This is a genomic window from Mycobacterium sp. IDUB_1, assembly GCF_055419625.1.
The window spans coordinates 113,328-169,929 of sequence record NZ_JBVAYA010000001.1; the positions used below are offsets into that span (position 1 = coordinate 113,328).

Annotated in this window: 52 protein-coding genes and 1 tRNA gene (2 of these 53 only partly in view); 27 read left to right on the forward strand and 26 right to left on the reverse strand. The window is 68.8% G+C overall.

Annotated elements, in window-relative coordinates; genetic code table 11:
- The 3 genes in view from ACZYYX_RS00565 to ACZYYX_RS00575 are tightly spaced (at most 15 nt apart) and all read right to left on the reverse strand, a layout consistent with a single transcriptional unit that may run on beyond the window.
- On the reverse strand, positions 1-687 hold the 5' portion of the coding sequence (locus ACZYYX_RS00565) for an MBL fold metallo-hydrolase (protein ID WP_463812464.1). Its footprint begins 87 nt before the window's first position; the window shows 687 of its 774 coding nt (coding positions 1-687); it begins with the start codon at positions 685-687; its stop codon lies off the left edge, out of view.
- 15 nt (positions 688-702) lie between these two features.
- The gene (locus tag ACZYYX_RS00570) at positions 703-1,158 is read right to left on the reverse strand and encodes a RidA family protein (RefSeq protein WP_463814744.1); all 456 of its coding nucleotides are present in this window, start codon (positions 1,156-1,158) and stop codon (positions 703-705) included.
- Positions 1,159-1,166: 8 nt separating this feature from the next.
- Entirely contained in the window at positions 1,167-1,328 is a 162-nt protein-coding gene (locus ACZYYX_RS00575) for a DUF4177 domain-containing protein (protein ID WP_463812465.1), read from the reverse strand.
- Between the two features lie 71 nt (positions 1,329-1,399).
- On the opposite strand from ACZYYX_RS00575, the gene bagA reads away from it, so the two are divergent.
- A complete protein-coding gene (gene bagA, locus ACZYYX_RS00580; protein WP_463812466.1) occupies positions 1,400-2,431 on the forward strand; it encodes an ATPase BagA in 1,032 nt (343 codons plus the stop codon).
- A 13-nt stretch (positions 2,432-2,444) separates the two neighbouring features.
- The gene (gene bagB / locus ACZYYX_RS00585) at positions 2,445-3,575 is read left to right on the forward strand and encodes an ATPase BagB (RefSeq protein ID WP_463814745.1); all 1,131 of its coding nucleotides are present in this window, start codon (positions 2,445-2,447) and stop codon (positions 3,573-3,575) included.
- A gap of 58 nt (positions 3,576-3,633) precedes the next feature.
- Here the strand turns inward: bagB and ACZYYX_RS00590 are convergent, their stop codons facing one another.
- Complete coding sequence (locus tag ACZYYX_RS00590) at positions 3,634-3,990, reverse strand: WhiB family transcriptional regulator (RefSeq protein WP_463812467.1); 357 nt, start codon at positions 3,988-3,990, stop codon at positions 3,634-3,636.
- 298 nt (positions 3,991-4,288) lie between these two features.
- On the opposite strand from ACZYYX_RS00590, the gene ponA2 reads away from it, so the two are divergent.
- From ponA2 to ACZYYX_RS00615, 5 genes are all read left to right on the forward strand, one after another.
- On the forward strand, positions 4,289-6,745 hold the full coding sequence (ponA2, locus tag ACZYYX_RS00595) for a transglycosylase/D,D-transpeptidase PonA2 (protein ID WP_463812468.1): 2,457 nt from the start codon (positions 4,289-4,291) through the stop codon (positions 6,743-6,745).
- A gap of 47 nt (positions 6,746-6,792) precedes the next feature.
- Positions 6,793-7,767 (forward strand): metallophosphoesterase, encoded by a 975-nt coding sequence (locus ACZYYX_RS00600; protein ID WP_463812469.1) that lies wholly within the window; start codon positions 6,793-6,795, stop codon positions 7,765-7,767.
- The gene (cds1, locus tag ACZYYX_RS00605) at positions 7,764-8,870 is read left to right on the forward strand and encodes an L-cysteine desulfhydrase Cds1 (protein ID WP_463812470.1); all 1,107 of its coding nucleotides are present in this window, start codon (positions 7,764-7,766) and stop codon (positions 8,868-8,870) included. The genes ACZYYX_RS00600 and cds1 overlap by 4 nt, the downstream gene beginning before the upstream one ends.
- 240 nt (positions 8,871-9,110) lie before the next feature.
- Positions 9,111-9,184: transfer RNA gene (locus tag ACZYYX_RS00610), tRNA-Pro, on the forward strand.
- A 73-nt stretch (positions 9,185-9,257) separates the two neighbouring features.
- Positions 9,258-10,184, forward strand: a complete 927-nt coding sequence (locus ACZYYX_RS00615; protein WP_463812471.1) for a phosphatase PAP2 family protein — start codon at positions 9,258-9,260, stop codon at positions 10,182-10,184.
- Here the strand turns inward: ACZYYX_RS00615 and ACZYYX_RS00620 are convergent.
- Together ACZYYX_RS00620 and ACZYYX_RS00625 are read right to left on the reverse strand one after the other, a co-directional pair.
- Entirely contained in the window at positions 10,181-10,321 is a 141-nt protein-coding gene (locus ACZYYX_RS00620) for a hypothetical protein (protein WP_463812472.1), read from the reverse strand. The genes ACZYYX_RS00615 and ACZYYX_RS00620 overlap by 4 nt on opposite strands.
- A 10-nt stretch (positions 10,322-10,331) precedes the next feature.
- Positions 10,332-11,318 carry an LLM class F420-dependent oxidoreductase gene (locus ACZYYX_RS00625; protein WP_463812473.1) on the reverse strand — a complete coding sequence of 329 codons (987 nt, stop codon included), beginning with the start codon at positions 11,316-11,318 and terminating at the stop codon, positions 10,332-10,334.
- A gap of 92 nt (positions 11,319-11,410) precedes the next feature.
- On the opposite strand from ACZYYX_RS00625, the gene ACZYYX_RS00630 reads away from it, so the two are divergent.
- From ACZYYX_RS00630 to ACZYYX_RS00655, 6 genes are all read left to right on the forward strand, one after another.
- Positions 11,411-12,619, forward strand: a complete 1,209-nt coding sequence (locus tag ACZYYX_RS00630) for a DUF7847 domain-containing protein (protein WP_463814746.1) — start codon at positions 11,411-11,413, stop codon at positions 12,617-12,619.
- A 1-nt stretch (position 12,620) separates the two neighbouring features.
- Positions 12,621-13,274 (forward strand): DUF4129 domain-containing protein, encoded by a 654-nt coding sequence (locus ACZYYX_RS00635; protein WP_463812474.1) that lies wholly within the window; start codon positions 12,621-12,623, stop codon positions 13,272-13,274.
- Entirely contained in the window at positions 13,271-14,410 is a 1,140-nt protein-coding gene (locus ACZYYX_RS00640) for a DUF4350 domain-containing protein (protein WP_463812475.1), read from the forward strand. The genes ACZYYX_RS00635 and ACZYYX_RS00640 overlap by 4 nt, the downstream gene beginning before the upstream one ends.
- A 50-nt stretch (positions 14,411-14,460) precedes the next feature.
- Positions 14,461-15,384, forward strand: coding sequence for an AAA family ATPase (locus ACZYYX_RS00645; protein WP_463814747.1), 924 nt, complete (start codon positions 14,461-14,463; stop codon positions 15,382-15,384).
- Complete coding sequence (locus ACZYYX_RS00650; protein ID WP_463812476.1) at positions 15,381-16,703, forward strand: DUF58 domain-containing protein; 1,323 nt, start codon at positions 15,381-15,383, stop codon at positions 16,701-16,703. The genes ACZYYX_RS00645 and ACZYYX_RS00650 overlap by 4 nt, the downstream gene beginning before the upstream one ends.
- A gap of 168 nt (positions 16,704-16,871) precedes the next feature.
- Complete coding sequence (locus ACZYYX_RS00655) at positions 16,872-17,759, forward strand: hypothetical protein (RefSeq protein WP_463812477.1); 888 nt, start codon at positions 16,872-16,874, stop codon at positions 17,757-17,759.
- Positions 17,760-17,804: 45 nt separating this feature from the next.
- Here ACZYYX_RS00655 and ACZYYX_RS00660 read toward each other — a convergent pair whose 3' ends face one another.
- Positions 17,805-18,797 (reverse strand): stage II sporulation protein M, encoded by a 993-nt coding sequence (locus tag ACZYYX_RS00660; RefSeq protein WP_463812478.1) that lies wholly within the window; start codon positions 18,795-18,797, stop codon positions 17,805-17,807.
- A gap of 26 nt (positions 18,798-18,823) precedes the next feature.
- Here ACZYYX_RS00660 and ACZYYX_RS00665 point away from each other — a divergent pair, with 26 nt between their 5' ends.
- Positions 18,824-19,585 carry an RDD family protein gene (locus ACZYYX_RS00665; RefSeq protein WP_463812480.1) on the forward strand — a complete coding sequence of 254 codons (762 nt, stop codon included), beginning with the start codon at positions 18,824-18,826 and terminating at the stop codon, positions 19,583-19,585.
- Here ACZYYX_RS00665 and ACZYYX_RS00670 read toward each other — a convergent pair.
- Positions 19,579-20,049: an anthrone oxygenase family protein gene (locus ACZYYX_RS00670; protein ID WP_463812481.1), complete on the reverse strand. Its 471-nt coding sequence runs from the start codon at positions 20,047-20,049 to the stop codon at positions 19,579-19,581. The genes ACZYYX_RS00665 and ACZYYX_RS00670 overlap by 7 nt on opposite strands.
- Positions 20,050-20,131: 82 nt before the next feature.
- Here ACZYYX_RS00670 and ACZYYX_RS00675 point away from each other — a divergent pair, with 82 nt between their 5' ends.
- Positions 20,132-21,052 carry an AraC family transcriptional regulator gene (locus tag ACZYYX_RS00675; protein WP_463812482.1) on the forward strand — a complete coding sequence of 307 codons (921 nt, stop codon included), beginning with the start codon at positions 20,132-20,134 and terminating at the stop codon, positions 21,050-21,052.
- Here the strand turns inward: ACZYYX_RS00675 and ACZYYX_RS00680 are convergent, their stop codons facing one another.
- Positions 21,053-22,378 (reverse strand): carotenoid oxygenase family protein, encoded by a 1,326-nt coding sequence (locus tag ACZYYX_RS00680; protein WP_463812483.1) that lies wholly within the window; start codon positions 22,376-22,378, stop codon positions 21,053-21,055.
- Between the two features lie 120 nt (positions 22,379-22,498).
- On the opposite strand from ACZYYX_RS00680, the gene ACZYYX_RS00685 reads away from it, so the two are divergent.
- From ACZYYX_RS00685 to ACZYYX_RS00705, 5 genes are all read left to right on the forward strand, one after another.
- The gene (locus ACZYYX_RS00685; protein ID WP_463812484.1) at positions 22,499-23,245 is read left to right on the forward strand and encodes a PadR family transcriptional regulator; all 747 of its coding nucleotides are present in this window, start codon (positions 22,499-22,501) and stop codon (positions 23,243-23,245) included.
- 70 nt (positions 23,246-23,315) lie between these two features.
- Entirely contained in the window at positions 23,316-24,188 is an 873-nt protein-coding gene (locus ACZYYX_RS00690) for an oxidoreductase (protein WP_463812485.1), read from the forward strand.
- A 59-nt stretch (positions 24,189-24,247) separates the two neighbouring features.
- A complete protein-coding gene (locus ACZYYX_RS00695) occupies positions 24,248-25,870 on the forward strand; it encodes a peptide chain release factor 3 (protein WP_463812486.1) in 1,623 nt (540 codons plus the stop codon).
- A 102-nt stretch (positions 25,871-25,972) separates the two neighbouring features.
- The gene (locus ACZYYX_RS00700; protein ID WP_463812487.1) at positions 25,973-26,542 is read left to right on the forward strand and encodes a hypothetical protein; all 570 of its coding nucleotides are present in this window, start codon (positions 25,973-25,975) and stop codon (positions 26,540-26,542) included.
- Positions 26,539-27,525: an NAD(P)H-quinone oxidoreductase gene (locus ACZYYX_RS00705; protein ID WP_463812488.1), complete on the forward strand. Its 987-nt coding sequence runs from the start codon at positions 26,539-26,541 to the stop codon at positions 27,523-27,525. Before ACZYYX_RS00700 ends, ACZYYX_RS00705 begins: the two co-directional genes overlap by 4 nt.
- 11 nt (positions 27,526-27,536) lie before the next feature.
- Here ACZYYX_RS00705 and glpK read toward each other — a convergent pair whose 3' ends face one another.
- Complete coding sequence (glpK, locus tag ACZYYX_RS00710) at positions 27,537-29,054, reverse strand: glycerol kinase GlpK (protein WP_463812489.1); 1,518 nt, start codon at positions 29,052-29,054, stop codon at positions 27,537-27,539.
- 97 nt (positions 29,055-29,151) lie between these two features.
- Between glpK and ACZYYX_RS00715 the strand changes: the two genes are divergently transcribed.
- Both ACZYYX_RS00715 and ACZYYX_RS00720 read left to right on the forward strand, forming a co-directional pair.
- On the forward strand, positions 29,152-29,514 hold the full coding sequence (locus tag ACZYYX_RS00715; protein WP_463812490.1) for a hypothetical protein: 363 nt from the start codon (positions 29,152-29,154) through the stop codon (positions 29,512-29,514).
- A gap of 32 nt (positions 29,515-29,546) precedes the next feature.
- Complete coding sequence (locus ACZYYX_RS00720) at positions 29,547-30,281, forward strand: class I SAM-dependent methyltransferase (RefSeq protein ID WP_463812491.1); 735 nt, start codon at positions 29,547-29,549, stop codon at positions 30,279-30,281.
- Here ACZYYX_RS00720 and ACZYYX_RS00725 read toward each other — a convergent pair.
- Positions 30,232-31,212, reverse strand: coding sequence for an FHA domain-containing protein (locus ACZYYX_RS00725; protein ID WP_463812492.1), 981 nt, complete (start codon positions 31,210-31,212; stop codon positions 30,232-30,234). The two genes, ACZYYX_RS00720 and ACZYYX_RS00725, sit on opposite strands and share 50 nt — an antisense overlap.
- 134 nt (positions 31,213-31,346) lie before the next feature.
- Here ACZYYX_RS00725 and ACZYYX_RS00730 point away from each other — a divergent pair, with 134 nt between their 5' ends.
- Positions 31,347-35,465, forward strand: a complete 4,119-nt coding sequence (locus ACZYYX_RS00730) for a serine/threonine-protein kinase (protein WP_463812493.1) — start codon at positions 31,347-31,349, stop codon at positions 35,463-35,465.
- Between the two features lie 247 nt (positions 35,466-35,712).
- Here ACZYYX_RS00730 and ACZYYX_RS00735 read toward each other — a convergent pair whose 3' ends face one another.
- Positions 35,713-36,843: a BTAD domain-containing putative transcriptional regulator gene (locus ACZYYX_RS00735; RefSeq protein ID WP_463812494.1), complete on the reverse strand. Its 1,131-nt coding sequence runs from the start codon at positions 36,841-36,843 to the stop codon at positions 35,713-35,715.
- A gap of 78 nt (positions 36,844-36,921) precedes the next feature.
- On the opposite strand from ACZYYX_RS00735, the gene ACZYYX_RS00740 reads away from it, so the two are divergent.
- Positions 36,922-38,409: a glutamate-cysteine ligase family protein gene (locus tag ACZYYX_RS00740; protein WP_463812495.1), complete on the forward strand. Its 1,488-nt coding sequence runs from the start codon at positions 36,922-36,924 to the stop codon at positions 38,407-38,409.
- On the forward strand, positions 38,406-38,810 hold the full coding sequence (locus ACZYYX_RS00745) for a hypothetical protein (RefSeq protein ID WP_463812496.1): 405 nt from the start codon (positions 38,406-38,408) through the stop codon (positions 38,808-38,810). Before ACZYYX_RS00740 ends, ACZYYX_RS00745 begins: the two co-directional genes overlap by 4 nt.
- Position 38,811: 1 nt before the next feature.
- Here the strand turns inward: ACZYYX_RS00745 and ACZYYX_RS00750 are convergent, their stop codons facing one another.
- Positions 38,812-39,744, reverse strand: coding sequence for an alpha/beta hydrolase (locus ACZYYX_RS00750; protein WP_463812497.1), 933 nt, complete (start codon positions 39,742-39,744; stop codon positions 38,812-38,814).
- Between the two features lie 86 nt (positions 39,745-39,830).
- Here ACZYYX_RS00750 and ACZYYX_RS00755 point away from each other — a divergent pair, with 86 nt between their 5' ends.
- On the forward strand, positions 39,831-40,502 hold the full coding sequence (locus ACZYYX_RS00755) for a class I SAM-dependent methyltransferase (RefSeq protein ID WP_463812498.1): 672 nt from the start codon (positions 39,831-39,833) through the stop codon (positions 40,500-40,502).
- Here ACZYYX_RS00755 and mftD read toward each other — a convergent pair.
- A complete protein-coding gene (gene mftD / locus ACZYYX_RS00760; RefSeq protein ID WP_463812499.1) occupies positions 40,499-41,677 on the reverse strand; it encodes a pre-mycofactocin synthase MftD in 1,179 nt (392 codons plus the stop codon). The genes ACZYYX_RS00755 and mftD overlap by 4 nt on opposite strands.
- Positions 41,678-41,833: 156 nt before the next feature.
- On the opposite strand from mftD, the gene mftM reads away from it, so the two are divergent.
- Positions 41,834-42,706 (forward strand): mycofactocin oligosaccharide methyltransferase MftM, encoded by an 873-nt coding sequence (gene mftM / locus ACZYYX_RS00765; RefSeq protein WP_463812500.1) that lies wholly within the window; start codon positions 41,834-41,836, stop codon positions 42,704-42,706.
- Here mftM and ACZYYX_RS00770 read toward each other — a convergent pair.
- The 12 genes from ACZYYX_RS00770 to egtA all read right to left on the reverse strand — a co-directional run.
- Entirely contained in the window at positions 42,703-43,341 is a 639-nt protein-coding gene (locus tag ACZYYX_RS00770; protein ID WP_335333660.1) for a MadR family response regulator transcription factor, read from the reverse strand. The genes mftM and ACZYYX_RS00770 overlap by 4 nt on opposite strands.
- Positions 43,338-44,687, reverse strand: a complete 1,350-nt coding sequence (locus ACZYYX_RS00775) for a MadS family sensor histidine kinase (protein ID WP_463812501.1) — start codon at positions 44,685-44,687, stop codon at positions 43,338-43,340. The genes ACZYYX_RS00770 and ACZYYX_RS00775 overlap by 4 nt, the downstream gene beginning before the upstream one ends.
- A gap of 1 nt (position 44,688) precedes the next feature.
- Positions 44,689-45,870, reverse strand: coding sequence for an iron-containing alcohol dehydrogenase (locus tag ACZYYX_RS00780; RefSeq protein WP_463814748.1), 1,182 nt, complete (start codon positions 45,868-45,870; stop codon positions 44,689-44,691).
- Positions 45,871-45,996: 126 nt separating this feature from the next.
- Entirely contained in the window at positions 45,997-47,520 is a 1,524-nt protein-coding gene (locus ACZYYX_RS00785; RefSeq protein ID WP_463812502.1) for a VWA domain-containing protein, read from the reverse strand.
- A gap of 3 nt (positions 47,521-47,523) precedes the next feature.
- Positions 47,524-48,645 carry an AAA family ATPase gene (locus ACZYYX_RS00790; protein WP_463812503.1) on the reverse strand — a complete coding sequence of 374 codons (1,122 nt, stop codon included), beginning with the start codon at positions 48,643-48,645 and terminating at the stop codon, positions 47,524-47,526.
- Between the two features lies 1 nt (position 48,646).
- Positions 48,647-49,939 (reverse strand): NDMA-dependent methanol dehydrogenase, encoded by a 1,293-nt coding sequence (gene mdo, locus ACZYYX_RS00795; RefSeq protein WP_463812504.1) that lies wholly within the window; start codon positions 49,937-49,939, stop codon positions 48,647-48,649.
- A 147-nt stretch (positions 49,940-50,086) separates the two neighbouring features.
- Positions 50,087-51,466: a cation:dicarboxylate symporter family transporter gene (locus ACZYYX_RS00800; RefSeq protein ID WP_463812505.1), complete on the reverse strand. Its 1,380-nt coding sequence runs from the start codon at positions 51,464-51,466 to the stop codon at positions 50,087-50,089.
- Between the two features lie 64 nt (positions 51,467-51,530).
- A complete protein-coding gene (gene egtE / locus ACZYYX_RS00805) occupies positions 51,531-52,613 on the reverse strand; it encodes an ergothioneine biosynthesis PLP-dependent enzyme EgtE (RefSeq protein WP_463812506.1) in 1,083 nt (360 codons plus the stop codon).
- Positions 52,610-53,575, reverse strand: a complete 966-nt coding sequence (egtD, locus tag ACZYYX_RS00810; RefSeq protein ID WP_463812507.1) for an L-histidine N(alpha)-methyltransferase — start codon at positions 53,573-53,575, stop codon at positions 52,610-52,612. Before egtD ends, egtE begins: the two co-directional genes overlap by 4 nt.
- Entirely contained in the window at positions 53,575-54,288 is a 714-nt protein-coding gene (egtC, locus tag ACZYYX_RS00815; protein WP_463812508.1) for an ergothioneine biosynthesis protein EgtC, read from the reverse strand. Before egtC ends, egtD begins: the two co-directional genes overlap by 1 nt.
- A gap of 2 nt (positions 54,289-54,290) precedes the next feature.
- Positions 54,291-55,589: an ergothioneine biosynthesis protein EgtB gene (gene egtB / locus ACZYYX_RS00820; protein ID WP_463812509.1), complete on the reverse strand. Its 1,299-nt coding sequence runs from the start codon at positions 55,587-55,589 to the stop codon at positions 54,291-54,293.
- On the reverse strand, positions 55,586-56,602 hold the 3' portion of the coding sequence (gene egtA / locus ACZYYX_RS00825; RefSeq protein ID WP_463812510.1) for an ergothioneine biosynthesis glutamate--cysteine ligase EgtA. Its footprint extends 249 nt past the window's final position; only the last 1,017 of its 1,266 coding nucleotides appear in the window; its start codon lies off the right edge, out of view — the gene reads right to left on this strand; the stop codon is at positions 55,586-55,588. Before egtA ends, egtB begins: the two co-directional genes overlap by 4 nt.

Consider the following 56,602-nt stretch of genomic DNA (forward strand, 5'->3'; position numbering starts at 1 on the left):
GACCACGGCGCGGGCGGTGGCGTCGTCACCGAGCTCACGCAGCGCCCCGCGGATCTGGTCCAGCCGTTCCTGCCGGTGCGCCAGATACGTGTCGGCGACCGCGGCCAGGTCCTCGAGATCGGGCCCGTGTCCGGGCAACACCGTGCGATGGCCGAGACCACGCAGCCGGTGCAGCGACTCCAGATAGTCGCCGAGGTCGCCGTCTTCCTTGTCGATCACCGTCGTGCCCCGGCCGAGCACGGTGTCAGCGGTCAGCACGGCATCGTCGAGCAGGAACGACAGCGAATCGGCGGTGTGGCCCGGCGTGGCCAGCACCGTGATCCGCAGGCCCGCTGCGTCGATGACCTCACCGTCGGTCAGCGGACCGCCGAGGCCCCGCTGGAATCCGCTGCCCACCGAGCGCACGACCGCGCCGGTCAGGTCGACGAGCCGGTCGATCCCCCCGGTGTGGTCCTCGTGCCGATGGCTGATCAGCACAAGAGGGATCGGGCCCAGCGCCGCGAGCCGTTCGATGTGCTCGTCGCGGTCGTCCGGCCCGGGGTCGACGACCACCATCTCGTCACTGCCGCGCCCGCGCAGCACCCATGTGTTGGTGCCGTCCAGTGTCATACGCCCAGGGTTGTCGCACAGCAGCACCGACGCGGTCTCGGTGACCGGCCTCAGCAATCCGTACGCGGGGTGCTCCACTCAGTCGACCTCTGCCTAACCGGCGACCTCGACGATGATTTCGACTTCCACCGGCGAATTGCGCGGAAGCTCGGATACCCCGACGGCGGATCGGGCGTGTGCACCCGCGTCGCCGAAGATCGCCCCGAACAGCTCCGACGCACCGTTGATGACGACGGGCTGGCCGCCGAACCCCGGTGCGGACGCGACGAAGCCGACGACCTTCACCACCCGCACCACCGCGTCGATACCCACGAGGGCGTCGACGGCTGCGAGCGCGTTCAGCGCGCACCGGCGGGCCAGGTGCTTGGCGTCCTCGACGGACACCTCGGCGCCCACCTTGCCCGTCTCGACGAGCTCACCTCCAGAAATGGGCAGCTGCCCGGCGGTGTAGACGAGATTGCCCGTACGGACCGCGGGCACGTACGCCGCGAGTGGGGCCACGACCTCGGGCAGGGCGATGCCCAGCTCGTTCAGCCGTTCCGACCAGATTTGTCGGGTCACTTGGGCCGCTTCAGGTACGCGACGTGCTGCTCGCCCGTCGGACCCGGCAGCACCGAGACAAGCTCCCAGCCGTCCTCTCCCCACTGGTCGAGGATCTGTTTGGTCGCGTGCGTCAGCAACGGAACAGTCGCGTATTCCCATTTGTTCGCTGCGCTCACGCCGCCCACCTCGTTTGTTCGCTCATACGGCTGAGCTTATCCGGCGCGCAGATCGCTATGGCTAGCATGCAGTGGTGGCAACCACACCAGAGGGCTCACCGCACGGTTCGTGGCCGGCACGGCTGGCCGAGGCGCGCCTGCATTTCGTCAGCGGCAAAGGCGGCACCGGCAAGTCGACGATCGCCGCAGCGCTGGCCCTGGCCCTGGCCGCCGGCGGACGCAAGGTGCTACTCGTGGAAGTGGAAGGGCGGCAAGGTATTGCGCAGCTCTTCGATGTGCCCCCGTTGCCCTACGAAGAGGTCAAGATCGCGACCGCCGAGGGTGGCGGTCAGGTCAACGCCCTGGCCGTCGACACCGAGGCCGCATTCCTGGAATACCTGGACATGTTCTACAACCTGGGGCTGGCGGGGCGCGCCATGCGCCGCATCGGAGCCGTCGAGTTCGCGACGACGATCGCCCCTGGCCTGCGTGACGTCCTGCTGACCGGGAAGATCAAAGAGGTCGTCACACGCACCAGGAAGGAAGCCAAGGGCAAGTACGGCTACTACGACGCGGTGGTCGTCGACTCGCCGCCGACCGGCCGGATCGCCCGCTTCCTCGACGTCACCAAGGCCGTGTCCGACCTGGCCAAGGGCGGCCCGGTGCATTCGCAGGCCGACGGTGTGGTGCGGCTGTTGCACTCCGACCTCACTGTGATCCACCTCGTGACGCTGCTGGAAGCGCTGCCGGTGCAGGAGACCCTGGAGGCCATCGCCGAACTCCGCGAGATGGAGCTGCCGATCGGCTCGGTGATCATCAACCGCAACATCCCGGCCTATCTCCCGCCTGATGATCTGGCGAAGGCCGCCGAGGGTGATGTCGACGCCGACGCGATCCGCGCGGGCCTGTCCAGCGCAGGAATCACGTTGTCCGACAACGACTTCGCGGGACTTCTCACTGAAACGATCGAACACGCGACGCGTATCGCGGCGCGCGCCGAAAGCGCCGAGCAGTTGACCGAACTCGAGGTCCCACGCCTGGATCTACCGGCGCTGGCAGACGGCGTCGATCTGGGAAGTCTGTACGAATTGGCCGAAGCGCTCGCCCAGCAGGGCGTGCGGTGACGAGAGGCAGATGATGAGCACCGCTCCGGTGACCCTGGACATGGGATCGATCCTGCGCGACAAGGCCAATCGCGTGGTCGTGTGCTGCGGCGCAGGCGGTGTCGGCAAGACCACCACCGCCGCGGCGATGGCGCTGCGCGCCGCCGAATACGGCCGCACCGTCGTCGTCCTGACCATCGACCCGGCGAAGCGGCTGGCCCAGGCGCTCGGCATCGAGGATCTGGGCAATGTCCCTCAGCGCGTTCCGCTGGCGCCCGAGGTGTCCGGTGAGCTCTACGCGATGATGCTGGACATGCGTCGCACGTTCGACGAGATGGTCGTCCAGTACTCGGGACCCGATCGCGCCGACGCCATCCTGGACAACCAGTTCTACCAAACCGTGGCCACCTCGCTGGCGGGCACGCAGGAGTACATGGCCATGGAGAAGCTGGGTCAGCTTCTGGCAGAAGACAAGTGGGATCTGATCGTGGTGGACACGCCACCGTCGCGCAATGCGTTGGACTTCCTCGACGCGCCGAAGCGGTTGGGCAGCTTCATGGACAGCCGGCTCTGGCGCCTGTTGCTAGCGCCTGGACGGGGCATCGGCCGGCTGGTCACCGGCGCGGTCGGACTGGCCATGAAGGGGATGTCGACCATCCTGGGGTCTCAGATGCTTTCCGACGCAGCGGGTTTCGTCCAGTCACTGGACGCCACGTTCGGTGGGTTCCGCGAGAAGGCCGACCGCACCTACGAACTCCTCAAGCGCCGCGGCACCCAGTTCGTCGTCGTCTCGGCCGCCGAGCCGGATGCGCTGCGGGAGGCGTCGTTCTTCGTCGATCGGTTGTCCTCGGAGCGCATGCCGTTGGCGGGCCTGATCCTCAACCGCACCCACCCGACGCTGTGCGATCTGACCAGCGACGCGGCGAGCAAGGCGGCCGATGCGCTGGATGGCACCGATCCGGGATCGCTGACGGCCGCGGCGCTGCGAGTGCACGCTGACCGGGCGTCGACGGCCAAGCGCGAAGTGCGGTTGCTGTCGCGGTTCACCGGCGCCAACCCCCATGTGGCGATCGTCGGCGTGCCGTCCCTGCCGTTCGACGTGTCGGATCTCGAGGCGCTGCGAGCGATCGCCGATCAGATCACCGGGCAGACGACCGCGGCCTGATCCACAGGCCACATTCGTCCGACAAGCAAATTCTGACGCCTCTGTCGGGGCGGGGCGTTTAGCCCGCGCTGCGGTGTTTGCGCTGGGCGGCGAAGAAGTCCGACCAGGACACCACGTCAGGGTGCTGCTTGAGCAGGGCGCGACGCTGACGCTCGGTCATACCGCCCCACACACCGAACTCCACCCGGTTGTCGAGGGCATCGGCGCCGCACTCGGCAATCACGGGGCAGTGCCGGCAGATGACTGCGGCCTTGCGCTGGGCTGCGCCGCGGACGAACAGCTCGTCGGGATCAGTCTGGCGACACCGGGCCTGCGAAACCCACGCAATACGGGCTTCTGCCTCTGCGCCGTGCAGAATGGACTCGGTAGCTGGATTCACCGTGGTCTTGCGTGCGGCGGGCTTGGTAACTGACACCAGCGATCCCCTTAGTTCTGGCCGCGCCCCGACAACGCAGACGGCTGATTCCCCGACGTCGATCACCTGAGTGCGATCTACGCCACACTGCGAGGGTCTTGTGTGACCTGTATCGCACTGCTCGCTCAATTTAGGTGGTCACCGGCGTTTTGCGCAATACGTTCGTGACCACTTTTTTGGGACAACCGTGCCGTCACGGCGGTACAGTGCGCGACCTCGGCGTTTGTCAGGTGCTGCCAGGAGTCAGGAGCGGGCGCTCGGCGGCTGAGCGCTGAGCGGGCGTCGCTAGTCTGTACCCATGCCGCAGGACGAGAGGGCCCGGCCGCCGCGGGCGGTCACGGTCATCAAGCTCGCCTGGTGCGTCCTTCTCGCCAGCGTCGTCGCCGCCGGATTGATGTTCCCCGTGGTCGGCGGGGTGGGTCTGATGTCCAACCGCGCCTCCGATGTGGTGGCCAACGGCTCGGCCCAGCTCGTCGAGGGTGAGGTGCCCCAGGTGTCGACGATGGTCGATGCCAAGGGCAACGTCATCGCCTGGCTCTACAGTCAGCGGCGCTTCGAGGTCCCGAGCGATCAGATCGCCAACACGATGAAGCTGGCGATCGTCTCGATCGAGGACAAGAGGTTTGCCGAGCACAACGGCGTGGACTGGCAGGGCACCCTGACGGGTCTCTCGGGTTACCTGTCGGGCAACCTCGACACCCGCGGCGGCTCGACGCTCGAGCAGCAGTACGTGAAGAACTACCAGCTGCTGGTGATCGCCCAGACCGACGCCGAGAAGCGCGCCGCCATCGAGACCACCCCGGCGCGAAAGCTGCGCGAGATCCGGATGGCGCTGACGCTGGACAAGACGTTCACCAAACCGGAGATCCTGACCCGCTACCTCAATCTGGTGTCCTTCGGCAACGGAGCCTTCGGTATCCAGGACGCGGCGCAGACCTACTTCGGCATCAACGCCTCGGAGCTGAACTGGCAGCAGGCCGCGCTACTGGCCGGCATGGTGCAGTCGACGAGCACGCTGAACCCGTACACCAACCCCGACGGGGCGTTGGCGCGGCGCAATCTGGTGCTCGACACGATGATCGCGAACATCCCCGACCAGGCCGACGCGTTGCGCGCCGCCAAGCAGGAGCCGCTCGGCATCCTGCCCACGCCGAAGGAATTGCCGCGCGGCTGTATCGCCGCCGGTGACCGGGCGTTCTTCTGTGACTACGCGCTTGACTACCTGGCTCGGGCCGGGATCAGCAAGGACCAGGTGGCCAAGGGCGGCTACCTGATCAAGACGACGCTGGACCCGGACGTGCAGAACACCGTGAAGTCGTCGATCACCAGCATCGCAGCGCCCGACCTGGACGGGGTCGCGAGCGTGATGAGCGTGATCCAGCCGGGTAAGGAGTCCCACCCCGTGCTGGCGATGGCCAGCAACAGGACCTACGGGCTGAACCTCGACGCCGGCGAGACGATGCAGCCGCAGCCCTTCTCCCTGGTGGGTGACGGCGCGGGATCGATCTTCAAGATCTTCACCACCGCCGCGGCCCTGGACATGGGGATGGGCATCAACGCCACGCTCGATGCGCCGTCGCGGTTCGAGGCCAAGGGGCTGGGCTCCGGCGGCGCCAAGGGCTGCCCCCCGGCGACGTGGTGTGTGCAGAACGCCGGCAACTACCGCGGCCAGATGAGCGTCACCGATGCGCTGGCGACGTCGCCGAACACGGCGTTCGCCAAGCTCATCGCGCAGGTCGGCGTGCAGCGCACGGTCGACATGGCGGTACGGCTGGGGCTGCGCTCCTACGCACTGCCCGGGACAGCACGCGACTACGATCCCGAGAGCAACGAAAGCCTCGCCGACTTCATCAAACGGCAGAACATCGGATCGTTCACGCTGGGCCCGGTCGAGGTGAACGCGCTGGAACTGTCCAACGTCGCCGCCACGCTCGCCTCCGGCGGCACGTGGTGCCCACCCAACCCGATCGCGCAGGTCCTGGATCGCCGCGGCGAAGAGGTCTCGGTGACGACGGAGACATGCGAGCAGGCGGTGCCCGAGGGCCTGGCCAACACGTTGGCCAATGCGATGAGCAAGGACGACCAGGGTGGGGGTACCGCAGCCGGCGCGGCGGGCTCGGTCGGCTGGAACCTGCCGATGTCCGGCAAGACCGGCACCACCGAGGCGCACCGCTCGTCGGGATTCCTCGGCTTCACCAACCATTTCGCGGCCGCGAACTACATCTACGACGATTCCAACTCCCCCGGCGAACTGTGCTCGTTCCCGCTCCGTCAGTGCGGTGACGGAAACCTGTTCGGCGGCAACGAGCCGGCCCGCACCTGGTTCACCGCGATGGAGCCCCTGACCACGCCGTTCACCGACGTCACGCTGCCGCCGACCGATCCCCGATACGTCGACGGGGCGCCCGGATCGCGAGTGCCAAGCGTGGCGGGGATGAGCCAGGACACCGCGCGGGCACGGCTGCGTGAGGCCGGTTTCCAGGTCGCCGATCAGGCCACCCCGGTGAACAGCGCGTCGTCTTACGGCACCGTCGTCGGGACGTCGCCGAGTGGGCAGACGGTGCCCGGGTCGATCATCACGATCCAGATCTCCAACGGCATCGCGCCGGCCCCGCCGCCGCCTCCGCCGGGTGCGCTACCTCCGGGCGCTCCGCCGCCTCCGGTCGGCGAGACCGTGATCAACATCCCGGGTCTGCCACCGATCACGGTGCCGGTGCTCGGCCCGCCGCCGCCCGCGCCGCCACCACCGCCCTGATCGGTGCGCGCCGCTCGCGGCACAGCCGGTGGCAGTACGCTTGAACGATGCCTGGTTCTCCTGGTTCGAAGGTGAAGACCGTCGCGAAGAACACCACCCTCGTGTCAGCCGGCACGCTCGTGGCCGGCATCGCCTACGCCTCGGTGATCGAACGCAACGCGTTCGTGGTGCGGGAGGCGACGATGCCGGTCCTGTCGCCGGGTTCGTCACCGCTGAAGGTGTTGCACATCAGCGACATTCACATGCGCCCCGGACAGCGCCGCAAGCAGGCCTGGCTGCGTGACCTGGCGAGCCTTCAGCCGGATCTGGTGGTCAACACCGGAGACAACCTGGCCCACCCGAAGGCCGTACCAGCGGTGGTGCAGGCCCTCGGCGACCTGTTGTCGGTGCCCGGGGTGTTCGTGTTCGGCAGCAACGACTATTTCGCGCCGCGGCTGAAGAACCCCGCCAACTATCTGACCAAGCCGACGCACCGCATCCACGGCGAACCGCTGCCCTGGCAGGACCTGCGCGCAGCGTTCACCGAGCGGGGCTGGCTGGACCTGACCCACACCCGGCGCGACCTCGACGTCGCGGGGTTGCGGATCGCCGCGGCCGGCGTGGACGACCCGCACCTGTCGCGGGACCGCTACGCCACCATCGAAGGAGCAGCCGATCCGACGGCGAACCTCACGCTGGGGTTGACGCACTCCCCCGAGCCGCGGGTGCTGGACCGTTTCGCTGCCGACGGTTATCAGCTGGTGATGGCCGGGCACACCCACGGCGGGCAGCTGTGCCTGCCGTTCTACGGCGCGATCGTCACGAACTGCGAACTGGATCGCTCACGGGTCAAAGGCCCGTCGCGGTGGGGCGCGCGGACCCAGCTGCACGTGTCGGCGGGTATCGGCACGTCGCCATTCGCCCCGCTGCGGTTCTGCTGCCGCCCGGAGGCGACGCTGCTGACGCTGGTGGCCGCACCGACGGGCGGCTCTGATGCGGGAAGTGTTGCCGGGCAATCGCATCCGACCGTATCGGCACGGTGAGCCACTCGGCCTCGTCCGCCGTGCAGGACCGGTCCCGTTCGTGGGTCGACAATGCTGTCCGGCTCATCGAGGCGGACGCACGCCGCAGCGCTGACACGCATCTGCTGCGCTATCCGCTGCCGTCACGGTGGGGGCACGATTGCGATCTCGCCCTGTACCTCAAGGACGAGAGCACCCACATCACCGGCAGCCTGAAGCATCGCTTGGCGCGCTCGCTGTTCCTCTATGCGCTGTGCAACGGGTGGATCTGCGAGAGCACGACGGTGATCGAGGCCTCGTCGGGCTCGACGGCGGTGTCGGAGGCATATTTCGCGTCGATGATCGGGCTGCCGTTCATCGCCGTGATGCCGGCATCGACGAGTGCTACCAAGGTCGCGTTGATCGAATCCCAGGGTGGCCGTTGCCATTTCGTCACCGAGTCAGCACAGGTGTATGCGGAGGCGCAGCGGCTGGCCGAGGAGACGGGCGGGCATTACCTCGACCAGTTCACCAACGCCGAGCGGGCCACCGACTGGCGCGGCAACAACAACATCGCCGAGTCGATCTTCGACCAGATGGTGCGCGAGACCCATCCGATCCCGGAATGGATCGTGGTGGGCGCAGGCACGGGCGGCACGAGCGCGACGATCGGCCGCTACCTGCGCTATCGCCGGCATCCGACACGGTTGTGCGTGGTCGACCCGGAGAACTCGGCGTTCTACCCGTCGTATGTGCGCGACGACCCGCACGTGGTCACCGGAAAGTCCTCACGCATCGAGGGCATCGGCCGGCCGCGGGTGGAGCCGTCGTTCCTGCCGGGGGTGGTCGACCGCATGGTGGTGGTGCCCGACGCGGCGTCGGTCGCGGCTGCGCACCACGTGAGCCGGGTGTTGGGCCGACGGGTGGGTCCGTCGACCGGGACGAATGTCTGGGGCGCTTTCAAGCTGCTGTGTGAGATGGCAGAGGCCGGCCGGTCCGGTTCGATCGTGACGCTCCTGTGCGACGGCGGCGAACGCTACGCCGACACCTACTTTCGCGAGGAGTGGCTGACCAGCCACGGGCTCGATCCGTCAGAACCGGCCGAGGTGCTCGCCGAGTTCGAACGGTCGGGCTGCTGGCCGTGATCCTGTGATCGCCGTGACAGCGGCGACAGGGGCCCGTCGGAGGTCAGAAACAGCCAGAGCGCTGCCAGCGCGAAGAAGCCCAGGTAGAGCGATGCACCCAGTCCGGTCATGACCTGCCTCGTTTCGGTCGTTGCTGTTCGTCAGTGTGCACAACGCCACTGACATACCCATTCCATCCCGCGGCGTGTCATGCGTTTGGCTTCACACCGGGGCCGTGCGATACGCTGTCGTGGCTTCACACGGGGTGTGGCGCAGCTTGGTAGCGTGCTTCGTTCGGGACGAAGAGGTCGTGGGTTCGAATCCCGCCACCCCGACAGCGACGACGCCCAAACCGATTGCCGGTTTGGGCGTTTCCTGTTTTCTCGAGCGCCGACGGGGGGATGGCCGGTGACCAGGGCGCGACGGCGCATCGCCGACGTCGGGGATGACCGCCTACGGCGCACGCGCCGACAGTGGGCGGCCGTGCTGATCGTGGCCCTGCTGTTCTTCGTCGCGGTCTATCTCCTGGCCGTCCAGACCACGCTGGGTCAGCGCGTCGAGGACGCCGCGCTGCGCGGCGCCGATCAGGTCGATCCCGAGCTGCACCGGGTCGCGTTGCGGGCGTTCCACACGATCACGGTCAGCTCTCAGATCGCCGCCACGGTGCTCGTCGCGGCGATCGGCCTGCTGCGGCGCCAGGTGTGGTTGGCGGTCGCGGGGGTGGGCGTGATCCTCGGCGGCCAGGCCGTCACGCAGATCCTGAAGTACCACGTGCTGTCCCGGCCGGACCTGATCGCGGCTGACGAGTCGTTCCTGGAGAACACGCTGCCCAGCGGACACACCACCGCGGCCATGTGCCTGTTGTTCGCGACGATGATCGTCATGCCCTACCGCTTCCGCGGTGTCGCCATGTTCTTGACGTTGACGTGGGCGGTGGGCATCGGTGCGTACACGGTCATCATCAAGGCACACCGGCTGTCGGACACGTTGGCCGCCGATGCGGTGGCGCTGATCGTGGCGTGCCTGGCCGCGCTGCTGCTGTCACGCACCGGTCGGATTCGCGCCGTGGTGTCCCCCAGTCCGCAGCGCTACGTCCTGCGCACGGTGTTCGTCGTCGCCGTCGGCGTCGTCGGCGCGGCATGCCTGGGCCTCGGCGGGGTCCAGATGCTGCACGCGGTGGCGGCCCACGTCGAGGACGAACCGACGTCGTGGCGGCTGTTCCTCAGCTCGCAGTGGTTGGCCGCCGCGGGGTCGATCGCGTCGGCGTTGCTGTTCTGGTGGACGTGGTACCGGCTGGAGACCAAGCGCCGCGGTGATCCGGTCGCGACGCGCTAGGCGGTCGGCTCGCCGCTGTCCTTGTCCACGTCCGGGGTGTCGCGGTCCGGGTCCTTCTCGGTGCCTTTCTCAGTGCCGGCGGCCTTGTCGGCGCTCGACCCGTCCTCGTCGTCGTAGATTCCGCTGCCTCGTGTCATCGAACCCTCCTCACGCCGCCGCGTTGCGCAGTTTTTCGAGCAGCGGGCCCGCCGCCTCGCTCAGGAACGCGTCCTGGGTGTCACCGCCGACCTGGACCAGCGCGATGTCGGTGAACCCTGCCTTCCAGTACTCCGAGACCGCGTCGACGATCGCGTCCAGGTCGGGTCCGCACGGGATCGAGTCCGCGGTGTCCTCGGGGCGGACGAACTGGGTGGCTCCGTCGAAGCCCATCGTGGTCGGGAGGTCGGCGTTGACCGCCCAGCCGCCGGCGAACCACCGGAACTGGTCGTGGGCCCGTTCGACGGCGGCGTCGCGGTCAGGGTCCCAGCTGATCGGGATCTGTCCGATCACGCGGACATCGCCGGGCAGTCCGGTGGCCCGGCGGGCATCGTGCCAGGCGTCGACGAGGTCCTTGTTGGGTTCGACCGCGATCAGATGGTCGGCCAGCGGGGCAAAGGCTTCGACTGAGCGGTCCCCGGAGACGGCCGCCGCGATCGGCACCGGCACCTCCGGTACATCCCAGATCCGGGCCGAGTCGACCTCGAAGTACTCGCCTTTCCAGTCGACGAGATCGCCGGTGTGCAGTTCGCGGATGATCTGGATCGCCTCGCGCAGCATCTCCTGACGGCGCGCGACCGTCGGCCACCGCTGCCCCACGACGTGCTCGTTGAGGTTTTCGCCCGTGCCGACGCCGAGGGTGAAGCGGCCGTCGGCAAGGATCTGCAGCGTCGCCGCCTTCTGCGCGACGACGGCGGGGTGATAGCGGATCGTCGGGCACGTCACGTACGTCATCAACTCGACACGTTCGGTCGCGTGTGCGACCGCACCTAGCACGGTCCACGCGTACGGCGCATGCCCCTGCGAGGCCAGCCAGGGGAAGTAGTGGTCACTGGAGACTTCGAAGTCGAAACCAGCCTGCTCTGCCGAAACTGCATAGTGGACAAGGTCTTTGGGTCCACTCTGCTCGGTCATCAGGGTGTAGCCGAATCGGGTCATGCGGCGGGAGTACCCGGGACGCCCGTGCCGAAACGGACCGCCCGGTGGGGGCCGCGTCGACAAGAGTCGGCGCGCTCGACAAGATGGTGATCATGACCTACGACGCCGGTGGATACGGACCGGCCCCCGGCTGGGGCCCTCCCACCGGCGCGCCCCCGGGCTACGGACCTCCCCCCGGTTACGGGCCTCCCCCGGGGTACGGCCCACCTCCCGGTTACGGGCCTCCTCCCGGGTACGGCCCACCTCCCGGCTACGGACCACCCCCCGGGTTCGGGCCTCCCCCGGGTTTCGGGCCGCCGGGCTACGGCCCCCCGCCGGTTCTGCGGCCGGGCATCGTGCCCCTGCGCCCTCTGTCTCTATCGGACATGTTCAACGGAGCATTCGCCTACATGAGGGCCAACCCCAAGGCCACCCTCGGGCTGACGACGATCGTCGTGGTCGCCGCGCAGGTGCTGGCCCTCATCCTGTCGCTGTGGCCGCTGGCACTGAGCGGCGACGTGGACCGGGCGATCGACAGCGCCGCGACCGGCGCCACCATGTTCGAGACCGGCGCGGGCATCGCGTCGCTTGTGTCCAGCCTCACCGCGGGAATCGCCACCGCCCTGTCGACGATCCTGCTCAGCGGCCTGCTGACCGTCGTCATCGGGCGCGCGATCTTCGGTGCCGGCATCACTATCGGTGAAGCGTGGCAGCGGCTGAAACCGCGCCTGTGGGCCTTGCTCGGCTTCACCATCCTGGAAGCGATCGCCGCGATCGTACTGATCGGCATCGTCGTCGCGATCGTCGCCGTGGTCGCGGCGTTCGGCAACGGGTGGGCGGCCTTCATGATCGCCGTACCACTGGGACTGGGACTCATCGCCGCGCTGCTCTACGGGGCGACGATGCTGGCTTTCACCCCGGCCGCGATAGTGCTGGAGCGCCGCGACATCGTCTCGGCGGTCCGCCGCTCGTTCGAGCTGATCCGCGGTGACTTCTGGCGCGTGCTGGGCATCCGGCTGCTCGCGATGCTCGTCGCCCAACTGGTCGCCGGCGCCGTTGCCATCCCGTTCAGCTTCGGCGGGCAGGTCCTTCTGACCACGGGGGGCAGCGTGTCGGCCGCGATGGTCGCACTGGTCATCATCGCCGTCGGCGGTGCGGTCGGCCAGATCATCACCGGCCCGTTCAACGCGGGAATCGTGGTGCTGCAATACACCGATCGCCGCATCCGGGCCGAGGCGTTCGATTTGGTGCTGCAGACCGGCGCCGTTCAGACACCGACGGCGCACTCCACCGACGACCTGTGGCTGAGCGGCCGGCGGTGACGTGGCGCCGATCGACATCGACCGCGACGCAGCCCGGGACGCGGCACAGAACGAACTGTCCAAGGCCATCTATCCGCGTCCGTCGCTGACCGACCAGTTCCTCGCCTGGCTCGACCGTCTCCTCTACCGCATCACCGCCGATGCGGCGTCGCTGCCGGGCGGCTGGGTCACCGTCACGGTGCTGGTGCTGCTCGCCATCGCGGCTGTCCTGATCGTGGTGCGCATCGCACGACGAGCCATGCGCAGCAGCAGAACCGGTGCGGCCGACGAGCTGTTCGCGGGCCACATCCTCAGTGCCGCCGAGCACCGCGCGGCCGCGCAGCGCCATGCGGCGCAGGCGGACTGGACCCCGGCGATCCAGCACCGACTGCGCGCCGTGGCCCGTCAACTCGAAGAAGACGAGGTGCTCAGCGCGGCAGTCGGTCGCACAGCGACCGAGCTGGCCCACGATGCAGGCCGCGCCATGCCCGAGTTGGCGTCTCACTTCGACTCTGCCGCAGCAGCGTTCAACGATGTCAGCTACGGCGGGGTGGCCGGCACCGAAGAGCGGTACCGGATGGTGAGTGCCCTCGATGACGCACTGGGCGGGCGAGCACGAGCGGGTTCCGCCGCGGCAGCGTCCTCGGCGCGACCCCCCTGGGCTCCAGTGCGATGACGACCGCGATCGGCCCCACGCTCGGGCAGCAGTGGAAGACCTGGCGGTGGGTCCTGCTCGCCCTGGCCGCCGTCATCGCGATCGCGACGCTGAGCACCTGGCTCACCGCTCCCCGCCCCGGCGGACCGCTGGAACCCGCGTCGACGTCCCCCGACGGCACACGCGCTCTGGTCACCCTGTTGCGCGACAACGGAATCGACGTCGTGGTCGCCGACTCCGTGGCGGACGTCGAGCGCGCCGCCCGACCGGACACCCTGCTGGTGGCCGGGCAGACCTTCTGGCTCTACGACGACGACCAGCTGCGCCGGCTCGCCGCGGTGCCCGGCGACCGGTTGCTCCTCGCACCGATCGGCAAGACGCGCGAGGCCCTCGCACCTGCGGTGCGCAGCGGTGACGCCACCGAATTCGGTGGCCTGGCGCCGGGATGCGACCTGCGTGAAGCGGAGCGGGCGGGGTCAGTGCAGTTCGGCGCAGCCGACACGTTCGAGCCGGCCGGCTCCGCGGCGGTGACCCGCTGCTACGGCGGGGTGCTGGCCCGATACGAGGACGACGGCCGGACCGTCACCGTGGTGGGTGACTCCAGCTTCCTGACCAATTCCGCTCTGCTCGACGAGGGCAACGCCGCACTGGCGATGAATCTGACCGGCGCCCGCCCCACGGTGATCTGGTACGCGCCTCAACGCGGTGAGGGCGCCGGCGCGTCGGGCGACGCCAGCATCATGGACCTCATTCCGGACCAGGTGATGTGGGTGGTCGCCCAGCTCGTGGTTGCCGTCGCGGTCGTGGCGCTCTGGCGGGGCCGACGGGTGGGGCCGCTGGTCGCCGAGCCGTTGCCGGTGGTCGTGCGCGCCTCGGAGACGGTGGAGGGCCGCGGGAGGTTGTACCGGTCCAGACGGGCCCGCGATCGGGCCGCCGATGCGCTGCGCTCGTCGGCCCGGCAGCGTCTCATGCCCCGGCTGGGCCTGAGGCCCGATGCCGCCCCGGCGACCGTCGTCGCGGCCGCAGCGCAGCGCTGCGGTCAGGACCCACAGGGGGTCGCCCATATCCTGTACGGGCCGCCGCCGGAGAGCGACACCGAGCTGGTGGCCCTGGCCCGCGCACTCGACGACATCGAAAGGCAGGTCGCGCAGTCGTGACACAGCCCAGCACAGCAGATGACTCCGAGCAGGGGGCCCGCACCGCGCTGATGGCTCTGCGCGCCGAGATCGGCAAGGTCGTCGTCGGCCAGGACGCGGTGGTCAGCGGTCTCGTCGTCGCGCTGCTCTGCCGCGGCCACGTCCTGCTCGAGGGCGTTCCGGGTGTCGCGAAGACGCTGCTGGTGCGAACCTTGGCAGCGGCGCTGCAGCTGGAGTTCAAGCGGGTGCAATTCACCCCGGATCTGATGCCCGGCGATGTCACCGGTTCGCTGGTCTACGACGCCCGCACCGCCGAGTTCACGTTCCGCGCCGGGCCGGTGTTCACGAATCTGCTTCTGGCCGACGAGATCAACCGCACCCCGCCCAAGACGCAGGCCGCTCTGCTGGAAGCGATGGAGGAGCGTCAGGTCAGCGTCGACGGTGATCCCCGGGCGCTACCCGATCCGTTCATCGTCGCCGCCACCCAGAATCCGATCGAGTACGAGGGCACCTACCAACTGCCGGAGGCTCAGCTGGATCGGTTCCTGCTCAAGCTCGACATTCCGCTGCCACCACGCGATCAGGAGATCGCGATCCTCGACCGGCACGCTCGCGGGTTCGATCCGCGCGACCTGTCGGCGGTGCGTCCGGTGGCGGGGCCCGCCGAACTGGCGGCCGGCCGCGAGGCCGTCCGGCGTGTGCTGGTCGCCGACGAGGTGCTCGGCTACATCGTCGACATCGTCGGCGCCACAAGGCATTCCCCGTCGCTGAAGCTCGGGGTGTCCCCTCGTGGCGCCACGGCACTGATGGCCACGGCACGGTCGTGGGCGTGGCTGTCGGGCCGCAACTACGTCACCCCCGACGACGTCAAGGCGATGGCCCGGCCGACGCTGCGGCACCGGGTGGCGCTGCGCCCGGAAGCCGAGTTGGAGGGCGCGAGCACCGACGGCGTGCTCGACGGCATTCTCGCTGCCGTGCCGGTGCCCCGCTGGTGATCCTGACCGGGCGCACGGGGCTGATCGCCGCGGTGTGCGCGGTGCCGGTCGGGTTGTCACCCGCTCCCGCAATGACTTTCGTTGTCCTGCTCGCGGCGCTGGCCGTCGGTGTGCTCGTCGATGTCGTGCTGGCCGGCAGCCCGCGCGCGTTGGAATTCACCCGCGGCGGGGCCGGATCGGCCAGGTTGGGCCAGCCGGTCGAGACCAGTCTGCACGTCGTCAACCGCGGCCGGTCCCGCTTCCGGGGCGTCGTGCGGGACGCCTGGGCGCCGAGCGCAGCCGCCGCGCCACGCATCCAGGCAGTGGATCTTGCTGTCGGACAGTCTTTGTCGATCATCACGACATTGAATCCGGTTCGCCGTGGCGACCAGGTGGCCGGGCCGGTGACGGCCCGGTCCGTCGGTCCGCTGGGATTGGCGGGCCGGCAGGGGTCACACCGGGTCGCCGGCGAGGTCCGGATCCTGCCGCCGTTCCTCTCGCGCAAGCACCTGCCGTCGCGGCTGGCTAGGCTCCGCGAACTCGACGGCGCGACACCGGCGTTGATCCGCGGTCAGGGCAGTGAGTTCGACTCGCTGCGGGAGTACGTGGTCGGCGACGACATCCGCTCGATCGACTGGCGGGCCACTGCCCGGCGCGCCGACGTGGTGGTGCGCACGTGGCGGCCCGAGCGGGACCGGCGGGTGGTGATCGTGCTGGACACAGGGCGGACGTCGGCGGGGCGGGTCGGTGTCGATCCCACGGCGGCCGAACCGGTCGGCTGGCCGCGGCTGGACTGGTCGATGGATGCCGCGCTGCTGCTGGCGGCGCTGGCGGCCCGCGCGGGCGATCACGTCGACTTCCTGGCACACGATCGGGTCACGCGGGCTGCGGCGTTCAACGCGTCGCGCAGCGATCTGCTGGCCCAGCTGGTCGAGGCGATGGCGCCGCTGGAGCCGGCGCTGGTGGAGTCCGATGCGCGGGCGATGGTGGCAGCGGTGCTGCGGCGGGTGCGGCGCCGCGCGCTCGTGGTGCTGTTGACGGACCTGAACGCCACCGCGATCGACGAGGGGCTGATGGGGGTGCTCGGGCAGTTGACGGCCAAGCATCAGGTGCTGCTGGCCGCGGTGTCCGATCCGCGGGTGGATGCGCTGGCGGCGGGCCGGGCGGATGCGGTCGAGGTGTACGACGCCGCGGCGGCCGAGCGGGCCCGGGGCGAGCGGCGCGACATCGCGTCGCGGTTGCGGAGCCGCGGCGTCGACGTGGTCGACGCCCCGCCCGAGGACCTGGCGCCGGCGCTGGCCGATCACTACCTGGCGATGAAGGCCACCGGCCGCCTGTAAGGGCTCACCTTTTTCCGGCGAGAAGACGCAATCTCCTGCGTTTTGCGGCGTGTCCACGCGAGTTCGCGTCTGCTCGCGGGGGAGAACCTTATCCCCACAGCCGCTTCCATCCCCAGCTGACGCGATTGGTGCGCCACACCCCCGCCACATCGGCCCCACGATGGCGCCATGCACCCAGGGCTCGAGGATCTGTTCGCGCGTCACGCGGGGTTCGTCGACACCGCAACACTTCTCACCGTCGTCACCCGCTCACGGCTCGACCGTATGGTGACGCGCGGCGAGCTGATTCGCGTGCGCCACGGCATGTACAGCCGAGAGACCCCCGATCGAACGGGTCGGCTCGCAGCGCTGGACCGCCACCTGGGCCAACCGACCGTCGCATGCCTCGGGACAGCGGCCGCGCTGTACGGCTTCGACACCGAGGGTACGACGACCACGCATGTACTGGACCCCGGCATTCGTTTGCGACCGAACCTCGGGCTGATGGTGCACCAGCGCCTGGGCGCACCGCTGAAGCGAGTGGACGGACGGCTGGCGACGGCGCCGGCGTGGACCGCGGTGGAAGTCGCTCGCATGCTGCCGCGACCGCGGGCGCTCGCAACGCTCGATGCGGCCTTGCATTCAGGATCGTGTACGCCCGAGGAGATCGCGGATGCGATCGCCGAGCAGAAGGGGCGGCGCGGCATCGTCGCCGTTCGTGCTCTGGCACCGCTTGCCGACCGCCGCGCCGAGTCGCCGATGGAGAGCGAGGCCCGCCTGGTCATGATCGACGGGCGGCTGCCACGCCCGGAACTGCAGTACGAGATCGAGGGATGGCGCGTCGATTTCGCCTGGCCTGACCACGGGGTCGTCGCGGAATACGAGAGCGTCGACTGGCATTCGGGCCGGCTCGAGATGCTCCGTGACAAGGCACGCTTCGCTGCGATCCAACAGCTCGGGTGGACGGTCATTCCAATCGTGGCTGCCGACGTGCGCGTGTATCCCGAGAGGCTCGTCGACCGGATCGCCACACATCTGGATCGCAACACCCCCGCGAGGAGACGCAAACTCGCGTGAAACATGCCCAAAACGCGCGAGTTCACGTCTTCTCGCCGGGAGAACTCAGCCCGTCGGTACGTAATCGGGGGCGTCGTCGATGTCCCCGGTCTCGCCGCGGCGCACGGCGCGACGGCCGAAATACACCACGTAGCCGATGAAACAGGCTTCGGCAGCCACGCCGATCGCGATGCGCACAAACGTCGGCAGCCCCGACGGCGTGACGAACGCCTCGATCAGCCCCGCGATCGCGAGCACCGCGACCAGCCCCAGAGCCACCGAGATCATCGACCGGCCCTGCTCGGCGAGCACCTGCGCGCGCGGCCGATCCCCCGGCGAGACCACCGACCAGCCCAGCCGCATACCCGCGGCCGCCGCCAAGAAGACCGCGGTCAATTCGATCAGCCCGTGCGGGGTGATCAGCCCGAGGAAGATGTCGCCGCGGCCGGCACCGAACATCACCCCGGCGAGCACGCCGAAGTTGAGCGCGTTCTGAAACAGGATGTACGGGATCGGGATTCCGAGCAGGATCGCGGCCACCACGCACTGCGCAGCGATCCAGGCATTGTTGGTCCAGACGCTGAACGCGAAGGATGCCGCGGGGTGCTCGCTGTAGTAGGCCGCGAACTCCGTGTTGACCAGCTGCTCGATTTCACTCGGCGTGCCGATGGTGGCCTGCACCTCGGGAGTGCCGGCCACCCACACCGCCAACGCCACGGACACGATGAAGAACGCGACCGCGGTGCCCGCCCACCACCGCCACGTTCGGTACGCGACGACGGGGAACGACACCGTCCAGAACCGCACGAACTCCCGCCATAGTGGGGCGTGCGCGCCCGTGACGACCGACCGGGCCCGTGCCACCAGGCTGGAGAGCTTGCCGACGAGGACGGCGTCGGCCGACGACGACCGCACCATCGACAGGTGCGTGGAGACCCGCTGGTAGAGCTCCACCAGTTCGTCGGCTTCGGCGCCGGTGAGCCGCCTGCGTCGCTTCACCAGATGGTCGAGGCGATCCCACGCCGGCCGGTGCGCCAGCACGAACGCGTCGACATCCACCCCGCCGACTTTAGTAGCGTGGCGTCATGGCCAGTCCGCAGCAACCGGTGGTGACCGGTGACGCGGTCGTTCTCGACATCCAGATCGCCCAGTTGCCGGTGCGCGTCGTGTCGACGGTGATCGACGTCGTCGTCGTGGTGATCGCCTACGTCCTGGGTGTGCTGCTGTGGGCGCTGACGCTCTCGCAGTGGGATTCTGCGCTCTCCGACGCGGTCCTGATCGTGTTCACGGTGCTCGCCCTGGTCGGGTATCCGCTGATCTTCGAAACCGCCACCCGGGGTAGGTCGCTCGGCAAGATGGCGATGGGTCTGCGCGTGGTGTCCGACGATGGCAGTCCAGAACGCTTCCGGCAGGCCCTTTTTCGCGCTCTGTCCGGCGTGCTGGAGATCTGGATGCTGACCGGCGGCCCCGCCGTGATCTGCAGTCTCGTCTCACCGCAGGGCAAGAGGATCGGCGACATCTTCGCCGGCACTGTCGTGATCACCGAGCGCGGGCCGCGGATGGCACCGCCGCCGATGATGCCACCGCAGCTCGCCCCCTGGGCGTCTGCACTCGAGCTGTCCGCGCTGAGGCCCGAAACCGTCGAGCTGGCACGGCAATACCTCACCCGAGTACACCAGCTCGCGCCTCGGGTGCGCGACGAGATGGCCGGCCGCATCACCGGTGAGGTGGTCGCGCAGATCACTCCGCCGCCTCCACCGGGCACTCCGGCCGGCCAGGTGCTCGCCGCGGTGCTCGCCGAGCGTCACCGCCGGGCCCTGCAGCGTTTGCAGCCGCCCACCTACTGACGAACCACGCCGACCATCGTCGCAACGGCGGCCGCCAGGCTCGTGACCGTCCGCACGTGGTTCCACGACGTCCAGCTCGCGAGGTAGGCCTGCCACACGTCGGGAGTGGCGGCGGCCGCGTCGAGCCCGTCGTTCAGAGGCACGTTGGCCACCACGGTGACGACCGCGCCCGCCACCCCGAGCACGGCACCGGCCACCAGCCACCCCCGCCCGGGCGGCGAGGCCACCACCGCCATCACGCCCATCGCGACGGCCAGCAGCGCGGCGCCGAAGTACGCGAGCAGGAACACGCCGTTGGTCTGCGCCGTGGCGTTGATTCCGCGCATCGCCGCGATGGCGTTCTGCGGGCCGGCGCGATCGAGGCCGGCCATCACGAACGTCGAGAAGACGAGCATCATGCCGCCGGCGGCGGCACTGGCCACCGCGGAGACGGAGGAGACGACGGTCAGGGCGCTGCTGGTCATGGACCCCAGTCAACGCACCGAAGTCGAGACGATCCATAGCTCAAACCCGCATACACATCATCGATCGTCTACGCTGCGATCCATGGATGCTCTGGCCGGCTTACTGGACGGCATCCACGCCCGGGGCGCGTTCGTCCTTCGGATGCGGCTGGACCCGCCGTGGTCGATGCGCGTGTGCGACGAGGCGCCGCTGACGATCATCTGCCAGACGCACGGCACAGCCGTCATCGTCCCCGTCGACGGGCAGCCGATCGAGCTGACGGCCGGCCAGCTGGCGCTCACGCGCGGCACGGAGCCCTATGTCTTCGCCGACGACGCCGGCACTCCGCCGATGATCGTCATCCACCCCGGTCAGCGCTGCACGACGGTGTCCGGGGACGACCTGCGTTTCGAGATGTCGCTGGGCGTGCGCACCTGGGGCAACAGCAGCACCGGCGCCAGCCGATCGGTGATCGGGGCCTACGAGGGGTACAGCACGGTGGGCGCCCGTCTACTCGACGCGCTACCCGCGGTGGCCGTGATGCCGGCCGACGCGTCGCTGGTCGCGTTGCTGTCCGACGAGGCGGGGCGCGACGGCCCCGGCCAGGAGTCGTATCTGGACCGACTGCTGGATCTACTGCTGATCACCGCGGTCCGCACCTGGTTCGATTCCGAGGGCGCCGCGCCGCCGTGGTGGCGCGCCGAGCACGACGGCATGATCGGGCCCGCGCTGAAATTGATGTACCGCAACCCTTCTCATCCGTGGACGGTCGAGCTGCTGGCCGCCGCGGTCGGTTGTTCTCGGGCCGCGTTCGCCCGCCGGTTCACCGATCTGGTCGGTGAGCCGCCGATCGCCTTCCTGACGGGGTGGAGGCTCGCGCTGGCGGCCGATCTGCTGCGCTCCGGCGCCACGGTGGCGGCGGTGGCCCGGCAGGTGGGGTACGGCAGTCCGTTCGCGCTCAGTACGGCGTTCAAGCGGGCGTACGGCATCAGCCCCCACGCGCACCGGAGCGCGACAGCGTGACTAGCCCGGAATCCAGTTGCCGTGGAATCCATAGGGAACCCGTTGCGGGAGAACGATTCTGGCAACGGGCGTGCCGGTGAAGTCGGCTGCGTCGATGATCACGAGATCGCTGCCATCGCGCGCAGGGTCGTAGACATAGGCCAGGTACCAGCCGCTGCTCTCGTCGGCGGAACCGTCGGCGGGCACGAAGACCGCTTCACCGGGGACGCCAGGTGAGGCCGCCGTGCCGAAGCGGTGTTCCTGCGTGGCGCCGGAGACGAGGTCGTGGCGGAGGAGGCTCGAGCCGGCGACCGACACCGAGTAGCGGGCAGGCAGCGTCACCAGGCGATCGTCGATCCTCGGGAACTCCACCTCCCTGTCGTCGAGCTGCGCCTCGGTGACAGTCCCTCGCTGCATGTCGATCGTCCATGTCCACATCACGGCTTTGGGACCGAAATCGCTTCCTTCGCGCCATAATTCGGGGTAGCGCACCGCCTGCAGGCACAACCCCTCCGCGGTGTCGTGGGCGTTGACGACGTGGAACACGTAGCACGGGTCGATGTCGAACCATCGCACCTCACCGAACGGGTCCGCGCGGCGCAGCACCCCCAGCCGGGCCCCGTAGTCGTCGTCCCAGCGGAACGGCATGCTGCCGCCCATCGCGGCCTGGAGATTGAACACCACGGGAAGGTCCATGAAGACAACATGATCCGCAGTCAGCGCGAAGTCGTGCATCATCGTCATCGCGGGTACGTCGACGGGTCGGTTGATCACCAGCTCACCGGAGGCATCGGCGCGGTGATAGGTGACGTTGGGGCCGAGCAGGTTTCCGTATCCGAAGAAGTGCAGTTCGCCGGTGGTCGGGCAGATCTTGGGGTGAGCGGTCATCGCGTCGACGAGCTTGCCGCCGAAGTCGTAGGCGCCGACGGTCTCCAGCTCGGTGCTGATCTCGTACGGCAGTGAGGATTCCACGAGCGCCAGGGTTCTGCCGGCGTGGTTGACGATGTGGGTGTTCGCGACGCTGGAGCGCAGGTTGCGACTGCCGTCGGGGTTGTACACACCGAACGGCTCGTCGAAGCTGTCGGTGCGCACCCACCGGTTGCGGTACCACGCCGCCCTCCCGCCCTCGATGCGCACGCCGTGGACCATCCCGTCCCCGGTGAACCAGTGCCCGCCGTCGGCGCGGGGGTTGGGGCCGTTGCGCAAGTACCAGCCCGACAGGTCGGTGGGGATCGCACCCTCGACGGGCAGGTCGAAAGCGGTGAGTTCGTCGGGCACGGGCGCGTAGTTGCCGGTGCGGAACGTGTCGACGGATAGGGACGCGGGCTCGGCGTCGGTGTCGGTCATCACACCAGCCTGACAGCCCGCGCCGAAACTGAACGTTGCATCTCGATACTTCTCGATATATCGTCAATGCATCGGAGCGCACATAGCAGCTCCTTCCCCCTACACCGTGAGGACATCACCATGAACACCCCATTCACCCCACCTGAGCGCGGCTTCGGTTTCGGCTTCCCCGGCCAACACGGCCCGCAGGGACCCCACGGCCCGCATGACCTGCGCGGCCCCCAGGACCGGCGCGGTCTGCACGAACAGCGGCGTCACGCACGCCGTGAATTCCGCGACCACCTGCGTGAACACCGCGGTCAGGCCGGCTTCGGATTCGGCCCCTTCGCGCCGGGCGGACCCGGCGTGCCCGGGTTCGGACCCGGATTCGGCCCCGGTCCGTTCGGCTTCGGTGCCGGCGGGCGCGGCGGCGGACGGCGCGGCGGCGGTCGCGGCCGACGCGGTGACGTGCGCGCGGCGATTCTCGCCCTGCTGGCAGAGCGGCCGATGCACGGCTACGAGATGATCCAGGAGATCGACGCCCGCAGCCAGCAGCTGTGGAAGCCGAGCCCCGGCTCGGTGTATCCCACGCTGCAGCTGCTCGTCGATGAGGGTCTGCTGGTGGCCACCGAATCCGAGGGCAGCAAGAAGCTGTTCGAGCTGACCGACGAGGGTCGCGCTGCCGCGGAGAAGGTCGAGACCCCGCCGTGGGACGAGATCACCTCGGGCGCCGATCCGACCGCCATGGGCCTGCGCACCGCCGTGGGCCAGCTGATGGGAGCGATCGCGCAGTCCGCGCACGCCGCCACCAGTGAGCAGCAGCAACGCATCGTCGAGATCGTCAACACCGCGCGACGCGAGATCTATCAGGTCCTCGGCGAGGACTGAGCAGTCGATCCGGCGCGGTTTCTTTCCCAAAAGCGGAAGAAACCGCGCCGGTTCTGCGTCACTAGAGACCATGCAGACGTTCAAGCTCGGGGATCATGTCGTCGGACGCGTCGGATTCGGCGCGATGCAGCTGCCCGGGCCTGGCGTGATGGGTCCGCCCCGCGACCACGACCAGGCCATCGCAGTTCTGCGAAGGGCACTCGAGCTGGGCATCAACCACATCGACACGGCCCAGTTCTACGGGCCGAATGTCGCCAATGAGCTGATCCGCGAGGCGCTTCACCCCTATCCCGAGGACCTGGCCCTGGTCAGCAAGGTCGGCGCTCGCCGCGACGAGCAGGGCAACTGGAACCCCGCCCAGCAGCCCGACGAGCTGCGCGCCGACATCGAACAGAACCTCGAGACGCTGGGCACGGACCGCATCGCCGCGGTCAACCTGCGCATCCACTCCGGTGATCCGAACAGCGTCGGGCCGGTCGACGCCGACCTGTTTCCCCGCCAACTCGACGCGATGATCGCAGCCCGTGACGAGGGGTTGATCGAGGGCATCGGGTTGAGCAGCGCATCGGAGGAGCACCTGCGCATCGCGTTGGACAAGACCGAGATCGTCACGGTGCAGAACGCCTACAACCTCGTCGACCGCAGGTCCCAGTCGGTTCTGGAGCTGTGCAACGAACACGGCATCTCGTTCGTGCCGTTCTTCCCGCTCGGATCGGCGTTCGCGGCCGACAACCCGGTCCTCGGCCACCCGGCCGTGCGCGCCGAAGCGGAGAAGCTCGGACGCACACCGGCACAGATCGCGCTGGCCTGGACGCTGTCGGTCGCCCCGAACGTGCTGCTGATCCCGGGGACGTCGTCGGTGGCGCACCTGGAGGACAACACCGCGGTCGCCGACATCGAGCTCGACGCGGAGACGAAGAAGGCTCTGGACGCCGCCGCATAAGGAGCGCCTCGCCTGCGATTCTTGGTTTCACCGCCGGCGGCAATACCATTGACGTCATCATGACGACCAGTACCGCCGGGTCCCGGCCCGATCAGTTGTCGGCCGAGGCGCAGCGCAGGCGGACCTTTGCCGTCATCAGTCATCCCGACGCCGGCAAGTCGACGCTGACCGAGGCGTTGGTGCTGCACGCCAAGGCCATCACGGAGGCCGGCGCCATCCACGGCAAGGCGGGCCGCCGCTCGACAGTGTCGGACTGGATGGAGATGGAGAAGGCGCGCGGCATCTCGATCACGTCGACGGCGCTGCAGTTCCCGTACGTGACGAAGACCGGCAACACCTGCGTGATCAACCTGCTCGACACCCCGGGTCACGCCGACTTCTCCGAGGACACCTACCGCGTGTTGACCGCTGTCGACTCGGCGGTCATGCTCATCGACGCGGCCAAGGGCCTGGAGCCGCAGACGCTCAAGCTGTTTCAGGTCTGCCGGCACCGCCGCATCCCGATCATCACCGTGATCAATAAGTGGGACCGCCCGGGCCGGTATGCGCTGGAACTGATCGATGAGATCCAGACGCGCATCGGGCTCAAACCGACTCCGCTGACGTGGCCGGTCGGCATCGCCGGCGATTTCAAAGGCGTGCTGGACCGCCGTACCGGCACCTACATCCGCTTCACCCGCACCGCCGGCGGCGCCACCGCCGCGCCGGAGGAGCACATCGACGCCGACAAGGCGCACGACGCCGCGGGTGTGGACTGGGATACCGCGGTCGAGGAGTCGGAGTTGCTCAGCGCCGACGACGCCGATTTCGATCCGGAGACGTTCCGCGACTGCACGTCGAGCCCGGTGCTCTTCACCTCGGCGGCGCTGAACTTCGGGGTGAACCAGCTGCTCGACGTGCTCGCCGAGCTCGCCCCACCACCGTCGGGTGCGCTCGATGCCGACGGCAATCGCCGCGAGGCGACGTCGCCGTTCAGCGCGTTCGTGTTCAAGGTCCAAGCCGGCATGGACTCCGCGCACCGCGACCGGATCGCTTATGCGCGAGTGTGTTCGGGCACGTTCGAACGTGGTGACGTGCTGACCCATGCGGCGACGGGCAAGCCGTTCGTCACCAAGTACGCGCAGACGGTGTTCGGTCAGCAGCGCTCCACGTTGGACACCGCGTGGCCCGGCGATGTCATCGGTCTGGCGAACGCGGCGGCGCTACGCCCGGGTGACACGCTGTATTCCGAAGTGCCCGTGGTCTATCCGCCGATTCCGAGCTTCTCGCCCGAATACTTCGCGGTCGCGCGGGGCAAGGATCCGAGCAAGCACAAGCAGTTCCGCAAAGGTATCGAGCAGCTGGACCAGGAAGGCGTGGTGCAGGTGCTGCGCTCTGATCGCCGCGGCGAGCAGGCGCCGGTGCTGGCGGCGGTCGGGCCCATGCAGTTCGAGGTGGCCACCCACCGGATGGCAGCAGAGTTCGGCGCCCCGATCACGCTGGAATCGTTGCCCTACACCGTCGCTCGTATCACTGACGCCGACGGCGCCGAGGTGCTGCAGAAGCTGGCCTCGGTCGAGGTGTTGACCCGCAGTGACGGTGCGCTGCTGGCGGTCTTCTCGACGAAGTGGCGGCTGGAGAACGTGGCGCGGGAGAACCCGACGGTGATGCTGCGGTCGCTGGTCGCCGCCGGCGACAACTAGTCCATGGGGGCCAGCACTACCTGAGGACTGCGGGTAGCGGCGTGGTCGGATACGGCCCTCGCGCGGGAGCATCGTCTCGTCAACACTTGGAGGAGACGAGCGATGAACACTGATGTCCGGCAGGATCTGGTGCTGTCCCACGCGCAGCTGACCGCCGAGGTGGAGGTCGAGTTCGACCATGTGAATATCGCCCAGTGGCTGCAAGCACTACCCACCCACGAGTACCAGCGCTGCGCGCCGGGGGACCACAAAGCCGCGGGTTACACCGTCGATGACGACGGCACACCGATGTCGATCAACGTGGAGATGATCGGCAGCGGACTTGTCGTGCAGCAGTACCGGTTCGACGTCGCCGAACCGCACTACTGCAAGATGGTGTCGCTGTCCGATGTGCTGACTCCGCTGGGCTGGACCACCACCCAGGTCATCTGGGAGCTGCGAATGGAACGCCTGGACGAAAATCACTGCCGGTACACGAACACCGTGACATCCCACCCCACTGAACATTTCCTCGCGTTCATCGCCGAGCACGGTCAGACCTTCGAGGAGGCGGCCGCGGCGCGCCAGGAGGCATCGGGTCGCCACTGCGCCGTCGAGACGCCCTTGTATGCCGAAAGCATTGCCCGCCAGGCCGCGTCGCGCTCCGGATCGACGGTCAAGGCAGCGTCGTGACGTCGGCCATCGTTTTCGACACGCCCGGCGGGCCCGACGTCCTGCAGTGGCGCCCCGTCGACGTGCCGGCCCCCGGTGGTCGCGAGGTGGTGATCGCCGTTGCTGCGGCCGGCGTCAACAACGCCGACCTCCTCCAGCGCAGGGGCCGTTATCCGCTGCCGGCCGGTGCTTCTCACGTCCTCGGGCTCGAGTGCGCGGGCACTGTCGTCGCCGTCGGGGCCGACGTCGGCGAGTGGTCGATCGGCGATCCGGCGTGTGCACTGCTCGACGGTGGCGGATACGCCGAGCAGGTAGTCGTGGCCGCAGATCAGCTACTTCCGATCCCGGCGGGTCTGTCCCTCGTCGAAGCGGCCGCCGTCCCCGAGGTGGCGTGCACTGTCTACTCCAATCTGGCGATGGTCGCCGGACTTCGCGCGGGCGACGCTGTGCTCATCCACGGCGCCGGCGGAGGCATCGGGACATTCGCGGTGCAGTGGGCCCGCGCCATCGGCGCATACGTCATCACCACCGCCGGTAGCGACGAAAAGGTCAGCCATGGAAAGGCCCTCGGCGCACAGACGGCCATCAACTATCGCACTGAAGACTTCGTTGCGGTCACCCTGGATGCCACGGACGGACGGGGTGTCGACGCAGTCTTGGACGTCGTCGGGGCTGACTATCTGGACCGCAACATCACCTGCCTCGCTCCGGACGGTCACCTCGTGGTCATCGGCGGAGCAATGGAACCGGCGCCGCTCGACCTGGGTGCGCTGATGGTGCGGCGCGCCAGCGTCACCGCGACCATGCTGCGCGGCCGGCCCGCCGAGCAGAAGGCGGCGATCGTCGCCGGTGTACGCCGAGACGTGTGGCCGCTGTTCGAGGCCGGTGCCATCCGCGTCGTGGTCGACACCGAGGTGCCGCTGCGCGACGCAGCGCATGGTCACGAACTGCTGGAATCCGGCCGCACCGTCGGTAAGGTCGTGTTGACCAACAACAACGGCTGATCAGTCACGGCCTAATCCACGTCGACCCAGTCCAACGTGCGGGACACCGCTTTCTGCCAGCCCGCGTAGCCATCGGCGCGCTGCTCGTCGGACCAGTCCGGCGACCAGCGTTTGCCCTCTTGCCAATTCGCGCGCAGATCGTCGGCGCCGTCCCAGAAGCCGACGCCGAGGCCCGCGGCGTAGGCCGCGCCCAGCGCCGTGGTCTCGGCGACCACGGGCTTCACCACGTCGACGCCGAGCACGTCGGCCTGGATCTGCATGCACAGGTCGTTGGCGGTGATGCCGCCGTCGACCTTGAGCACCTCCAGGTGCACGCCCGAGTCGGCCTCCATCGCATCGACGACGTCGCGGCTCTGATAGCAGATCGCCTCGAGCGTCGCGCGGGCAACGTGTGCGTTGGTGTTGTAGCGGGAGAGCCCAACGATCGCGCCGCGCGCATCCGAACGCCAATACGGTGCAAAGAGACCCGAGAACGCGGGCACGAAGTAGACGCCGCCGTTGTCGGAGACCTGACGGGCCAGGGACTCGCTCTGCGATGCGCCGCTGATGATGCCGAGCTGGTCGCGCAGCCACTGCACCGCTGAGCCGGTCACCGCGATCGAACCCTCCAGGGCGTACACGGGTTTCGCGTCGCCGAACTGGTAGCAGACCGTGGTCAGCAGGCCGTTGTCGGAGCGGACGATCTTCTCGCCGGTGTTGAGCAGCAGGAAATTGCCTGTGCCGTAGGTGTTCTTGGCCTCGCCTTCGGAGAGGCACACCTGACCGACCATCGCCGCCTGCTGATCACCGAGGATTCCGGTGATCGGGATCTCCCCGTCGGCCGGACCGGTGTCCAGTGTCATCCCGAACGGTTCGGTCACCGAGGACGGGCGGATCTCGGGCAGCATCTGACGGGGAATGTCGAAGAACGACAGCAGCTCGTCGTCCCAGTCGAGTGTTTCCAGGTTCATCAGCATGGTGCGGCTGGCGTTGGTCACGTCGGTCACGTGCACGCCGCCGCGGTGCCCTCCGGTCAGGTTCCACAGCACCCACGTGTCGGTGGTGCCGAAGATCGCGTCGCCCTTCTCGGCATCGGCACGCACCCCGTCGACGTTGTCGAGAATCCACTGCACCTTGCCGCCGGCGAAGTACGTGGCCGGCGGCAGCCCGGCCTTACGGCGGATGATGTCACCGCGTTCGTCGCGGTCCAAGGCGGAGGCGATGCGGTCGGTGCGGGTGTCCTGCCACACGATCGCGTTGTGGTACGGACGTCCCGTTTTGCGATTCCACACCAGCGACGTCTCGCGCTGATTGGTGATGCCCAGTGCAGCGAGATCGACGGCAGACAGGTTCGTCTTGTTCAGCGCTGTGGCCACCACCGATCCGGTGCGCTCCCAGATCTCCACGGGGTTGTGCTCGACCCATCCGGCCCGGGGCAGGATCTGCTCGTGCTCGAGTTGATGGCGGCCCACCTCGGCGCCGTCGTGGTCGAAGATCATGCACCGGGTGCTGGTGGTGCCCTGGTCGATTGCAGCGACGAAGTCGGCCATCCGTCCATGATGAACCACGACGATGAACCACGGGACCCGCTGATCGGCCGAACGCCCGGCCGGGTCGCGCTAGAGTGCGCGAAGGCGCGACGGAAAGGTGCCGCTCATCAACACTCGACGCTGCAGGCTCGCCGCGGCCGCCGCATTCGTGGCCGCGCCCCTTCTTCTCAGCGCCCCCGCGATCGCCCAGCCCGCTCCCCCGGCCGTCGACCCCCGGGCCGGGTGCGAGTCTCCCGACTTCGGTGGCGTCTTCGTTCCCGTGACCGCGACGCGCGCCGAATGCCAGTACATCGTCGAGGGCAGCTTCTACTACGACGACTACGACAACGGCGTCTACACCGGAACGCTCGTGTACCGCGACGGGACGAAGGTTCCCACCGAGCGTCCGCAGATCCCCGAGCTGTTCACCATGCCCGGCGGCGGCCCGCCGCCCGTCATACCTTTCCAGGTGGCGCCCTGATCACCGCCACCGATACGGCCCAGCTCGCGGACATGCCTCGCGGCGGTCCGAAGGCCTCCTGCCTGGACCGTCTGCTCGAGACCGATCGCGAGGAGTACCTGGACCGCGACGACGTCGACCCGAAGGTGAAGCGCAGCGTGATCCGCGCGCTGGACTGGACCGGTGATGTGTTCGGCAACCACGACCGGTTCGCCACGCTCGCGCTCGAGCAGGTCGCCGACGTCCCCGATCCGCGGATTCTCGAGTTGGGCGCCGGCCACGGCGCACTGTCGCGTCGGCTGCTCGAGTGGCATCCATCGGCCCGTGTCACCGTCACCGACGTCGAACCCGAGTCCGTGGCGGCCATCGCCGCCGAGCTCGGCGCCCATCCCCGCGCCACCGTCGCGCAGATGAATGCCACCGCACTCGACGCCGCCGACGGTGCTTTCGACCTCGCGGTGTTCGCGCTGTCGTTTCACCATCTGCCGCCGGCGGCTGCGGCCACGGTCCTCGCCGAAGGCACCCGGGTGGCCACCACGCTGCTGATCATCGATCTGCCCCGCCCACCCGCGCTGCTGCACCTGGCCCGGCTGGCCACCATGTTGCCGCTGGCGCCGTTCCTGCCGTTCGCCCACGACGGCGTGATCAGCTCGCTGCGGGCCTACAGCCCGTCGGCGCTGCGCACGCTGGCCCGCCACGCCGACCCGGCGATGCAGGTCGAGTTGCGCGGTGGCTGTCTCAGTCCGCAGGTGATGTTGGCGACGCGGGGGCCGTCGGCAGGCGGCTGATCACCGGATAGATGATCTCGCGGGTGTGCCGCCCCTTGACCGTGACCTCGTCGGGTACGCCCCACAGGTAGAGGTCCGCGGTGGCGTCGTGCACCCGGCCCGTCACCAGGACCGGTGAGCGGCCGTCGCGGCCGGCAATACTGGCCAACCGGAAGGCCAGGTTGGTGGAGTCGCCGAGGATCGTGGCCATCGCTCCCGCCATCGCGGTCTGGGCGGCCGCGCCGTGCACCACGCTCCAGCCCATCCGAATCGGCGCCCCGGCGCCATCGCGCAGTGTCAGCGACGGGCCGAGCGTGGCAACTGCCCGGTCGGCGGCGAGCGTGAAGTCGATCGCTGCCGCGTGGGCACTCGCGTGCGTCTGGGTGTTCCACACCGCGTAGATCGCGTCGCCGGCGTAGTGATTGAGGGTGCCGTGGTGCGCCCTGAGGAGTTCGTCGAGCCGCCACCACAGCGTGGACATGCTCTCCGCGAGCACCCTGCTGTCGGTCACCTCCGAGATCGTCGAATAGGACAGGATGTCGCCGACGACCATCACCATGTCCGCCTGGCTGATCTCGGCCTGGGTCAGGGTGGGCAGCTGCCGGTCCTTCTTGGCGAACCGGTCCGACCGGAACGTCATCGCGATGTCGCCGACGGTGATTCGATCGCCGGGGACGATGGGCGCGGCAACGGTACGCGCGAGCGGCATGCCGTTCAGGGAGGTCCCGTTGGTACTGGTGTCGATGACCACGGCGAGGTCGAGGTCGGCGATCAGTCGAATCTCGAAATGGTTGCGAGAAATGTGCTTCTCGGACAGAACGAGCCGCCGGTGCTCGCTGATGCCGGCGCACTCCCGACCGACGAACAGTTGATCGACGATGGGGACCGTCAGCTCGTCGCGGCCGTGGACCACCAGGTAGCCCAGCACCTTCCCCTCCGAAGCACCCTCCACACGGCGAGTTTATGGGCCAGCGGGCCGCCGGGCGTCGAGTTCGACGCGGTGCTCCCGAACCGCTCGCGTCCCGTACCCGGCCGCCCTAGTGTGAAACTGTCGCGGGGGTAGCTGGTTTTTGCGGGGGAGGTTCGATGGAGGGGACTCCCTTCGGTCGATATCAGTTGATCGATCTGTTGGGCCGTGGGGGCATGGGCGAAGTGTGGCGCGCCCATGACACGGTCACCGACCGCGTCGTGGCTCTGAAGCTGCTTCCGGCCCAGTGGGCCGAGGACGAGCTCTACCTCCAACGCTTCCGCCGTGAGGCGCACGCCGCCGCGCAATTGACCGAGCCGCACGTGGTGCCGATCCACAACTACGGCGACGTGGACGGTCGGCTGTACGTGGACATGCGGCTGATCGACGGCTGCGACCTGCAGAATCTGCTCGCCAACGGCGCGCTCATCCCCAGTCGGGCGGTGGTGATCGTCGAGCAGGTGGCGATGGCGCTCGATGCCGCCCATCAGGCCGGTCTGGTGCACCGCGACGTCAAGCCGTCCAACATCCTCATCGCCCGCTACGACTTCGCATATCTGATCGACTTCGGCGTCGCGCGGGCCATCACCGACACGGGGTTGACCAATTCGGCGCACATCGTCGGCACCCTGCTGTACATGGCGCCCGAACGATTCCGCAACGGGCTCAGCGACATTCGGTCCGACGTCTACTCGCTGGCATGCGTTCTGGCGCAGTGCCTGACCGCGACCCCACCGTTCAACGGCCAGACCGTCGAGGAACAGATGATGGCCCATCTGACCGCGCCTGCGCCCAGGCCGTCGGCCGTCAACCCGTACATCCCGGCCGCCTTCGACGCCGTCATCGCCAAGGGCATGGCCAAGAACCCCGACGACCGGTATCAGAGCGCGCTGGAACTCGCCGAGGCGGCGAGCCGGGCGCTCGACGGCGCGGCGTCCACGCAGGCGCGGGTGTCGGTGACGTCGAGCCTGCCGGGTGCAGAGGGCGATCTGGCCGCGACGCTGCACGGAGGCGAGGTCGGGACGCACGATGACACGGGCCTCGACCTGACGCGCACGGGCGGGTCGATCGACGATCTCCTCGACCGGGCCGTGGCCGCGGTCAACAGTGGTGACCGGGCGAAGGCGTCCGCGCTGGCCGATCAGGTCCTGGCCGTCGACCATCGCAATGCTGAGGCCGAGGATCTGCTGCGGGCCCCGACTGATCGGGGGGAGATCCGCCGGTTGACGATCATCTCGGCCGATCTCGTCGACGCCACCGATCTGGCGCTGCGTGTCGAGCCGGAGACCCACCGCCTCCTGGTCAGTCGCTTCCGCGACGTCGTCCGGCAGGTGGCCGAGCGCTATGAGGGCCACGTCGCCTCGTCCAAGGCCGACGGCCTGCTGGTGGTTTTCGGCTATCCGAACGCCCACGACGACGACGTGCGCCGTGCTGTCCAGGCGGGGCTGGACATCGCGCGCGACGTGGAACGGCTCAGTGAACAGGCGCGGCGCCGGTTCGGCGCGGGCGTCGACATGCGCATCGGTGTGCACCGCGGGCCCGTCTATCTCGACAGCGACCAGGACGATGTGTACGGCCTTGCGGTCAACCTGGCCGCACAGGTGTCGGCGCTGGCTCCGACCGGCGGGGTGGCGGTGTCGCATTCGGTGGAACCGTTGGTGCGCAACGCCTTCGATTTGGAGCAGCTGCCGTCGGCGGCGATGCCGGGCTCCGCGGAAGTGATCAATCCGTTCCGCGTTCTCGGCGAACGCGCCTACACCGCGACGGCACCGATGGGTCCGCTGGTGGGACGGGACCGCGAGTTCGCTCGGCTGGAGAAGAGTTGGCGGCGCGCGCAGGCGGGCACGCTGACGGTACCGGCGGTGGCGTTCCGCGGGGAGGCGGGCATCGGCAAGAGCCGACTCGCCGTGGCGGCCACCGAGCTGGTGCAGCATGACAACGGAACCGTCGTCGAGCTCGTCGGCTCGCCCGTGCACGCCGATGTGGGCCTGCATCCGGCGCGACTGCTGTTGGAACGGCGCTGCGGTATCACGCGGGTGACCGAGCCGGCCCGTCGCCTGCAGCTGCTGGAGGCCGAGCTGCGCGCGCTCGGCGTGGATCCTGTCACCCAGATCCCTTTGCTCGCACCCATTCTGGGCCTCGATGCCGCACTCGGCTACGACCCGCCGCAGGCGGAGGGTCGCAAGCTGGTCGAACTCATCACGGCGGCGATGAAGAACTACCTGTTCTCCGCGTTCGGCGGACGACCCGGCCTGGTGCTGGCCGAGGACGCCCACTGGTTCGACCAGTCCACGCTCGAATTGCTGGGCAGCGTGCTCGCCGCAACCGACGGCCGCCTGCTGGTGGTGATCACCGGCCGCGAGGGCAACTGGCTCAACGAGCAGTGGCCGGCCAAGGTGTTCGACCTGTCGCCGCTGTCCGACGAGCAGACCGACGAGTTGGTGCTGGCCCTGGATCCGCGGATCGCACCCGAGCAGTGCGCGGCGGTGCGAGCGCGGTGCGGCGGCGTGCCGTACTACATCGAGCAGGTGGTCAACGGACTCGAATCTGACCCTGGCGCAGTACATTCCACGGTGCCCGACTCCCTCTACGAGCCGCTGTTCGCCCGTTTGCTCGCCGTCCCCGACGTGGTGCCGGTGGTCGAGGCGGCCGCCGTGATCGGCAGACATGTGGACCGGGCACTGCTGGTTGCGGTGTCGTCGCTGAGCGAGGACAAGGTCGACGACGTCATCGACGAGCTCGAGGATGCGAAGGTCTTCGAGCCGCATGGGCCCGACGTGTGGAAGTTCCGCCACGAGCTGCTGCGTGAGGTGGCTGCCGAACTGGCACCGCCGAGCGTGCGCCGGGCGTTGCATGGCCGCACCGCCGACGTCCTGGTCGCCGGTGCGGCCGGGGAGCCGGACTGGCGTCTGGTGGCGGCCCACTACGAGCAGGCCGAGCGGCACGCCGACGCCGCCGGCGCCTATCGCGAGGCGTCGGCAACCGCGCGCCGCCGCGGCGCCCTGGAGGAGGCCCGCGCCTACCTGACGCGGTCGCTGGCTCAACTCGAACTGTGCCCATCCGGGCGGGATCGCGACCGGCTGGAGATCGAGCCCCGGCTCGAGCGCGGGTTCCTCACCTCGACCGCCGAGGGTTACCAAAGCCCTTCGGTGGCTGAGGATCTGGAGCGGAGCCTGCAGATCGTCGGCTCTGATCTGCATGACGATCAGGTGATCGGAACCCTACTGGCGGTCAGCAGCTACTACATCAACAAGTCCGATCTTCGCCGCGCGCATCAGCTGGCGGAGGCTCTGCAGGAGACTCCCGACGAGCGGCGCCGGGTGTGGAACCCGGCCATCGCCTGCGTGCACGGGATGGTCATGTTCCTGCGCGGCGAATTCGAGAGGGCAAGAAGGTATTTCGAAGAGGCCAGCGCCGGCTTCGACGCCGAGGGTCAGAACAGCATGCAGGAGCTATGGTTCATTCCCTGGGACGTCGTCGCGCTGGCCTACGAACACCTCTCGATCTACCACGTGCTGCGGGGCGAACAGGCGGCTGCGGAAGTCGCGATGGCCAAGGCGGAGAACCGCGGGGACGAACTGGCGTTCCCCTGGGGCCCCTACAACCAGGCCTACGCCAATCACATCGAGATCTGGCTGCGCCGCGAGAGCGGCGACCTCGACCGCGCCGAGCGGGTGGTGTCCGAAATGGTCGAGCGTGCCGAGCGGTACGGCATCGATTTCTGGCAGATGCTGGGGTCGACGCTCGGTCAGGCCACCGTCGCAGCCGAACTCTCGTTGCGCTCAGGCGCAGACGCCGGCGATCTGTCGGCCCAGATCGATCAGCTCACCGGGTTCACCGACTTCTGGCGATCACTCGGGCTGTATGCCTACCAAACCCAGTACGACTGCGTGATCGGTCGTCTGCTGATCGCGGCGGGGCGGTTGGAGGAGGCCCGCGATCGCATCAACGGTGCGCTGCAGATCGCCGAGGACACCCAGATGCACTTCTTCGACGCGGAGTTGTTGCGCGCGCGGGCCAAGACCCACACCGATCCCGACACCAGCGCAGCGGACCTGGGGGTGGCGATGGCGATGGCCCGCCACCAGGGTGCGCCGCTGTACGAGCTTCGGGCCGCACTCGACGACGTCGACCTCCGCGGCGAGGCGGCCCACCCGCAGCTCGCCGACACGTTGACGCGGCTGCCCGCGGAATGCACCCTGCCCGACGTGGTGCGAGCGCGCGCGATCCTCGCTTGACCGGGCAGGGGTGGCCGGATCCGGGGCCCCGGCGCACGTGCTCCACCGAGATCCCCGGACCCGACCGGTCGGCCGCGTGAGTTCCCTCGCATCAGCGGCCTGCTCGTCGGGCACCGGTGGTACCGTCCCCCGATCGGTGGCCCGGCCGGAACCTCGACCGTGCCGTCCCGGTGTCCGCGACGAGTGAGACAACGATGTCGGGGCGGCCTTGGAAAAATCTTGGGATGCCTCGGCCGGCGCCGCGGTCCTACCCTCCGTCGTGTTCGAAGACGAACTCGCCGTCGCCGATTCCGAGCCGGTCCCCGGCGGAGAGTTCGGCGCTGCCTTGGATTCGGCCGCCGTTGCGGTGGATTCCGTTGGCCGATCCGGCGTCGATGATCACGTACCCGGCGCCGGAGCCGACGATGACCGCGTGCTGGCGGCTGACCCGAGGGTCGCCGAGCACGATGTCGTTGTCGGAATGCCTGCCGATGCGGGTGACGGCGTCGGTCAACGGATACGTCGTGCCGCCTGCAGCGCGCAGTCGCGCGGCGCCGCTCTGCGACGCCGACATCAGGCGGTTCACGGTGGCCACCATCGTGTCGGCGGCGGTCTTGCGGATCGACGGTCCGACGTTCAGCGGCGCCTGCGCCAGGATCACCGCGTGCAGGTCGCGCAGCTCGGGCGTCGGGTCGATACCGAGTTCGTCGGCGAGCACGTCCTTGACGCGGCGAAACGCGTCCAGGGCATCCGACTGGCGCTGCGCGAGGTAGTAGGCCGTCATCAGCTGAGCCCACAGCGGCTCCCGGTACGGGTGGCGGGCGACAAGCTCTTCGAGGTCAGCGATCACCGAGTCCGCTCGCCCGCAGGCGATCTCGGCCTGGGCCCGGACGGTGTGCGCCGAGATCCTGTCCTCGGACAGTGCCACCTCGAAGGTTTGCACGAACGGGAAGCCGCGCAGATCAACGAGAAAGTCGCCCTTCCACTCGGCAAGCGCGTGCGACAGGTGCGTACTCGCGTCCTGGAAGCGTCCCGCCGCAGCGGCCTCGAGACCTGCACCCCGGGCCGCGATGAAGCGGCCCAGGTCGACGTCGCCCTCGTCGACGCGGACGCGGTAACCCGCGGAGGCCTTCTCCAGGAGTTGGCGGTCGTCGACGCCGGCCGTGCGCAGCAGGCGGCGCAGGTTCGACACGTACGCGTGCAGGCTTGCGCGGGCTTCGGCCGGGGCCTGCTCGCCCCACACCGCATCGATCAGCATCTCGGTGGACAGCGCGCGGTTTCGGTTGAGCACCAGGACGGCCAGCACGGCCCGCTGCTTCGGCGTACCCAGCGGGACGGCGGCGCCTTCCACCGTCATGTGAAACGGCCCGAGCAGCGCGAAGCTGACACGCGAACTCATGGACGTCGGTTCCTCCCCTGTGCGCAGGAGCGACCTTACCGGCCAACTGTTGCGCCCGATCGCCGGCGATGGCGTTCAATGGCTGTCGTGGGCGAGGAACTGACGCAGACCGAGTTCACTCGCGAGCATCGCCGCGAGTACCGGCGCAAGGTGCAGCTGTGCCTCGACGTGTTCGAGACGATGCTGGCGCAATCCAGCTTCGACTTCGAGAAGCCGCTGACCGGCATGGAGATCGAGTGCAATCTGGTCGACGGCGGCTACCAACCGGCGATGAACAACTCCGAGGTGCTCACGGCGATCGCCGATCCCGCCTACCAGACCGAGCTCGGCGCCTACAACATCGAGTTCAACGTGCCGCCGCGGCGGCTCCCCGGGCGGGCCGCGCTCGACCTGGAGGGCGAGGTGCGCGCCAGCCTGAACGCCGCGGAGGCCAAAGCCAACAGCGACGGCTCCCACATCGTGATGGTCGGCATCCTGCCGACGTTGATGCCCCAGCATCTGTCCGGGCACTGGATGAGTGAGTCGACCCGCTATCAGGCGCTCAACGACTCGATCTTCACCGCGCGCGGTGAAGACATCGACATCGACATCCACGGTCCGGAACGGCTGAGCCTGCAGACCGCCTCGATCGCCCCCGAATCAGCCTGCACCAGCATGCAATTGCACCTGCAGGTGTCACCCGGTGACTTCGCGAACAACTGGAACGCCGCCCAGGTGCTCGCCGGGCCGCAGCTCGCGCTGGGCGCCAACTCGCCGTACTTCTTCGGCCACCGACTGTGGGCAGAAACGCGGATCGAACTGTTCACCCAGGCCACCGACACGCGCCCCGACGAGTTGAAGACGCAGGGCGTGCGGCCGCGGGTGTGGTTCGGGGAACGCTGGATCACGTCGATCTTCGATCTGTTCGAGGAGAACGTGCGGTACTTCCCGTCGCTTCTGCCCGAGCTGTCCGACGAGGATCCGGTCGCCGAACTCGCCGCCGGCCGTACGCCGGCGCTGTCGGAGCTGCGGCTGCACAACGGCACCATCTACCGGTGGAACCGGCCGGTGTACGACGTGGTGGCTGGCCGCCCGCACCTGCGAGTGGAGAACCGCGTGCTGCCCGCGGGACCCACGGTGGTCGACATGATGGCCAACGCGGCGTTCTACTACGGCGCGCTGCGGGCGCTGTCCGAGGAGGACCGCCCGCTGTGGACCAAGCTGAGTTTCGCGACGGCACAGGCAAATTTCGAGTCAGCCGCTCAGCACGGCCTCGACGCCCGCCTGTACTGGCCGGGTGCAGGCGAGGTCACCCCTGACGAGTTGGTGCTGCGGCATCTGCTGCCGTTGGCCGACGAGGGGTTACGCCGCTGGGAGGTGGCCGCCGAGGTGCGCGACCGCTACCTCGGGGTGATCGAGGGCCGCGCCAAATCGGGCCGTAACGGCGCCGTGTGGCAGACGGCTGCGGTGGCGGCGCTGCAGGGTCGGGGCATGAGCCGACCCGCGGCGCTGGCCGAGATGCTGCGCCTGTACTGCGAGCGCATGCACTCCAACGATCCGGTACACACCTGGGAGGTACCGACGTGAGGGGATACATGATCGCCTGCGCCGCAACCGTTCTGGCTTTCGCCACGGGAGGTACTGCCGCGGCAGAGCCGGTGCTCGTACTGGCCGGTGGGCAGCAGGCGAGCGTGGCGGGTTCGACGGTGACCGTTCGCTTCGACCGGGTGCTCGAGGACTCTCGGTGCCCCGCACTGGTCGACTGCGTCTGGGCGGGTCAGGCGCGCATCGCACTCGTCGTCGAATCTGCCGGCGCACCGCCTCAGACGGTCGAGCTGAGCACCTTCCCCGCGTCGGAGACGACGGGGCCGACGGCCCGGGTGGGCGGGCACACCGTCACGCTGCGTTCCCTCGATCCCTATCCGCAGTCACCGCAGGATTCGCTTGCGCTACAGGACTACCGGGCCACTGTGACCGTCGACGCGTGACCTACGCGGCGGGCAGGTACTCGCGATAGAAGTCGGCCAGTCGGTCGACGGCTTGGTCGACGTACTCCGGAACGTCGTACATCTCGTAGTGGCCGGCGCCCTCGATCACCATCAGGTCGATCGGGTTCGGCGCCAGCTCCCAGAGTTTCATGCCCGCTTCGTAGGACATCGTCACCCCTTTGCGCCCGGCGACGATGACCTGGAGAGGCTGGGTCAGCAACTGGTCGACGAGATGGAACGCGTCGTAACCGATCAGCAGGGAGTCCCCCCGTGCCAACCGCCGGTTGGTCGAGCGCGGGTGCCCGCCCCGCGATGTGCGGTAGTACTCGATGGCCTGGGTGTTGTCGATGTCGGTGATGCCCGCGGCGACCGCGTCTTCAGCGGTGTCGGGTAACCAGTTGAGGCGTTCGAGGCGGCCGGTCTCGACCTCGCGGGTGCGATCTGCCGCCAGCCGATCGAGTGCCGCCGCGGGACCGTCCGGGGCGAAGGCCGTCGACCGCCAGCTCTCACCCATGTTGCCGGCCACCACGGTCCCGACCGCGCGGATGCGGTGGTCGGTGCGCGCTGTGTGCACGGCGTATCCGCCGCCGGCGCAGATTCCGAGCACCCCGATGCGATCGGCGGCGACGCCGGGCACGAGCTGGAGGGCGTCGATGGCGTAGGAGATGTCCTCGCCGCGACGGTAGGGATCCTCCAGATCCCTCGGGGTGCCGCCGCTCTCCCCCTGATAGGCGGGATCGAACACCAGAGCGGCGATGCCACGGGCGGCCAGCCGGGACGCGTAGTTGGCGCCGATCTGCTCCTTCACGCTGCTGCCCGGTGTGGACAGCACCACCGCCGCGACGGGACCCGACCCATCGACATCGTCGGGCAGATGGAGCAGGCCCGCGAGGTCGAACGAGCCGCGGGGAATGGTCAGGGGCGTGATCGTCATGGCGCATCCGTCCGTCGTGAAGCAGTTTCCTTCTTCAAGCCGCGAGCACGGCCGAAACTTCCCGAAGGGCGCGTACCTTGGCGCCCATGGCAGACCATCTGCAGGACATGGACTGGGACGGCACCTATCGCGGCGACACCCCCTACGGCGCCGAGCCACCCTGGAACATCGGCGAGCCACAGCCCGAGCTCGCGGCCTTGATCCATACGGGCAGGGTGCGCAGCGAGGTGCTCGACGCCGGCTGCGGCCACGCCGAGCTGTCGCTGACGCTGGCGGCACAGGGCTACACGGTGACGGGGATCGACCTGTCGCCGACCGCGATCGCGGCAGCGACGGCGGCCGCTCACGATCGGGGACTCTCCGGGGCGACGTTCGTGGCCGCGGACATCACGACCTTCACGGGGTTCGACGGCCGATTCTCGACGGTGATGGACTCCACGCTGTTCCATTCGCTGCCCATCGAGGGCCGCGACGGTTACGTGCAGGCGGTGCACCGCGCCGCAGCGCCGGGTGCGAGCTACTTCATCCTGGTGTTCGCGGCGGGGGCGTTCCCACCCGACATCGAGCAGAAGCCGAACGAGGTCACCGAGGACGAGTTGCGCGACGCCGTCGGCCGATACTGGGAGATCGACGACGTGCGGCCGGCCTTCATCCACGCGAACATGCCCGCCGAGATGCCCCTGCCGCCCCACGCGCGTGACGAGAAGGGCCGGGCGAAGATGAGCGCGTTCCTGCTCACTGCGCACAAAGCGGGCTAGACACCCCGCTGAACTCCCAGGTCGCGCCGAAAGCCCTCGGGCACGATGACACTCGCCGGCTCGAGTTCCTGGATGGACGACAGCCCCAGGCCCAGCAGCGCGGAATCGATACCGCCGCGCAGGATGTCGAGGACGTTCTCGACACCGGCCTGCCCGCCGGCGGCCAGGCCCCACAGGTAGGCGCGGCCGATCATCACCGCGCGGGCACCGAGCGCGACGGCCTTGACGACGTCGGACCCGCGACGGATACCGCCGTCGAGCACGATCTCCAGCTGATCGCCGACGGCCTCGGCGATCGCCGGCAGTGCACGGATCGCCGCGGGCGTGCCGTCGAGGTTGTTGCCGCCGTGGTTGGACACCGAGATCGCGGTGACACCGGCATCGACAGCCCGCCGGGCGTCGTCGACGCGCATCACGCCCTTGAGCATGAAGGGTCCGCCCCACTGCTCGCGCAGCCAAGCGATGTCCTCCCAGCTCGGCAGCGGCGTCTGCATCCATTCGCCGTAGGCGCCGAAGAAGGTCGGCGCGTCGCCGCCGTCGGCGAGGTTGGGTGCGGTCAGGTCCGGAACCCGTCCCGTCTTCGCGAACTCGAGAAGCCACCGCGGCCTGCGGATCCCCTCGGGCGCGAAGCGCAGCATCGCCTTGAGGTCCATCCGCTCCGGGATGGCCGGGCTCCCCCAGTCCCTGCCGTTCGAGAACGACCAGTCGGTGGTGATGATGAGGCCCACGGCGCCGGCGCGCCGCGCTCGTTCCATGCGGGCCTGCAGCTTGTCCCGACCGCCGGTCCAGTACATCTGGAAGAACGTGGCGGGGTTGGCGAGCGTGACCTCCTCGATGGGCTTGCTCGCGAACGACGACAGTCCGATCGCGGTGCCGCGGGCCGCGGCCGCGCGCGCCACCGCCACCTCGCCGTCCGGGTGGACCGCCTGCACCCCGGTCGGGGAGATCAGCACCGGCAGCGAGATCGCCTGCCCCATCACCGTGGTCGCCATGTCGCGCTTGCCGGACAAGCCCGCCACGTGGGGAGCGAAGCCCAGCTCCGCGAATGCCGCGGTGTTGTCCGATACCGTGACGCCCTTCTCGGAGCCGGCGACGAGCGCGCTGTACACGCTGGGCGGCAGGCGCTTTCGGGCTCGTCGTTGCGCGTCAGCGACTGTCTCGAACCAGGCGGCCATGGTGACTCCTCAGTGTCTCGGTGCCGTCCACGTTAGAAGCCCCGCCCGAGCAGGAGTACTCGCCGATCGGGCAGTACCCACCCACCCGGGCGGTCCCCAGATCGCACCCGATCGGGGCACGCGAACACTCGCCACCGTCTCCTAGCGTCATCGAATATGCAAGCAGCTCAACTCGATCCGCTCGCGCCGTCACCCCGGGGGTTGTGGAGCAGCCACGGCATCCGGGTCAGCCGCCGGCGGGGTCCGCACCGGCCGCACCGCAGCGCGTCAACCGTGTGCGCCGGTAGGTTCTGCGTGCAGCGGCGCGACGATCTGCTCAGTGTCGAGCACGACCTGAGTCCGGCGGAGCTGTCCGACGCACTGACCTCGCTGCTCACCGAGCACCTGGTCGACACCGAGGTGCTCCGGGGGCAAGCCGAATTCGAGCTCGTGTTCACCGGCGTGGTCCGCTCGACCGTCGACGGCAGCCTGCCCTCGTGGCTGCGGTTCTATCGCAACTCGCTGGCCGCCCTCGAACGCGGCACCACCGCCTTCGGTCCCATCCACGCCGAAGCGGCGACGCAGGTGCGCGGCGGCAAGCTTGTCGATCTGGGCTCGTGCTTCGGCTTCTTCCCACTGCGGATGGCACGTCGCATCGACGTCACGGCAACTGATCTCAGCGCCTCGACCATGAAGCTGCTCGCGACGGTGAGTCCGCGGCTGCAGCGCCCGCTGACCACGCTGGCCTGCGATGCGACGTCCGTGCCCCTGCGGTCGGGCAGCGCCGACACCGTCACTGCGCTGCACCTGATCGAGCATCTACCGGACGAGGTGATGACGGCCGTCTGCGACGAAGCGCTCCGGTTGGCGCGCCGCCGGGTGGTGATCGCGGTCCCGTTCGAGGACGAGCCGCGCGAATGCTACGGACATGTGCAACGCTTCAATCCGGCGCGGATGAGGCGTCTGGCCGACACGCTGACGGACCGCCATCCGGGAATCTCGGCGCACACCTTCGACTTCCACGGCGGCTGGCTGATCCTCGACCGCTAGATCAGGCCTCGCTTGCTCGCCGCGTACACCGCTTCGGCACGCCTGCTCACCTCGAGCTTGCGCATGATGTTGCTGACGTGGAACTTCGCGGTGGTCGCAGAGATGTAGAGCTTCTCGCCGATCTTGTTGTTGGACAGGCCCGCAGCCAGTAGTCGCAGCACCTCCACCTCACGGTCGGTGAGCTGTGCCCTGGGCTCGCCCCGCCCCGACATCGAGCGGACCACGGCCGCGGCGCTGCGCGAGTCGAACGCGCTGTCGCCCGCCGAGATCGCACGGATGGCGCGGACCAGCTCGGTGGTGTCGACGTCCTTGACCACGTACCCGCGGGCACCGGCGTGCACCGCGCGTACCACCAGGTCCTCGTCGAGGAACGTGGTGAGTATCAGTAGGCCCAGGTTCGGATAGGCGGCGGAGAGCTTGCCGCACAACGTCAGTCCCTCGAACTCCGATCCCGCCGACAGCTTGAGGTCCAGCAGGACGACGTCGGGCGAGGTGGCGCGCACGACGGCTTCCGCCTCGGCCTCCGATGCGGCCTCGCCGACGACGACGAGGTCGTCGGCGCGTTCGAGAACCGACCGCAGGCCCTGGCGCAGGATCGCGTGATCGTCGACGAGGACCAGCCTGATGGGTGTCATGATGACCCGCTTTCTGCGAGATCTGCTCTGCGATAGGGAATGCGGGCCACGACGCGGACTCCGCCGAGGCGCGAGCGGTACACGTCGAAGCTGCCGCCGTGTCCGGTCGCACGCGCAGCCATGTTGGCCAGACCGCGATGGCGACCGTCGACGTCGGCGGCTTCGGCCATGCGCAGCATGAGCCGCATCTTGTCGGGATCGCCGGTGCCGTCGTCGGCGATCGAGAGCGACACCGCGTCAACCCGATAGGTCAGCCGCACGATGGCCCGCGTGGCCTGGCCGTGCATCGCCGTGTTGAACAGCGCTTCCCCCGCGATCCGCAGCAGATCGTGCTCGACGTCGCCGGGCAGTTCGCTCGCGTGTCCGTCGACGCGCAACGTCACCCGCAGATCCTCCGGCATGTGCACGGTGGCGAGCTGGCCGAGCATGGCGGCCAGTCCGGATCTGCGCGCGTCGGCGGGCTGGTTGAGCGCATAGATGGCTGAGCGCAACTGTTCGGTTGCCGACCGGGTGAGCTCCTTGGCCAGGTCCAGTCGCCCGGCGAGTTCGCCTTCCTGCTGGGCGATTTCGCTGCGGCATACCTCGATCTGCATGCCGGCTGAGAGCACCGTCTGCGCGACGCTGTCGTGCAGCTCTCGCGCGATGCGGTGACGTTCGGAGTTGAGCACCTGGTGGCGTTGGACGGCGCCGAGCTCACGCTGGGTGGCCAGCAGTTCGGCGTTGCGCGCCTCCGACTGGGCCAGCAGGGACACCGATTTGGTGAACAGCGCAGAATTCTGCAGGGCCACCGCGGTCTGGCCGGCGAGGATGCGCATCACCATCGCGTCGGTGCCGTCGAGGGCGCGGTGCGGCGGCGTCCACGCCGCGAACGCCCCGATCACCGTGCCGTCGAGTTCGATCGGGACGTGGGCGTGCTGCTTCTCCATCACCGGCAGCCGAAAACCGGCGAGCTGCCCGCGCAGGATGTCGTTGAGCCGGTTGAGCACCGCGTCGGGTAGCGCGGCGCCCGGATCGGCGGCATCGCGGAGCCCCTCGAAGGCGTAGGCCACGCCTTCGGAATCCAGGATCAGATGTCGCACACTGGCTTCGGGCAGCGCACCGTCGGCCAGCGCAAGCAGCACCCAGTCGGCGTCCAGCGTGGCGCGCGCCGCCTCGGCCACAGCGCGGACGAGTTTCTCCGGGCCGTCGATCGTCTGCACCAGGGCGCGGGAGATGGTGTCCAGCGCCGCGATCACCCGATCCAATCGCGCTGCGGTGAGCCGTAATTCGGAGTAGAAGCGACCCTTGCCAGAACGTAACCCGGTGAGTCTGGCCAGGTCGGGCGGGCCGGCGTCGGCGGCCGTCATCTCACATCGCCGCCTGGAACAGGGCGTGCATCTGGGCCACGTCGGCGGGCCGCGGGTTGGTGCTCATGCAGGCGTCGGACAGCGCGGTCGTGGCCAGCCGGGGCAGGTCTTCGGGCCGCACACCCAGTTCGGCGAGCCCGCGGGGCACGCCGACGTCGCGGGCGAGCGCATCGATGCGGTCGGCCAGCGCCAGTGCTGCTTCGGCGGCCGGCGTTCCCGGGTCGGCCACCCCCAGGAACGTCGCGATGGCCTTGTACGGCTCGGGGTCGGCTTCGGCGTTGAACCGGATGACGTGCGGAAGCAGGACGCCGTTGACGACGCCGTGCGGCAGGTCCAGCAGCCCGCCCACCTGATGGCTCATCGCATGCGTGGCGCCCAGGATCGCATTGGTGAACGCCAGCCCGGCCTCCAGCGCGGCCTGGGCCATCAGCACCCGCGCCGGCATCTCGTCGGGCCGCTCCAGGGTCGCGGCCAGGTTGTCGGTCACCATCTGCACGGCGCGCAGCGCGTGATGGTCGGTGAGCTGGTTGTGCCCCAGCGAGACGTACGCCTCGATGCCGTGGGTGAGGGCGTCCAGACCGGTGGCGGCGTTGAGCCAATCCGGCATCGTGGTGAGCAGCCGCGGATCGATCACGGTGATGTCGGGCACCAGTGCCCTGCCCAGGATCGTGATCTTGGTGTTGCGGGTGGTGTCGGTGACGATGCAGAACTGCGAGACGTCGGCGCCTGTGCCGGAGGTGGACGGGACGACGACCAGCGGCGGGATCGGCATCTCGGCCTTGTCCACGCCCTCGTAGTCCAAGATGTTGCCGCCGTTGGCGGCCAGGATCGCCACCCCCTTGGCGGCATCGATCACCGATCCGCCACCGACGGCCACCAGCACGTCGCAGCCGAACTCGGCGTAGCGCTCGAATCCCGCGGCGATCTCGTGGTCCTTCGGGTTCGGCGTCAGGTCGTGCCACAGTCGGGTCGCGATGCCCTGGTCGGCGAGGTGGCGCACCATCTCGTCGGCCCAACCGGCTTCGATGAGCCCCGGGTCGGTCACCAGCATCGGCCGCATCGCCCCGAGCCGCATCGCCGCGTGCGCCGCCTCGACCATCGACGACACCCCGAACACGATCTCCGGGGCATGGAACTTCAGCAGCCGTGACTCCACCGCCGCGCTCGTCTGCCCTGTCGCCAGCTGTTTTGTCGTCAGCTGTTTTGTCGTCAGCTGTTTTGTCGTCACTGCCTCGCCTCGCCAGCCTCGGGCCGCGGTCACGTCCTGTGACCGGGCCGACACTCCGCGTTCCACACTACGACCCACACCTCACCTGCCCACGGCTTCCGCCGCGAACTCGTGGGCGGCAGTTTCGAGGCCGGTCAGGTCGGCCACCACGCGCACCCGGTCGCAGAACTCGGCGTAGCGGGGCAGATCGCAGCTGCCCAGACCCCAGGAGTAGCGCGGCTCGGGGGTGAGCCACACGGTTTCGCGCGCGCGGCGGGTGATCTCTTCGAACGCGGCGAGGTTGGGGTCGCGGCCGTTGGTTCGCCCGTCGCCGAGCACCAGCACCGTGGTGCGCCGGGTCACCGCCGAGGAGTGCTCGGCGGTGAACTCGCCGAAGACGGCGCCGTAGTCGGAGTTCGCGGCGGTGTCGATGACGTCCCCGCCGAAGATCTGGCCCAGCGCCCGGTCCCCGGCGTGGTCGCGGAACAGTTCGGTGGTCTCGGCGATGTCGGCGACGAACACGAAGGAGCGGACCTGGGTGAACAGGTCCTGCAGACCGTGTACCAGGCTCAGGGTGAACCGTGACGTCGCCCGCACCGACAGGCTCACGTCGGCCAGCACGACCAGCCTCGGCCGGTCCTCGGCGCGCCGCACGGTGACCGGCATGAACGGCACGCCGTCGAAGCGCATGTTGCGGCGCATGGTCTGTCCGGAGTCGACACGTCCCGCGGCCGCGACCCGGCGCCGGTGGGTCAACGCGCCGTGCAGGGTGCGGGCGAGCCGGCGCAGTGAGTCCTCGAGGTCGGCGCGCTCGGCCTCCCCGATCCGGTCCACCTGGGCTTCGCGCCGCTCCCGCGTCTCGACGATCGCGGTCTCCAGCGCCAGCAGCGCCTCCAGGTGACGCTTGAGCGCTTGCGGCAGGTTCTCCAGCACGCCGGCCAGCCGCCTGCGTAGCGCCGCGGCGTCCTCGTGATCACCGTCCTGAGGGCCGAATTCACCGTCCAGCCAACCGAGTAGGGCCTCCTGCTCGGCGATGGTCAGCTCCGCGTCGACGGGGGTGCCGGCCGACGTCGACAGGTTCCCGACGGTGGGTGCACCGCTCAATCGGTCGGTGGACAGCTGCACCCGGTAGGCGTCGTCGGCGCCGGTGCGGGTCTGATCGCTGAACGCGATCTCGTCGGTCAGCGCGGCTAGATCGATCTTGTTTGCTTCCTGGTGCATGTTGTAGCGCTGCGCGAGATCCTCCTGTTTGAAGTAGTCGCGGATGCTCGACGGCTTGCCGTGCTCATGGCCCTGCTCGGGAGTGTCGCTGGGTTGTTCAGAGAGCGTGAAGGATTCGAGCTCTCCGGTGTCGACGAGGTCGTCGTGCGCGTGGGAGTGCCCGTGGCCGGCGGCGTCGTCACCGACCCGCACGAGGTGAAAGAACGCGTCGAAGATCTCGTCGAACATCGGTCCGTCCCGCTCGTCCTTGACCAGCGCGACGCGTAAAGCGGTGCGCAGCAGGGCTCGCGACGACAGCACGCCGGGCTGCGCGGCACACCGCATCGCGTCGGTCGCCTCGGGGATCGAGACTCGCACCCCGCCGAGACGGAGAAGCCGGACGAAGCGGTGCAGCGTGGCTTCCATCGGTCACAGTGCCCGGCGTCGACCCAAGGTCGCGGTATCCGACCTCTTGGGAGTGCCGTAGTAACCGTCGGTGAAGCGGCCGGGCTTGTCCTTGGCCAGCCGGGCGGTCCGACCGTCATCACCGTGATCGTGATCGTGATCGTCGCCGTGCGGGTGGTCATGGCTGTGCCCGTGCGGATGGTCATGCGAATGATGCTTGTGCTCAAGCACTGTCGCGTTCGGATCGACCAGGCGAGGCAGCGCGTCGAGTGCCTTACGGACATCCTTGTCGTATTTCACCACGACCGACACGGTGTCCGAGAGCACCTGGGCCGACAGGTCGTCGACCCCGAGGACAGCCAGGGTGCGCGCCCAGTCGATGGTCTCGGAGATGCTGGGCGCCTTGCGTAGTTCGAGTTCACGAAGCCCACGCACGACATCGACGAGCTGTGTGGCGAGCGCATCGGAGAGCCCGGTGTTTTTCGACTTCACGATCTGCAGTTCCCGCTCGGCCGCCGGATAGTCGAGGAACAGGTGCAGGCACCGCCTCTTGAGCGCCGCCGCGAGGTCGCGGGTGTTGTTCGACGTGAGGATCACATACGGTGCGTGGATCGCGGTGAACGTGCCCAACTCAGGAACCGAAACCTGGTACTCGCCAAGCAGTTCCAGCAGAACCGCTTCCAGAGCCTCGTCGGCGCGGTCGATCTCGTCGATCAGCAGCACCACCGGCTCGGCGGACCGCACCGCCTCAAGCAGGGGTCGCGGTGCAAGGAAGCGGTCGGAGAAGAACACACTCTCCTGGGTGCCGATCCGCTCGACGGCCTCGTCGAGGTCTGTCGCATCGGCTACCAGCTGCCCGATCTTCTCCCGCAGGATCTGGGTGTAGAGCAGCTGCTTGCCGTAATCCCATTCGTAGAGTGCCTTGGTCTCGTCCTGCCCTTCGTAGCACTGCAGGCGAAGCAGCCGGCGGCCGGTCGCTGCCGCCAGTACCTTGGCCAGTTCGGTCTTGCCGACACCGGCCGGTCCCTCGATCAGCAGCGGCTTGTCCAGGCGGGTCTGCAGGAACACCGTGGTGGCCAGGCGCTCGTCGGCGATGTAACCCTCGCCGGCGAGCGCCTCGCGCACCCCCTCCACGGAAGAGAACATGTCAGGGCAGCAGCTCGTCGAGGCTGCCGTTCATGCAGTGATCGACCACCGGGCGCACGGTGTCGAACGTGCATTCCTTCGCATTGCCGGGTGTACACGCATCACCGAGGACGTGGTTGGTGATGCGATCGACGTCGGCCTTGTCACCCTTGATGACCGGTGCGTTCTCGTAGAACTTGGTGGGCCCCTTGCCCAGTCGGTTCTTCGAGTAGCTGTCCTGCTTGACGTCGACGAAGCGCTCGATGATGTTGACGTCGCGCAGCAGGCGGATCGCCGCGGCCAGCGCCGCGTCGGCGGCCTGCACGTCGGTCATACCGTAGGTGTCCACACCCATCGCCTGGGCGATGTCGGCGAAGCGCTTGTAGGCCACCGGCATGTTGAACGCCCACACCCGGGGAAGGGCGATCGCGTTGTTCAGCCCGTGGTGGGTGTCGTAGAACGCGCTGACGGCGTGGGAGATCGAGTGGATGATGCCGAGGCCACCGGAGTTGAAGGCCTGCGCGGCGATGTACTGGGCGTACATCATGCCTTCGCGGCCCTTGAGATCCGTTCCGTTCCAGGTGGCTTCGCGCAGGTTCTCCGCGGTCAGCTTGATCGCACGGATCGCATTGCCCAGTGACGGTTCGAAATTGAGCCGCGACACGTAGGGTTCCGAGGCGTGTGCGAGCACGTCGAAGCCGCACTGCGCGGTGTAGTCGGTGGGGCATTCGTAGTACAGCACCGGGTCGTCGACAGCCAGCGTGGCCACCGAGGCATCGTCGAACGCCACGTACTTGTGCGGGTTGTCCGGATCGGTGGTGGTGTCGGTGATGACGTAGGCCCACGAGGTCTCCGAGCCGGTGCCCGCGGTGGTGGAGATCGCGATGTGCGGCGGGTTCTTCGGGTTCTCGCTCTTGTTGAAGCCCTCGAAGTCGTTGACGTTGCGGCCGTCATGCGCGATCGAGATGCGGGCACCCTTGCAGGCGTCGTGGGTGGAGCCGCCCCCGATGGAGATGAAGCTGTCGCATTCGTTCTCCTGGTAGAGCTTCACCGAGTCCATCACGTTGTAGTCCTTGGGATTGGACTCCACCTGGTCGTAGACCACGACCTCCAGGCCGTGCCACTTCAGCGACTCGGCCATGTTGTGCACGATGTCGGTTCCGCGCAGGCCCGAGCTCATCAGCAGCACCCGCTTGAAGCCCATCTTGAGAGCTTCCGGGCCGACCATCTCGTGCGCGCCGGGACCCATCATGGCGCGCGGGAACGGATGAAACTCCTTGATGGGGAAGGGCTTCAGGAGATCTTCGACCTTCATGGCTGCTGTCCTTTCCAGAACCCGATCTGCAGTGCGTGGCTGGTGTCGGGCACCACCATGGCATGGCAGATGTGACGTGGAGAACACCTGCGGGCCACAACCGAATCGTCGGGCAGCGCAAGTGCGGACAGACGGGCAGGGCCCGACCTACCCGGTCGGAGAGGTCTCCCTGGGCCGATCGCTGGTGTCGTGGTCGTCGACCATCGTGGATTCGTCGAACGGACGGTTCCCGTCGAGCACGTCACGCAGACGTTCGTGGTCCACGCTGTGCGTCCAGTGCCCGACGAGAAGCGTGGCGACGGCGTTGCCGGAGAAGTTGGTCAGCGCCCGCGCCTCGGACATGAACCGGTCGATGCCGACGATGATCCCGACACCATCGAGCAGTTCGGGTCGGTGACTCTGCAACCCGGCGGCCAGGGTGGCCAGCCCGGCGCCGCTGACGCCGGCGGCCCCCTTCGACGCGACGATCATGAACGCCAGCAGGCCGAGCTGCTCAGGGATGGACAGCGGGTCGCCCAAGGCGTCGGCGATGAACAGCGAGGCCATCGTCAGATAGATCGCGGTGCCGTCGAGGTTGAACGAGTATCCGGTCGGCACGACGATGCCGACCGTCGCGGGTTTCACCCCGGCGTGCTCCATCTTCGCGATGAGCCGCGGCAGCGCCGATTCCGACGACGACGTCGCGACTATCAGCAGGTACTCCCGGGCCAGGTAGCGGGCGAGCTTGAACACCGACACCCTAGCCACCATCCACAGCAACGCGCCCAGCACGCCGAACACGAAGATCACGCACGTCAGATAGAAGGCCGCCATCAGCACGCCGAGCTGGATGACCGCCTCGAAGCCGGTGTCGCCGACCACCTCGGCGATGGCGCCGAAGGCACCGATCGGCGCGAGCCACAGCACGCCGATCAGGATCTTGAACACCAACTTCTGCAGCGCCTCGATGCCGCGCAGCAGCGGCTCCCCGGTGGCACCCAGCGACTGGATGCCGAATCCGACGAGCAGCGCCACGAACAGCGCCTGCAGCACGTTGCCCTCGGTAACCGACGAGAACAGCGTGGACGGGATGATGTTGGCAATGAAATCCATTGCTCCGCCGGCAGATTCGGCCTCACCGGCCAGTTCCGCACCCTTGCCGGGATCACTCGGCACGTTCAACCCGGTGCCCGGGCTGATCAGGTTTCCGACCACCAGACCGATGGCCAGCGCCACCGTCGACATCACCAGGAAGTAGGCGATGGCCAGGCCGCCGACCTTGCCGACCGAGGTGGCGGCTTTCACCTTGCCGATGCCGAGGACCACGGTGCAGAAGATGACGGGGACGATCATCATCTTGATCAGCTTGACGAACAGCTCCCCCAGCACGCCCAGCGAACCGGCGACCTCGGGTGCCACCAGCCCGACGATGATGCCGGCGATGACCGCGACGATCACCATGATGTAGAGCCAGTGCGTGCGGTCGCGCTTCTTCTCCGGCTTGGACGGCTCCTGCGGTTCCCGTTCGTCGGCCTCGGTGGCGGTCATGGGCAGTGTCCCTCCAAGGTCCCTCCAGTGATGATGCAGCAGGGATAACCAGAAGTGCCCCGCGTCACACCCGAGCGACGGCCGCCAAGGCTGAGGTGAGCGTCGCCAGGTCGTCGTCGGTGACGTCGACGTGCGGTGAGACCCGCAGGGCCGGACGGGTCATCACCTGCGGCGCACGCTCGACGCCGATGAAGGTGGTGAGAATGCCGTGGTCGACGATCAGGTCGGCGCGTACCGTCGCGGCGTCGACGCCGTCGGGCGGGGTCAGCGTCGTGATCGCACTCGGTTCCTCGATGCTCTCCCGCACGTGCCAGCCCGCCACGTCGGCCAGCGCGCGGCGGGTCTGCGCGCCCACCTCCCGCAGCCGGGCCTGCACGTTCGCCGGTCCGGCGGCGATGTGCTCACCGATGGCCACCGAGAATCCGACGTGCGAGGCGACGCTGGTTTCGGCGTGCGCGATCCGCATCTGCGTGCCGTCGGACAGCAGCCCGGGGCGGGTGGCCAGCACGCCCACCCCACGTGGCCCGGCCGACCACTTCCGTGACGACGAGTAGATCGCGTCGGCTCCGATGTCCGTGCAGTCGAGATGCGAGAACGCCTGCGCCGCATCGACGATCAGCGGTAGGCCCTGGCTACGGCACGCGCCGGCGAGCTCGCGGACCGGCTGGACGACCCCGCTGTGACTGCCCAGCATCGTCAGGTGCACCAGCGCGGGCGGATCGCTGGCCAGCGCCGAACCGACGGCGTCGAGGTCCAGCCGTCCGAAACCGTCGACGGGCAGGTCGCGGATCTCGAAGCCGTGGCGCGCCATGATCGCCAGGTTGGGCCCGTATTCGCCGGTCAGACAGGCGATCACCCGGTCTCCCGCCCAGTCTGCGAGCAGGACGTCGAGGGCGTGGTTGGACCCCGTGGTGAAGAACACCTCGGCGTCGGCCATCCCCGTCAGTGCCTGCACCCCCGCACGACCCGCGTCGAGCACCGGGGTCGCTGCGACTGCGGCGACGTAACCGCCGACCTCGGCCTCGTGTCGAGCGTGCTGGGCCGCGGCCTCGAGCGCAGCGAAACCCTGCCGCGAACACGCTGCGCTGTCTAGGTGCACGCCGGCGGCTGGCGGGCGCGCGGCCCGCCACGTCTCGGCGAGTGTCATTTCACCGCCAACGACAGCCCGAAGTCGCCGGCCTCATCGGTCCACCACTGCGTGCGGGTGAGTCCGGCCGCACGGAGTTCGGCGTCCACGCCCTCAGGCCGGAACTTGCACGACACTTCGGTGAGCATCTCCTCGCCGTCGGCGAAATCGACCGTGAGGTCGAGCGCCGGGATGTGGACGCGCTGCGCGCGAGTCGATCGCAGCCACATCTCGATGCGTTCCTCGTCGGAATTCCACCGTGCGACATGGGCGAAGGCGGCCACGTCGAAGTCCGCGCCAAGTTCCCGGTTCACCACGGCGAGCACGTTGAGGTTGAACTGTGCCGTCACGCCGGCGCTGTCGTCGTAGGCGCGGACCAATCGCTCGGAATCCTTGACCAGGTCGGTACCGAGCAGCAGGGTGTCTCCGGGCTGCATCATCGCCGCGACCGACGAGAGGAACTCGGCGCGCGGCCCTGCGGTGAGGTTGCCGATGGTGGAGCCCAGGAACGCCACCAGGCGACGCCCGGTGGCCGGGATCTTGCCCAGGTGCTCCTCGAAATCACCGCACACTGCGGCGATCTCGATGCCCGGATACTCGTCGGCTATCGCGGCGCCGGCGGCGGTGAGAACTGTGGCGTCGACGTCGAACGGGATGAACCTGCGCAGGGCGCCGCGCTCACGCATCGCGTCGAGCAGCCGGCGAGTCTTCTCCGAGGTCCCGCTGCCCAGTTCGACGAGCGTGTCGGCGCCGGATGCCGCCGCGATCTCACCGGCGTGCGCTGCCAGGATCTGCGCTTCCGCGCGCGTCGGGTAGTACTCGGGCAGCCGGGTGATCTGATCGAACAGATCGCTGCCGACCGAATCGTAGAACCATTTGGGCGGCAACGACTTCGGAGTGCTGGTGAGCCCGTCGCGGACGTCACGGCGCAGCGCGGCCTCGGCGGCGTCGGCGGCCAGGTAGTTCTCCAGGGAGAACGTCATCACGATCCTTTCAGCGGTGTGAGGTCGACCCGGACATCATTGGCGGTGTCGGACACCCCGACCCGAACGTCGACGAGGTGACGATCGGGGATCTCCTGCCACGCCGGATCGTCGTCATAGGGTTCGCTGGCCAGCACCACGCCGTCGGGCCGGCGCAGCACCGACAGGGTGTCCCCCCACGTCGTGGCCAGCAGTCGAGAACCGTTGCCCGCCAGGATGTTCAACCGGGCGTTCGGATCGTCGGCGGCCACCCCGGCCACGGTGTCGCCGAGCCTGTCGAGGCCGCGGTCGAAGATGAGCGCGGCCAGCAGCGCGCTGTCGTTGGTCGATTCCGCGTGCGGGGACAGCGGCAGCACCGCGCGGTCGACCAGCCCGTTGTGCGACAGCAGCCAGGTCCCGTCGGTGAACGGCGCCGACGCCGAGGCCTCGATCGGCATCCCCACGCTGGCCGAGCGCACCGCGGCGACCACACACGAGCTGCTCAGCGCCGGCGCCACCGAGGCGAACGACGCGTCACCCCACAGCGGCCCGGCACTGCGCCACCGCCGCGGCTGCGCACCGTCGAAAAAGCCTGCCCCCCAACCGTCGGCGTTCATCAGGCCGTGCTTCTGCCTGCGCGGGGCATATGACTGCACCAGCAACGCGGACGGCGGCTCGAGCATCAGCGAGGCCAGCGTGACCGGCGCGCCCAACCAGGCCAAGTGCCTACACATGCCTACACATCCCAAGCCAACCGCACGCCCGAGAAGATCTGCCTGCGGATCGGGTGGTCCCAGTTGCGGAAGCTCGGCCGCAGAATCCCGGGCGCCACCGCCCACGATCCGCCGCGCAGCACGCGGTAGTCACCAGTGGTGACGCCGTCGAAGAACGGTGTGGAGTACTGCTCGTACACCATCGGGGTGAATCCCGGCCACGGCCGCAGCGTCGAGGTGGTCCACTCCCAGACGTCGCCGAGCATCTGTTCGGCGCCGTAGGCCGACGCACCTGACGGATAGGCGCCGACCGGCGCGGGCCGCAGCGCCGCGCCACCGAGGTTGGCCCGATCGGCAGACGGGGCTTGCGAACCCCAGGGGTAACGCCGGCGCCGGTGCGCAGCCGGGTCCCACGCGCACGCCTTCTCCCACTCGACCTCGGTGGGCAGCCGCGCACCAGCCCATGCCGCGTACGCCTGCGCTTCGTGGAAATCGACGTGCTGGACGGGCTCGTCGGCGGGAATGTCCTCGGTGTGGCCGAAGCGGGTGCGGGTGCCTGCCAGCGCTCCGGTGTTCCAGAACTGCGGCGCGCTCAGCCCGGCCCGCTGCCGATGGGCCCACCCGGCGTCCGACCACCAGCGCCGCTGGTCGTACCCGCCGTCGTCGATGAACTGTTGCCACTCGCCGTTGGTGACGGGAACTCGGCCGATCCGAAACGCCGGCACGTCGACTGTGTGTGCTGGGCGCTCGTTGTCCAACGAGAAGGGTTCGGCGGTCGCGTCGACACCCATCACGAACTCGCCGGCAGGCACCTCGACCCACGTCCCTGCGAGCCCGGCGCGGCCCGCGGGCAGGGCCGCGCCCCGGTCGAGCAGCGGCGCACCGGAACGCAGGTTCAGTGCCTGCAGCATGGTCTCGTCGTGCTGGTTCTCATGGCTGGCCACCATCCCGAACGTGAAGGCCTCGGGATGGTCGTCGGGCAGCGCGTCCAGCACGTCGAGCACCTTGTTGCGCACCGTGGTGCAGTAGGCGCGCGCGTCGGCGGGCGGCAGCAGCGGCAGGTTCGCCCGGCTGGCTCGCGAATGCACGAACGCGTCGTAGAGCTGGTCGACCTCGCGCGTGAGCATGCCGGGACGGTCGGGATTACCGCCCCGCAGCAGCCACAGTTCTTCTTGCTGGCCGATGTGCGCGAGATCCCAGATCAGTGGGCTCATCAGGGGGTCGTACTGCCGGCGCACCTCGGCGTCGTCGAAGTCGACCAGCCGCAGGGTGCGGTCGCGGGCGACGGTCAGTTCCTCGGCCAGTACCTCGCGCGTCGTCACTGTTCCCCTTCTGCCAGGTGGGCGACCGCTGCCGCGATGCCGGAGGCCACCACGCGGTCTGCGAAGTCGTCGGCGGCGCAACGACCCCGCTCGACCGAACGCACCATCACATCCATCGATTCCGTCAGTTCCGCCGGAGCCCGCTCGGCGGCGGCGTTCACGCACGTCAGCGCGGCCGCGTGCAGATGCCGATCGGCCAGACCGACCCGGGCCGCGCGATCCCACTCGGTGGCGACCTCCTCGGTGGCCTCCGCCGCGATGTCGGCGGCGGCCGGGTCGTCGAGAAGTGTCGCGAGCGTCCATGCCACCGCGGGCCACAACGCGTCGGGCACGCTGTCCAGATAGCGGATCTCCAAGAAGCCGCGCGGCCGCACCGGCGGAAACAGCGTGGTCAGGTGGTAGTCGAGATCGGCCTTGGTGGGCCGCCGACCGCCGAGGAGAACCCGACCGTCGGCCCAGTCCGCGAACGGCACCCACTCGGCGACCGGCTGCGGGTCGGGGGTGTGCACCAACATGACCGGCGCCCGCAGCGCGTAGCGCGCCCAGTCACTGGCCGGATCGTCGCCTCTGACACCGAGCACGGGCCCGCAGCGCGCGGAGTCGAGCTGCCCCCACACCCGCTGCCGGCTCGACTGCCAGCCGGTGAAGGCGCCGGCGAGCACCGGTGAGTTCGCCGCGACCGCGATCATCGTGGGGCCAAGCGCATGAGCCAGCCGCACCCGCTCGGCCCACTGCTGCCGCAGACCGGCCTCGAGGTTGACCTGGATCGACGCGGTGGACGTCATCATCGCCGCCCCGGCCTCACCGGTGCCGCTGGTCGAGAAGAAACGCTCCATGGCCTGGTAGCGGCCACCGGGGTTGACCCGTCCCGGAGGCCGTAACGGGTCGGCCCCGAGGAGCACCAGCCCCAGGCCCGCCTGGAGAAATGCCGTGCGCAGCGCGGCGCGATCGGAGCGCATCGCTGCGATCGCGGCAGCGGGATCAGCCGCCGGCGGCCCCGAGAGCTCGACCGC

Excerpts from the sequence above, each read along its gene's own strand:
- ACZYYX_RS00645 (WP_463814747.1), top strand. The coding sequence starts at position 14,461 with ATGGCTCTGCGCGCCGAGATCGGCAAGGTCGTCGTCGGCCAGGACGCG.
- ACZYYX_RS00790 (WP_463812503.1), bottom strand. The coding sequence starts at position 48,645 with ATGTTCTCTTCCGTGGAGGGGGTGCGCGAGGCGCTCGCCGGCGAGGGT.
- ACZYYX_RS00600 (WP_463812469.1), top strand. The coding sequence starts at position 6,793 with ATGCCTGGTTCTCCTGGTTCGAAGGTGAAGACCGTCGCGAAGAACACC.
- ACZYYX_RS00735 (WP_463812494.1), bottom strand. The coding sequence starts at position 36,843 with ATGAGTTCGCGTGTCAGCTTCGCGCTGCTCGGGCCGTTTCACATGACG.
- mdo (WP_463812504.1), bottom strand. The coding sequence starts at position 49,939 with ATGAAGGTCGAAGATCTCCTGAAGCCCTTCCCCATCAAGGAGTTTCAT.
- ponA2 (WP_463812468.1), top strand. The coding sequence starts at position 4,289 with ATGCCGCAGGACGAGAGGGCCCGGCCGCCGCGGGCGGTCACGGTCATC.
- ACZYYX_RS00730 (WP_463812493.1), top strand. The coding sequence starts at position 31,347 with ATGGAGGGGACTCCCTTCGGTCGATATCAGTTGATCGATCTGTTGGGC.
- ACZYYX_RS00640 (WP_463812475.1), top strand. The coding sequence starts at position 13,271 with ATGACGACCGCGATCGGCCCCACGCTCGGGCAGCAGTGGAAGACCTGG.
- mftM (WP_463812500.1), top strand. The coding sequence starts at position 41,834 with ATGCAAGCAGCTCAACTCGATCCGCTCGCGCCGTCACCCCGGGGGTTG.
- mftD (WP_463812499.1), bottom strand. The coding sequence starts at position 41,677 with ATGGCCGCCTGGTTCGAGACAGTCGCTGACGCGCAACGACGAGCCCGA.
- ACZYYX_RS00755 (WP_463812498.1), top strand. The coding sequence starts at position 39,831 with ATGGCAGACCATCTGCAGGACATGGACTGGGACGGCACCTATCGCGGC.
- ACZYYX_RS00625 (WP_463812473.1), bottom strand. The coding sequence starts at position 11,318 with ATGACCCGATTCGGCTACACCCTGATGACCGAGCAGAGTGGACCCAAA.
- ACZYYX_RS00685 (WP_463812484.1), top strand. The coding sequence starts at position 22,499 with ATGAACACCCCATTCACCCCACCTGAGCGCGGCTTCGGTTTCGGCTTC.
- ACZYYX_RS00800 (WP_463812505.1), bottom strand. The coding sequence starts at position 51,466 with ATGACCGCCACCGAGGCCGACGAACGGGAACCGCAGGAGCCGTCCAAG.
- ACZYYX_RS00695 (WP_463812486.1), top strand. The coding sequence starts at position 24,248 with ATGACGACCAGTACCGCCGGGTCCCGGCCCGATCAGTTGTCGGCCGAG.
- egtC (WP_463812508.1), bottom strand. The coding sequence starts at position 54,288 with ATGTGTAGGCACTTGGCCTGGTTGGGCGCGCCGGTCACGCTGGCCTCG.
- ACZYYX_RS00680 (WP_463812483.1), bottom strand. The coding sequence starts at position 22,378 with ATGACCGACACCGACGCCGAGCCCGCGTCCCTATCCGTCGACACGTTC.
- ACZYYX_RS00700 (WP_463812487.1), top strand. The coding sequence starts at position 25,973 with ATGAACACTGATGTCCGGCAGGATCTGGTGCTGTCCCACGCGCAGCTG.
- ACZYYX_RS00720 (WP_463812491.1), top strand. The coding sequence starts at position 29,547 with ATGCCTCGCGGCGGTCCGAAGGCCTCCTGCCTGGACCGTCTGCTCGAG.
- ACZYYX_RS00655 (WP_463812477.1), top strand. The coding sequence starts at position 16,872 with ATGCACCCAGGGCTCGAGGATCTGTTCGCGCGTCACGCGGGGTTCGTC.
- ACZYYX_RS00670 (WP_463812481.1), bottom strand. The coding sequence starts at position 20,049 with ATGACCAGCAGCGCCCTGACCGTCGTCTCCTCCGTCTCCGCGGTGGCC.
- ACZYYX_RS00740 (WP_463812495.1), top strand. The coding sequence starts at position 36,922 with ATGGCTGTCGTGGGCGAGGAACTGACGCAGACCGAGTTCACTCGCGAG.
- ACZYYX_RS00690 (WP_463812485.1), top strand. The coding sequence starts at position 23,316 with ATGCAGACGTTCAAGCTCGGGGATCATGTCGTCGGACGCGTCGGATTC.
- glpK (WP_463812489.1), bottom strand. The coding sequence starts at position 29,054 with ATGGCCGACTTCGTCGCTGCAATCGACCAGGGCACCACCAGCACCCGG.
- ACZYYX_RS00665 (WP_463812480.1), top strand. The coding sequence starts at position 18,824 with ATGGCCAGTCCGCAGCAACCGGTGGTGACCGGTGACGCGGTCGTTCTC.
- ACZYYX_RS00620 (WP_463812472.1), bottom strand. The coding sequence starts at position 10,321 with ATGACACGAGGCAGCGGAATCTACGACGACGAGGACGGGTCGAGCGCC.
- ACZYYX_RS00630 (WP_463814746.1), top strand. The coding sequence starts at position 11,411 with ATGACCTACGACGCCGGTGGATACGGACCGGCCCCCGGCTGGGGCCCT.
- bagB (WP_463814745.1), top strand. The coding sequence starts at position 2,445 with ATGAGCACCGCTCCGGTGACCCTGGACATGGGATCGATCCTGCGCGAC.
- ACZYYX_RS00750 (WP_463812497.1), bottom strand. The coding sequence starts at position 39,744 with ATGACGATCACGCCCCTGACCATTCCCCGCGGCTCGTTCGACCTCGCG.
- ACZYYX_RS00770 (WP_335333660.1), bottom strand. The coding sequence starts at position 43,341 with ATGACACCCATCAGGCTGGTCCTCGTCGACGATCACGCGATCCTGCGC.
- egtE (WP_463812506.1), bottom strand. The coding sequence starts at position 52,613 with ATGACACTCGCCGAGACGTGGCGGGCCGCGCGCCCGCCAGCCGCCGGC.
- ACZYYX_RS00785 (WP_463812502.1), bottom strand. The coding sequence starts at position 47,520 with ATGGAAGCCACGCTGCACCGCTTCGTCCGGCTTCTCCGTCTCGGCGGG.
- ACZYYX_RS00675 (WP_463812482.1), top strand. The coding sequence starts at position 20,132 with ATGGATGCTCTGGCCGGCTTACTGGACGGCATCCACGCCCGGGGCGCG.
- ACZYYX_RS00775 (WP_463812501.1), bottom strand. The coding sequence starts at position 44,687 with ATGACGGCCGCCGACGCCGGCCCGCCCGACCTGGCCAGACTCACCGGG.
- egtD (WP_463812507.1), bottom strand. The coding sequence starts at position 53,575 with ATGACGTTCTCCCTGGAGAACTACCTGGCCGCCGACGCCGCCGAGGCC.